The sequence below is a fragment of the Streptomyces sp. NPDC086519 genome (genome assembly GCF_040686075.1).
GTDB lineage: Bacteria > Actinomycetota > Actinomycetes > Streptomycetales > Streptomycetaceae > Streptomyces > Streptomyces shenzhenensis.
The window spans coordinates 115,054-172,724 of the sequence record NZ_JBFBJL010000011.1 but is presented as its reverse complement, the minus strand read 5'-3'; the positions used below and the strand labels follow the sequence as shown (position 1 = coordinate 172,724).

43 protein-coding genes (2 of these 43 only partly in view) are annotated in these 57,671 nt (G+C 72.4%); 23 read left to right on the top strand and 20 right to left on the bottom strand.

Annotated elements, in window-relative coordinates:
• The 4 genes from AB0P24_RS13510 to AB0P24_RS13495 all read left to right on the top strand — a co-directional run.
• Positions 1 to 2,515, top strand: partial view of an alpha-L-rhamnosidase gene (locus AB0P24_RS13510; RefSeq protein WP_365793381.1) — the 3' portion only. The gene continues 719 nt to the left of window position 1, outside the view; 2,515 of the gene's 3,234 nt are visible here — the last part of the coding sequence; its start codon lies beyond the left edge, outside the window; it ends in the stop codon at positions 2,513 to 2,515.
• Between the two features lie 263 nt (positions 2,516 to 2,778).
• Positions 2,779 to 6,951 (top strand): beta-galactosidase, encoded by a 4,173-nt coding sequence (locus tag AB0P24_RS13505; protein ID WP_365793379.1) that lies wholly within the window; start codon positions 2,779 to 2,781, stop codon positions 6,949 to 6,951.
• 433 nt (positions 6,952 to 7,384) lie between these two features.
• Positions 7,385 to 8,458: an NlpC/P60 family protein gene (locus AB0P24_RS13500; protein WP_365793377.1), complete on the top strand. Its 1,074-nt coding sequence runs from the start codon at positions 7,385 to 7,387 to the stop codon at positions 8,456 to 8,458.
• A 4-nt stretch (positions 8,459 to 8,462) separates the two neighbouring features.
• Positions 8,463 to 9,377 (top strand): hypothetical protein, encoded by a 915-nt coding sequence (locus tag AB0P24_RS13495; RefSeq protein WP_365793375.1) that lies wholly within the window; start codon positions 8,463 to 8,465, stop codon positions 9,375 to 9,377.
• A 267-nt stretch (positions 9,378 to 9,644) separates the two neighbouring features.
• Here AB0P24_RS13495 and AB0P24_RS13490 read toward each other — a convergent pair whose 3' ends face one another.
• Positions 9,645 to 10,307: a transglycosylase SLT domain-containing protein gene (locus AB0P24_RS13490; protein WP_365793373.1), complete on the bottom strand. Its 663-nt coding sequence runs from the start codon at positions 10,305 to 10,307 to the stop codon at positions 9,645 to 9,647.
• A gap of 317 nt (positions 10,308 to 10,624) precedes the next feature.
• Between AB0P24_RS13490 and AB0P24_RS13485 the strand changes: the two genes are divergently transcribed.
• Positions 10,625 to 11,665, top strand: a complete 1,041-nt coding sequence (locus AB0P24_RS13485) for a BadF/BadG/BcrA/BcrD ATPase family protein (RefSeq protein WP_365793371.1) — start codon at positions 10,625 to 10,627, stop codon at positions 11,663 to 11,665.
• A 99-nt stretch (positions 11,666 to 11,764) separates the two neighbouring features.
• Here AB0P24_RS13485 and AB0P24_RS13480 read toward each other — a convergent pair whose 3' ends face one another.
• Positions 11,765 to 12,649 carry a MurR/RpiR family transcriptional regulator gene (locus tag AB0P24_RS13480; RefSeq protein WP_365793369.1) on the bottom strand — a complete coding sequence of 295 codons (885 nt, stop codon included), beginning with the start codon at positions 12,647 to 12,649 and terminating at the stop codon, positions 11,765 to 11,767.
• Between the two features lie 200 nt (positions 12,650 to 12,849).
• Between AB0P24_RS13480 and AB0P24_RS13475 the strand changes: the two genes are divergently transcribed.
• Complete coding sequence (locus AB0P24_RS13475; protein ID WP_365793367.1) at positions 12,850 to 13,638, top strand: SIS domain-containing protein; 789 nt, start codon at positions 12,850 to 12,852, stop codon at positions 13,636 to 13,638.
• Positions 13,639 to 13,840: 202 nt separating this feature from the next.
• On the opposite strand, the gene AB0P24_RS13470 is transcribed toward AB0P24_RS13475, so the two are convergent.
• Both AB0P24_RS13470 and AB0P24_RS13465 read right to left on the bottom strand, forming a co-directional pair.
• The gene (locus AB0P24_RS13470) at positions 13,841 to 16,165 is read right to left on the bottom strand and encodes an FUSC family protein (protein WP_365793365.1); all 2,325 of its coding nucleotides are present in this window, start codon (positions 16,163 to 16,165) and stop codon (positions 13,841 to 13,843) included.
• 157 nt (positions 16,166 to 16,322) lie between these two features.
• Positions 16,323 to 17,105 (bottom strand): polysaccharide deacetylase family protein, encoded by a 783-nt coding sequence (locus AB0P24_RS13465; protein WP_365793363.1) that lies wholly within the window; start codon positions 17,103 to 17,105, stop codon positions 16,323 to 16,325.
• A 573-nt stretch (positions 17,106 to 17,678) separates the two neighbouring features.
• Here AB0P24_RS13465 and AB0P24_RS13460 point away from each other — a divergent pair.
• Entirely contained in the window at positions 17,679 to 17,966 is a 288-nt protein-coding gene (locus AB0P24_RS13460; RefSeq protein WP_365793361.1) for a hypothetical protein, read from the top strand.
• An 11-nt stretch (positions 17,967 to 17,977) separates the two neighbouring features.
• On the opposite strand, the gene AB0P24_RS13455 is transcribed toward AB0P24_RS13460, so the two are convergent.
• From AB0P24_RS13455 to AB0P24_RS13445, 3 genes are all read right to left on the bottom strand, one after another.
• Entirely contained in the window at positions 17,978 to 19,036 is a 1,059-nt protein-coding gene (locus AB0P24_RS13455) for an LLM class flavin-dependent oxidoreductase (RefSeq protein ID WP_365793359.1), read from the bottom strand.
• Entirely contained in the window at positions 19,036 to 19,542 is a 507-nt protein-coding gene (locus AB0P24_RS13450) for an SRPBCC family protein (protein ID WP_365793357.1), read from the bottom strand. The genes AB0P24_RS13455 and AB0P24_RS13450 overlap by 1 nt, the downstream gene beginning before the upstream one ends.
• 127 nt (positions 19,543 to 19,669) lie before the next feature.
• The gene (locus tag AB0P24_RS13445) at positions 19,670 to 20,170 is read right to left on the bottom strand and encodes a helix-turn-helix domain-containing protein (protein WP_365793355.1); all 501 of its coding nucleotides are present in this window, start codon (positions 20,168 to 20,170) and stop codon (positions 19,670 to 19,672) included.
• 206 nt (positions 20,171 to 20,376) lie between these two features.
• Here AB0P24_RS13445 and AB0P24_RS13440 point away from each other — a divergent pair, with 206 nt between their 5' ends.
• Positions 20,377 to 21,075 (top strand): SDR family oxidoreductase, encoded by a 699-nt coding sequence (locus tag AB0P24_RS13440; protein WP_365793353.1) that lies wholly within the window; start codon positions 20,377 to 20,379, stop codon positions 21,073 to 21,075.
• A gap of 66 nt (positions 21,076 to 21,141) precedes the next feature.
• Positions 21,142 to 22,539: a dihydrolipoyl dehydrogenase gene (lpdA, locus tag AB0P24_RS13435; RefSeq protein WP_365793351.1), complete on the top strand. Its 1,398-nt coding sequence runs from the start codon at positions 21,142 to 21,144 to the stop codon at positions 22,537 to 22,539.
• Between the two features lie 60 nt (positions 22,540 to 22,599).
• Here lpdA and AB0P24_RS13430 read toward each other — a convergent pair whose 3' ends face one another.
• The gene (locus AB0P24_RS13430) at positions 22,600 to 23,238 is read right to left on the bottom strand and encodes a TetR/AcrR family transcriptional regulator (RefSeq protein ID WP_365793349.1); all 639 of its coding nucleotides are present in this window, start codon (positions 23,236 to 23,238) and stop codon (positions 22,600 to 22,602) included.
• A 257-nt stretch (positions 23,239 to 23,495) separates the two neighbouring features.
• On the opposite strand from AB0P24_RS13430, the gene AB0P24_RS13425 reads away from it, so the two are divergent.
• Positions 23,496 to 24,344 (top strand): hypothetical protein, encoded by an 849-nt coding sequence (locus AB0P24_RS13425; protein ID WP_365793347.1) that lies wholly within the window; start codon positions 23,496 to 23,498, stop codon positions 24,342 to 24,344.
• 35 nt (positions 24,345 to 24,379) lie between these two features.
• Here the strand turns inward: AB0P24_RS13425 and AB0P24_RS13420 are convergent, their stop codons facing one another.
• From AB0P24_RS13420 to AB0P24_RS13410, 3 genes are read right to left on the bottom strand one after another with little or no spacing between them, the layout of a single operon-like run.
• Positions 24,380 to 25,759, bottom strand: coding sequence for a HAMP domain-containing sensor histidine kinase (locus AB0P24_RS13420; protein ID WP_365793345.1), 1,380 nt, complete (start codon positions 25,757 to 25,759; stop codon positions 24,380 to 24,382).
• Entirely contained in the window at positions 25,756 to 26,418 is a 663-nt protein-coding gene (locus AB0P24_RS13415; protein ID WP_365793343.1) for a response regulator transcription factor, read from the bottom strand. Before AB0P24_RS13415 ends, AB0P24_RS13420 begins: the two co-directional genes overlap by 4 nt.
• 49 nt (positions 26,419 to 26,467) lie before the next feature.
• The gene (locus tag AB0P24_RS13410) at positions 26,468 to 27,136 is read right to left on the bottom strand and encodes a DedA family protein (RefSeq protein WP_365793341.1); all 669 of its coding nucleotides are present in this window, start codon (positions 27,134 to 27,136) and stop codon (positions 26,468 to 26,470) included.
• A gap of 339 nt (positions 27,137 to 27,475) precedes the next feature.
• Between AB0P24_RS13410 and AB0P24_RS13405 the strand changes: the two genes are divergently transcribed.
• Entirely contained in the window at positions 27,476 to 28,267 is a 792-nt protein-coding gene (locus AB0P24_RS13405) for a hypothetical protein (protein WP_365793339.1), read from the top strand.
• A gap of 463 nt (positions 28,268 to 28,730) precedes the next feature.
• On the opposite strand, the gene AB0P24_RS13400 is transcribed toward AB0P24_RS13405, so the two are convergent.
• The 3 genes from AB0P24_RS13400 to AB0P24_RS13390 form a co-directional block, all read right to left on the bottom strand.
• Positions 28,731 to 29,927: a glycoside hydrolase family 3 N-terminal domain-containing protein gene (locus AB0P24_RS13400; protein ID WP_365793337.1), complete on the bottom strand. Its 1,197-nt coding sequence runs from the start codon at positions 29,925 to 29,927 to the stop codon at positions 28,731 to 28,733.
• Positions 29,928 to 30,124: 197 nt separating this feature from the next.
• Positions 30,125 to 32,395, bottom strand: a complete 2,271-nt coding sequence (locus AB0P24_RS13395; protein ID WP_365793335.1) for a M4 family metallopeptidase — start codon at positions 32,393 to 32,395, stop codon at positions 30,125 to 30,127.
• A gap of 453 nt (positions 32,396 to 32,848) precedes the next feature.
• Positions 32,849 to 33,841, bottom strand: a complete 993-nt coding sequence (locus AB0P24_RS13390) for a GlxA family transcriptional regulator (RefSeq protein WP_365793333.1) — start codon at positions 33,839 to 33,841, stop codon at positions 32,849 to 32,851.
• Positions 33,842 to 33,944: 103 nt separating this feature from the next.
• Here AB0P24_RS13390 and AB0P24_RS13385 point away from each other — a divergent pair, with 103 nt between their 5' ends.
• On the top strand, positions 33,945 to 34,583 hold the full coding sequence (locus AB0P24_RS13385; RefSeq protein WP_365793331.1) for an HD domain-containing protein: 639 nt from the start codon (positions 33,945 to 33,947) through the stop codon (positions 34,581 to 34,583).
• Here the strand turns inward: AB0P24_RS13385 and AB0P24_RS13380 are convergent.
• Positions 34,517 to 35,215: a TetR/AcrR family transcriptional regulator gene (locus AB0P24_RS13380; protein ID WP_365793329.1), complete on the bottom strand. Its 699-nt coding sequence runs from the start codon at positions 35,213 to 35,215 to the stop codon at positions 34,517 to 34,519. The two genes, AB0P24_RS13385 and AB0P24_RS13380, sit on opposite strands and share 67 nt — an antisense overlap.
• Before the next feature lie 151 nt (positions 35,216 to 35,366).
• On the opposite strand from AB0P24_RS13380, the gene AB0P24_RS13375 reads away from it, so the two are divergent.
• Entirely contained in the window at positions 35,367 to 35,921 is a 555-nt protein-coding gene (locus AB0P24_RS13375) for a cysteine hydrolase (RefSeq protein ID WP_365793327.1), read from the top strand.
• Between the two features lie 28 nt (positions 35,922 to 35,949).
• Here the strand turns inward: AB0P24_RS13375 and AB0P24_RS13370 are convergent, their stop codons facing one another.
• Both AB0P24_RS13370 and AB0P24_RS13365 read right to left on the bottom strand, forming a co-directional pair.
• Positions 35,950 to 37,224 carry a cytochrome P450 gene (locus tag AB0P24_RS13370; protein WP_365793325.1) on the bottom strand — a complete coding sequence of 425 codons (1,275 nt, stop codon included), beginning with the start codon at positions 37,222 to 37,224 and terminating at the stop codon, positions 35,950 to 35,952.
• Positions 37,225 to 37,263: 39 nt separating this feature from the next.
• Entirely contained in the window at positions 37,264 to 38,613 is a 1,350-nt protein-coding gene (locus AB0P24_RS13365) for a glutamine synthetase family protein (RefSeq protein WP_365793323.1), read from the bottom strand.
• Positions 38,614 to 38,994: 381 nt separating this feature from the next.
• On the opposite strand from AB0P24_RS13365, the gene AB0P24_RS13360 reads away from it, so the two are divergent.
• From AB0P24_RS13360 to AB0P24_RS13315, 10 genes are all read left to right on the top strand, one after another.
• A complete protein-coding gene (locus AB0P24_RS13360) occupies positions 38,995 to 39,183 on the top strand; it encodes a ferredoxin (RefSeq protein ID WP_365793321.1) in 189 nt (62 codons plus the stop codon).
• A gap of 2 nt (positions 39,184 to 39,185) precedes the next feature.
• Entirely contained in the window at positions 39,186 to 40,382 is a 1,197-nt protein-coding gene (locus AB0P24_RS13355; RefSeq protein ID WP_365793319.1) for an FAD-dependent oxidoreductase, read from the top strand.
• A gap of 18 nt (positions 40,383 to 40,400) precedes the next feature.
• Positions 40,401 to 41,213 carry an acetoacetate decarboxylase family protein gene (locus AB0P24_RS13350; RefSeq protein ID WP_365793317.1) on the top strand — a complete coding sequence of 271 codons (813 nt, stop codon included), beginning with the start codon at positions 40,401 to 40,403 and terminating at the stop codon, positions 41,211 to 41,213.
• 123 nt (positions 41,214 to 41,336) lie between these two features.
• The gene (locus AB0P24_RS13345) at positions 41,337 to 42,797 is read left to right on the top strand and encodes an aldehyde dehydrogenase (protein ID WP_365793315.1); all 1,461 of its coding nucleotides are present in this window, start codon (positions 41,337 to 41,339) and stop codon (positions 42,795 to 42,797) included.
• Positions 42,790 to 43,734 (top strand): 3,4-dihydroxyphenylacetate 2,3-dioxygenase, encoded by a 945-nt coding sequence (locus tag AB0P24_RS13340; protein ID WP_365793313.1) that lies wholly within the window; start codon positions 42,790 to 42,792, stop codon positions 43,732 to 43,734. The genes AB0P24_RS13345 and AB0P24_RS13340 overlap by 8 nt, the downstream gene beginning before the upstream one ends.
• A 10-nt stretch (positions 43,735 to 43,744) precedes the next feature.
• Positions 43,745 to 44,608, top strand: coding sequence for a fumarylacetoacetate hydrolase family protein (locus AB0P24_RS13335; RefSeq protein WP_365793311.1), 864 nt, complete (start codon positions 43,745 to 43,747; stop codon positions 44,606 to 44,608).
• A gap of 43 nt (positions 44,609 to 44,651) precedes the next feature.
• A complete protein-coding gene (locus tag AB0P24_RS13330; RefSeq protein WP_365793309.1) occupies positions 44,652 to 45,290 on the top strand; it encodes a TetR family transcriptional regulator in 639 nt (212 codons plus the stop codon).
• 176 nt (positions 45,291 to 45,466) lie between these two features.
• Positions 45,467 to 46,921: an APC family permease gene (locus AB0P24_RS13325; protein WP_365793307.1), complete on the top strand. Its 1,455-nt coding sequence runs from the start codon at positions 45,467 to 45,469 to the stop codon at positions 46,919 to 46,921.
• A 59-nt stretch (positions 46,922 to 46,980) separates the two neighbouring features.
• Positions 46,981 to 48,471, top strand: a complete 1,491-nt coding sequence (locus AB0P24_RS13320) for an aldehyde dehydrogenase (protein ID WP_365793305.1) — start codon at positions 46,981 to 46,983, stop codon at positions 48,469 to 48,471.
• Complete coding sequence (locus AB0P24_RS13315) at positions 48,468 to 49,172, top strand: type 1 glutamine amidotransferase (protein ID WP_365793303.1); 705 nt, start codon at positions 48,468 to 48,470, stop codon at positions 49,170 to 49,172. Before AB0P24_RS13320 ends, AB0P24_RS13315 begins: the two co-directional genes overlap by 4 nt.
• A 33-nt stretch (positions 49,173 to 49,205) precedes the next feature.
• On the opposite strand, the gene AB0P24_RS13310 is transcribed toward AB0P24_RS13315, so the two are convergent.
• The 3 genes from AB0P24_RS13310 to AB0P24_RS13300 all read right to left on the bottom strand — a co-directional run.
• On the bottom strand, positions 49,206 to 49,778 hold the full coding sequence (locus tag AB0P24_RS13310; protein ID WP_365793301.1) for a MarR family winged helix-turn-helix transcriptional regulator: 573 nt from the start codon (positions 49,776 to 49,778) through the stop codon (positions 49,206 to 49,208).
• Positions 49,779 to 49,870: 92 nt separating this feature from the next.
• Positions 49,871 to 52,393: a right-handed parallel beta-helix repeat-containing protein gene (locus AB0P24_RS13305; protein ID WP_365793299.1), complete on the bottom strand. Its 2,523-nt coding sequence runs from the start codon at positions 52,391 to 52,393 to the stop codon at positions 49,871 to 49,873.
• Positions 52,394 to 52,430: 37 nt separating this feature from the next.
• A protein-coding gene (locus AB0P24_RS13300; protein ID WP_365793297.1) for a hypothetical protein crosses the window boundary here: on the bottom strand, positions 52,431 to 57,671 show its 3' portion. The gene runs 8,298 nt beyond the window's last position; 5,241 of the gene's 13,539 nt are visible here — the last part of the coding sequence; the start codon falls outside the window, past its right edge — the gene reads right to left on this strand; it ends in the stop codon at positions 52,431 to 52,433.

Here is a 57,671-nt window from a genome sequence, read left to right as displayed (position 1 = left end):
CCTCGACACCGACAACGAGGACTGGCGCCGCCCGGCCGTGATCGACGTACTGGACCGGGTGCGGGCAGGCGACAACGTTATCGCCATCTCGGCCACCAACGCGACCGAGGGCCCGGCGGGACTCGTCGCCGTCCTCGTGGTGCGTACCGCCTCGGGCGAGCAGAAGGTGTTCACCGACGCCGCCTGGAGGACCACGGACACGCAACCGGCCGACGGCTGGCGGGAGCCGGGGTTCGACGACGGGGACTGGCCCGCCGCCAGGGTGGCCGCCGCGTGGGGCGGCGGGCCGTGGGGCAGGGTCGTGCCGGTGTCGTACGCCGTCACCCGGCTGCGGCACGAGTTCCGGCTCCCGCGCAAGAAGGTGTCCCGCGCCCGTCTGTACGCCACGGCGCTCGGCCTGTACGAGGCCCACCTCAACGGCGGCCGCGTGGGCGACGACCAGCTCGCGCCCGGCTGGACGGACTACCGCACCCGCGTCCAGTACCAGACCTACGACGTCACCGCGCTCCTGCGCCCCGGCGCCAACGCCATCGGGGCCCACCTGGCGCCCGGCTGGTACGCGGGCAACGTGGGCATGTTCGGGCCCGGCCAGTACGGCCAACACCCGTCGCTGCTCGCGCAGTTGGAGGTCGAGTACGCGGACGGCACGAGCGAGCGCGTCACGTCGTCCACCGACTGGCGGGCCGCCGCCGGGCCGATCGTCGCCGCCGACCTGCTGAACGGCGAGACCTACGACGCCCGCAAGGAGACCCCCGGCTGGACCTCACCCGGCTTCGACGACGGCGACTGGCTCGCCGTGCGCGCGGAGGGCGAGGCCGGCCCCGGGCTGATCGTCGCGCAGGTGGACGGGCCGGTCCGGGTGGAGCGGGAGCTGACACCGAAGGAGGTGACCCAGCCGAGCCCCGGGGTCTACGTGTTCGACCTGGGGCAGAACATGGTCGGCTCCGTACGGCTGCGGGTGTCGGGCGCCGCGGGCACGACCGTCCGGCTCAGACACGCCGAGGTGCTCAACCCCGACGGCACGCTCTACACCGCGAATCTGCGGAGCGCGGCGGCCACGGACACGTACACGCTCAAGGGCGGCGGGGAGGAGGTCTACGAGCCGCGCTTCACCTTCCACGGTTTCCGCTACGTCGAGGTCACCGGATTCCCCGGCACCCCCACGGCGCAGGCCGTCACCGGGCGCGTCATGCACACGGACGCCCCCTTCACCCTCGACTTCGAGACCGACGTGCCGATGCTCAACCAACTGCACCACAACATCACCTGGGGGCAGCGCGGCAACTTCCTCTCCGTACCCACCGACACTCCCGCGCGCGACGAACGGCTGGGCTGGACGGGAGACATCAACGTCTTCTCGCCCACCGCCGCCTACACCATGGAGTCGGCCCGGTTCCTGTCCAAGTGGCTCGTCGACCTGCGGGACTCGCGGACCTCCGCCGGTTCGTTCACCGACGTGGCGCCGGTGGTCGGCGGCCTCGGCAACGGCACCGCCGGCTGGGGGGACGCAGGCGTGACCGTGCCCTGGGCGCTCTACCAGGCCTACGGGGACCGCCAGGTCATCGCGGACGCCCTGCCGTCCGTCCGGGACTGGCTGACGTACCTGGAACAGCACAGCGACCGGCTGCTGCGCCCCGCCGAAGGGTACGGCGACTGGCTGAACGTCGACGACGAAACCCCCAAGGACGTCATCGCCACCGCGTACTTCGCGCACAGCGCCGACCTCGCGGCCAAGATGGCGGCGGAACTCGGCGCGGACGCGGACGCCGCGACCTACCGCGACCTCTTCGAGCGGATCCGGTCGGCCTTCCAGAGCGCCTACGTCACCTCCGACGGCCGGGTGAAGGGCGACACGCAGACGTCCTACGTCCTGGCGCTGTCGATGGACCTGCTGCCCGACGCGTCGCGCAAGGCCGCCGCCGACCGGCTCGTCGCCCTGATCGAGGCCAGGGACTGGCACCTGTCCACGGGCTTCCTCGGCACGCCCCGGCTGTTGCCCGTCCTGACCGACACCGGGCACACCGACGTCGCCTACCGGCTGCTGCAACAGCGCACCTTCCCCAGCTGGGGTTACCAGATCGACCGCGGCTCCACCACCATGTGGGAACGCTGGGACTCCATCCGTCCCGACGGCAGCTTCCAGGACCCGGCCATGAACTCGTTCAACCACTACGCCTACGGCTCGGTGGGGGAGTGGATGTACGCGAACATCGCCGGCATCGCGGCGGGCCGGCCCGGCTACCGCGAGATCGTCATCCGCCCCCGCCCGGGCGGCGCCGTCACCACCGCCGCCGCCCGCTTCACCTCGGTCTACGGCCCGGTCTCCACCCGGTGGCGGCAGCGGTCCGGCCGCTTCACCCTGACCTGCGCGGTGCCGCCCAACACGACCGCCGAGGTCTGGATCCCCGCGGCCGCTCCGGAGACGGTGACCCACTCGCACGGGACGTTCCTGCGCCAGGAGGACGGCTGCGCGGTCTACCGGGTCGCCTCCGGCACGCACCACTTCACCGCCTGACACCCCCTCCCACGGCCCCGCGAGGCGGACACCGCACCCGCGCGTCCGCCTCGCGACGGCCCCGCCCACGCCGCACGGCGCCCGTCCTCCACGCGTCGGCCTGACGCATGGTCAGGGGCCGTCCCGGCCGGCGGGGTTACGCGCCGCCTCTGTCGTCCCGGCTGTGTTCTCCCGACCCATTGTGTTGAGCTCTGTGCCCCCTTACTGTTCGACTTTGCCTGAGTCTGTTTGGTGTTGATTACTCAGTCGGTCTGGAGGCCGTGGTGCGGAGTGATCGGATCGGTTCAGAGCCCGCAAGACCCCGTTGGCGCCGGTGGTGGCCCGTCCTCGCGGCGGCCGCGACCATCGCCCTGGCCACGGGCATGATCACGCCCGCCGCCGCGGCGCGGGACGTCGGTGCGCGGGCCCCCGCCGCCGCGGCCACCGCCCCGCAGCCGCACACCGTGAGTCTGGACGGCTACTCGTTCCTCGTCGACGGCAGGCGCACCTACCTGTGGTCCGGTGAGTTCCACTACTTCCGGCTGCCGAGCCCGGACCTGTGGCGCGACATCTTCCAGAAGATGAGGGCCGCCGGCTTCAACTCCACCTCGCTGTACTTCGACTGGGGATACCACTCGCCCAAGCCGGGCGTGTACGACTTCACCGGGGTACGGGACGTCGACAAGCTCCTCGACATGGCCCAGGAGGCCGGTCTCTACGTCATCGCCCGCCCGGCGCCGTACATCAACGCCGAGGTCGACAGCGGCGGCCTGCCCGGCTGGCTGACCACCAAGGCCGGCGACAACCGCAGCGACGACCCGCGGTTCCTGAAGTACGCGGACGAATGGCTGACGCAGATCGACCGGATCATCGCCCGCCACCAACTGACCAACGGCACCGGCTCGGTCATCGCCTACCAGGTCGAGAACGAGTACTACAACGGCTCGGCCGCCGGCCGCTCCTACCTCCAGCACCTGGAGGACAAGGCCCGCGCCGACGGCATCACGGTACCGCTGACCGGCAACAACAACGGCACCTTCAACTCCGGCACCGGCGCCCTGGACGTCGACGGCCCCGACTCCTACCCGCAGGGCTTCGACTGCTCCAACCCCTCGAAGTGGAACGGTGTCCCCGACATCAGCTACGACCACCCGGCCGGAAAGCCGCTGTACTCGCCGGAGTTCCAGGGCGGCGCCTTCGACCCCTGGGGCGGGCCGGGCTACGACAAGTGCGCCCAGCTGATCAACGACCAGTTCGCCGACGTGTTCTACAAGCAGAACATCGCCGTCGGCACCACCGCGCAGAGCTTCTACATGACCTACGGCGGCACCAACTGGGGCTGGCTGGGCATGCCGGAGAACTACACGTCGTACGACTACGGGGCCGCGATCCGGGAGACCCGCCAGCTCGATCCGAAGTACTACGAGGACAAACTGATCGGGTACTTCACCCAGTCGGTCGCCCCGCTGACCAAGACCGAGGCGATCAGGGCCACCCCGCCGGACGACTCCGCGGTCGTGGACACCGCCCGGATGAACCCCGACACCGGGACGCAGTTCCACGTCCTGCGGCACGGCGACTCCACGTCCACCGCGGTCGACAAGACCCACATCTCGCTCGACTTCAACGCCCAGCCCGCCGCGGACACCACCTACACCTGGGACGACCCCGACTCCGCGTTGCAGTACGCCGGTTCGTGGTCGCACGTGGCCAACACCAGCTACACCGGCGGCGACTACAAGCACACCGAGTCGTTCTCGAACAAGGCCGGTGACTCGCTGACCGTCCCCTTCGACGGCACCGCGATCCGCTGGATCGGCTCGAAGACGAACAACCACGGCTACGCGGACGTCTACCTCGACGGCACCAAGGCGGCGACGGTCGACGACTCCGGCGGCGAGAACCAGGCGGTGCTCTTCCAGAAGACCGGCCTGGCACCGGGTGCGCACACCCTGAAGATCGTCGTCGCCGGAACCCACAGCCCCGCGTCGACGGACAACTACGTGGCCGTCGACGCCATCGACGTGCCGACGGCCGACGCCGCGCAGCAGCCGACCTACCCGGTCGTGCCCCAGCAGCCCGGCACCGCGATCACCCTCGACGGCCGCGACTCGCACGTCATCGTGGCGAACTACCGGCTCGGGGACGCGCAGTTGCAGTACTCCACGTCGGAGATCATGACGAGCGCGACGATCGCGGACCGGGACGTCGCCGTGCTCTACGGGGACGCGGGCAGCGACGGCGAGACCGTCCTGCGCTACGCCTCCGAGCCCACCGTCACCGCCACCGGCGGCACGGTCACGACCACCTGGGACGCGTCCACCGGGGACCTGCGGCTGAACTACCCGCACAAGGGCCTGATCCGCGTCAGCGTCAACGCCGACGGGAAACGCCCGCTCCTGCTGCTCGTCGGCGACAAGGCCACGGCGGAGACCTTCTGGCGCCAGGACACCGCGACCGGCCCGGTGCTCGTGCGCGGCACCCACCTGCTGCGGACGGCCACCAGCCTGGACGGCGGCCGCACCGTGGCCCTCACCGGCGACAACGCCGACGACAAGAACATCGAGGTGTTCACCTCCGCCGACCGCGTCACCTGGAACGGCAGGGCGGTGCGCGGCTGGCGCACCGAAGGGGCGAGCCGCACCGGCACCGTTCCCGTGGCCGCCGCGATCCACCTGCCGGCACTGACGAATTGGAAACACGCCGAGGAATCCCCCGAGTCGGCCCCCGGCTTCGACGACACCAGCTGGCAGGTGGCCGACAAGACGACCACCAACAGCGTCTCCGGCAGCGACTCGCCGCCGGTGCTCTACGCGGACGACTACGGCTTCCACACCGGCAACACCTGGTACCGCGGCCGCTTCCGCACCACCGGCAAGGAGACGGGCGTCCACCTGGTCTCGGACTCCGGGGGAGGCGCGCAGGCCTTCTCCGCCTGGCTCAACGGCACCTTCCTGGGCAGCTCCACCACCGGCAGCGCCGACTTCGCCTTCCCGTCCGGCTCGCTGAAGTCGTCGGGCGACAACGTCCTCTCCGTGCTCACCGTGAACATGGGACACGAGGAGGACTACAACTCCACCAACGCCAACAAGACCGCGCGCGGCCTGACCAGCGCCTCCCTCCTCGGAGCGCCGCTGACCTCCGTCACCTGGCGGGTGCAGGGCGTGCGGGGCGGCGAGGAACTGCAGGACACGGTGCGCGGCCCGCTCTCCACGGGCGGCCTGTACGGCGAGCGGGCCGGCTGGTCCCTGCCGGGCTACCCGGACCGGAAGTGGACCCAGGTGTCCCTGCCGGACACCGACACCCGCCCCGGTGTCTCCTGGTACCGCACCGACGCCGAGCTGGACCTTCCGCACGGCCAGGACACCTCGCTCGGGCTGACGTTCACCGACGACCCGTCCCGCAAGTACCGCGCCACGATCTTCGTGAACGGCTGGCAGGTCGGCAACTACGTCAACTACCTCGGCCCACAGCACACCTTCCCCGTGCCGGACGGCATCCTCGACCCCAACGGCCACAACAGCATCGCCATCGCGGTGTGGAACCTGGACGGCAGCACCGGCGGGCTCGGCAAGGTCTCGCTGACCGACTACGGCAGCTACGCCTCGTCCCTGCGCGTCGCCCAGAACGACAGCCCCCGCTACGACTTCGCGAAGTACGCCATGCCGAAGCGTCCGGGAGCGGACGTCACCCTGGACGCGCCGGACACCGCCCAGCCCGCCCATGCCTTCACGGCCTCGGCGACGCTGCGGGTGCCGAAGGACCGCCCGTCCGCCTCCCGCCTGACGGCCTCGCTCTCCGCACCCGACGGCTGGACCGTGACCGCCACCAGCCCCACCGCGGTCCCGCGCGTGCGACCGGGCGGCTCGGCCACCTTCACCTGGAGGGTCCAGCCGCCGGACGGGACCCTGCCGTCCGCCTCGGCGCTCACCGCCACCGTGGACTACGTGCAGAGCGGACGGCGGGCCACCGGCGGCGACGAGCGCATCGTCGGCGGGATCCCGCCGGTCCCGCCGGCCGGCAAGAGCGCGGTGAGCGACCTGCCGTTCCTGTCGTCCACCAACGGGTGGGGCCCGGTGGAGCGTGACACCAGCGTCGGCGAACAGGCCGCCGGGGACGGCCGTGCGATCACCATCGCCGGCGTCGGGCACGCCAAGGGCCTTGGCACCAACTCGGTCAGTGACGTCCAGCTCTACCTCGCCGGAACCTGCTCCCGGCTGACGGCCGAGGTCGGTGTCGACGACGAGACCGGCGGGGCGGGTACGGTGACGTTCTCCGTGATCGCCGACGGCAAGACCCTGGTGACCACACCGACGATCCGTGGCAGACAGGCTGCGGTCCCGATCGACGTGGACGTCAGCGGCGCCCAGGTGCTCGACCTCAGGGTCGGCGACGCCGGCGACGGCAACGGCAACGACCACGGCGACTGGGGGACACCGACACTGACGTGCGGCTAGCCGGACGCCACACCGGGCACGGTCGCGCCGACCGCGCCCGGCGTGGGCACCGGGATGCACCCGCCGTTCGGCCTCGACGGCCGACGAGGCCTCGCGCACGGCCGACGCGGAACCCGTGAGCGCGCGCCGCCAACGGGCGGCTTCCAGTGCAACGGAGGCGGAATCGAGGGCACTTCATGATGTCCGTTCTCCTGGCCGAGCTGTCCGTTTCCGAGGGAAGCGGTCGGCCGGACGGCTGCGCACGGCAAAAGTTCGGCCTCGGCCGGGTGGGAGAGAAACGGGCAATCGGTGGCGCAGTGGTGTCTTCTGCCCCGCCGTCCTGCCGTGGACGAGGGGCGTGCGGGCAGGTTGACACGCCGGGGGAAGCAGGGGCGGTCCGGGTGCGGCGGGGTAGTGTGTTCGAGACTCGAACAGTTCACTGAAGATGGAGCCGATGAACGTGTCGACTCGCGGCAGACGGTTGCGGAGCCGAGCCGCCACAGCAGTCTTCGTCTGCGCGATCACCCTGTTACCCGGCCCGAGTTACGCGACCCCGGGCGAACCCGATCCGCGGAACGACCAGTCGATCGAGGACATCCACGACGAGTTGAACGGCCTCTACCGCCAGGCGGAGGTGGCCACCGAGGCGTACGACGCCGCCGGCGTGAAGGCGGCCGAGCAGGAGAAGCGGCTGGCGTCGCTTCACAAGGACCTGGCCCGCACCGAGGACAGGCTGGACGATCTGCGCGACCTCGCGGGTGCGGCCGCCCGTACGCAGTACCGCGGGGGCAATCTCGACTCCACGGGTATCCAGTTGCTGCTCGGCGACCATCCCGAGCACGCCCTGGACGACGCGTCCCAGGCCCGCCAGGCCCTGCGCGACCTGGTCACCGTGTCCGAGAGGCAGCAAAGTACCCGCGCACAGCTGAGCCGGCAGACGGACGCCGCCGCCGAGAAGCTGCGGGAGCTGAAGAACACCCGCGCGGACAAGGCGGACGCGAAACGGAAGATCGAGCAGCGGATCGCCGCGGCCGAACGGATCGAAGCGGGCCTCAAGAAGGAACAGACCCGCAAACTGGCCCAGTTGGAGGAGAAGGAGGCACAGGAGGCCAAGTCCAAGTGGACGGGCCTCAGTTCCGGCGGCCAGACCGGCTCGGGCGCCGGCCCGACGAAGGCGAGCGGAGCGGCGGCGAAGGCCGTCGGCTTCGCGTTGGCGCAGATCGGCAAACCGTACGTGTGGGGTGCCGTGGGCCCCTCGTCGTACGACTGCTCGGGACTGACCTCCACCGCGTGGGCGGCGGCCGGGCACCCCATACCCCGCACCTCGCAGGCGCAGTGGCAGGGACTGACCCGGGTCAGCCTGGCCTCCGTACAGCCCGGAGACCTGATCATCTACTACGACGCCACACACGTGGGCATGTACATAGGGGGCGGGCGGATCGTGCACGCTCCGCGGCCCGGACGCACGGTCACGATCGCCCCGGCCGCCTCCATGCCCATCGTCGGTGTCGTCCGACCCGGAGTCTGAGCGGATGACCTCCTCACTGACCCCTCGTGACGAGGGGAACCTGCCCGCGCTGAGCGCACCGCCGCTGGTCCGGCTCGACGCCTATGTGGCCGAGGACGGGTCGACGGTGGTCAACGGCCATCTGCTGGAGATGGGCGGCACGCGACCCCCCAACGAGGCGATCCTCGACGCGATCGCCATGTTCGCCCGCACCCTGCGGGCCCCGGTGGCGGCCACCGTCATCGACCGCACCGTGATGCAGGTGGCACGCCTGCGGGTCTACCCCGACGGCTCCAGCCGCACCATCGCCGAGGAGGAGGACCTGCCGCCCGGGCGCGAGCGTACCGCCGCGGAGGAGGAGGCGTTCCCGCCGCTCGCCCGCGTCGAGCGCATCATCCAGCACGCGCAGCGCGGGGAGCTGCACGCCGCGGCGGTCCTCGCCAGCGCGCTGCGGGAGCACCTCACGCTGCGCAGGGGCGCGGAGGACGAACTCTCCCTGGAGGCACGGGCGATCGAGGCGTACCTCGCGTATCAGCGCGGCGACTACATGGTCTCCACCGTCCTCGCGCTGACCGTCGCTCGCATCCGCTGCCGGACCGACCTGACCCGGGCCGCACCCGAGGTGGCCCGCGCCACCGCGGCCTGGCAGCGGCTGACGGACGACGGCCAGGTGGCCACCCGGGGGCAGGAACTGCTGCACATGTGGGAACACCTGGCCGCGGAGGGCTTCCTGCTGGAACCGGCCCACCAGGCCATGGCCCAGGCCGTCCGGAGCCGGCTCGAACGGGGCAACAGGCCCGTACCGGCCGCGGCCACGGCACCGGCGGTGACCGCGGGCCAGGGGCCGGCCGCCCCCGAGGACACGCCTCTCAGTCCCACCCGCCGGGGACTGCGACGATTCACCCGGCGACCGGGCCGGTCCGCCGAGTCACAGCCCTAGCCTGATTCTGCCGGGGATCCGACCGCGCGTCGGGTCCGCGTGTCCCGGTCCTGCGCCAGGTCACGGTGTGGAACTACCACCGTGACCTCGGCGAACGGCGCGGTCACCCGGACCTGCCCGGTCGGCCTCCAGCACGCGGCCCGCGACCACCGGCCGGTCACGTCCGGCGCGGGCCACGGGGCAGGCCGGACTGTGGTCGCCGGCGACGGAGGGGGCAGAGACCCAGGGGCTTACCCGGGGCACCGGGCACGACGTGACCGCCGGTGCTCAGTAGGCGTGGTGCACCTGCCAGAACGCCCAGGCCTGGCAGGGGCTGCCGTAGGTGGTGTTCATGTAGTTGAGGCCCCACTTGATCTGCGTGGCCGGGTTGGTCTGCCAGTCGGAGGCGACGGAGGCCATCTTGTTGCCGGGCAGGGCCTGGACGAGGCCGTAGGCGCCGGAGGAGGGGTTGACCGCGAGGTAGTTCCAGGTGGACTCGTGATCCACGATGTTGCTGAAGCACTGGAACTGGCCGCTCCCGACGATCTGCGCGGCGATGGCCTTGATCTGCGCCACGGTGTAGGAGCTCTGCACCGGAAAGCTGGCGGCGGGGTCACCGGCCGCGGCCTTGGCCGCCGCGCGCTCCTTGGCCGCGGCCTGCTTGGCCTTCGCGGCCTTGGCCGCCGCCGCCCGCGCGCTCTGCTCGGCGTCCTTCCTGGCGCTCGCGTCCGCCTGCACGGCCATGGCGTCGGCCTGCTGCGTCAGCGACGCCGTCTGCACCTGTGCCTGCTGCCCCGCGGGGAGGTCCGCGAGGAGGGTGGCGTCGGGCGCCGTCGCCTCCGCGTCGTTGTTCTGCGCGCTGCTGCCCGAGGCGACACCGACGACACTTCCCACAGCGGTGACCGCGGTGGCCGACACCACCGCGATCCCCCGGACCGATATGCGGCTCACGCGCTTCTCTTCCTCTTCGCCCGGGCCACCGTGTGCGGCGGTCGACGGAAGTAACTCGCCGGTTGGGCACGGCGGTTGGAACACTCTTGCGCGTCGGCGCGGCCGACGCAATGCCGTAGGGAGTGCGGATCCTCACATCCTCACCGCGCCGGAGCCACGGGCTCGCAGTGCGCCCTGACGGGCGACGCGGGCAGGTGTGAATGAACGATCCGGGACGCCGTCGCGTGAGACCAGCCGCGGCGGGGGGGGTGTTGCTCGGGCCTCGGACACTCCGCGGACCTTGGCTGACGCGAATGGGCCGACCACCATGGGCGGCAATGAACAGTGAGCTGAACCGGGTGCCGGGCTCGGGACCGAGGCGGGTTGTCGGGCTCGACGCCGGCGGCTCCCGGACCCGTGCCGTCCTCGCGGACGCCGGTGACGGGCGCACCCTCGGGGAGGGCGTGGCCGGGCCGGGCAACGCGCTGACCGTCCCGGGGCCGGAACTCGCCGATCACCTGGCCGAGGCGGTCGCGTCGGCCGTCCCGGAGGCGGAGCGCGCGCGGGTCGCCGCTGTCGTCGGCGGTTTCGCGGGGGCCGCCCGGGCTCCCGAGGAGGAGCCCGGCCGGGTGCGGGCGCGGGCCGCTCTCACCGCCGCGCTGACCCAACTGGGCATCGGCGCCGCGGCGGTCGAGGTCTGCAGCGACATCGAGGCGGCTTTCGCCGGCGCGCCCGGGCGGCCGGCGGACGGAATCGCCCTGGTGGCCGGCACCGGCGCGGTCGCCGCCCGGATCGCCGGGCGCGTGCTGGTCGCCACCTCCGGCGGTGACGGCTGGCTGCTCGGGGACGACGGCGGGGGCTACTGGATCGGGCGCGAGGCGGTACGGGCGGCTTTGCGGGCGGCGGACGGTAGGGGGGAACCGACGGCACTGACGGCGGCGGTCGGGCGGGCCCTGGGAATTCCGGCGAGCGTGCTGCCACCGGGCGGGAGCGACTCCTGGGCGCCCGCGGCCGACGGCAGGACCTGGGCGCCCGCCCCGCGGGCCGCCTACCGCGCCCGTCTCCTGCCGGCCGTGATGGACCGCCCGCCGGTACGGCTGGCCGACCTCGCCCCCCTGGTACCGCGGGCGGCGGCAAAGGACGCGGTCGCAAGGGCCGTCCTCCAGGAAGCCGCCGCTCATCTCGCCGGGACGGTCGCCGCGTTGGGGCCGCGCCCGGGTGAGGCCCTGGTCGTCACGGGCGGACTGGTCGCCCCCGACGGCCCGTTGCTGACCCCGCTCACCGAACGGCTCGCCCACCTCGACCTCGTGATCACCCCGGTGACGGACGGCCGGGCGGGCGCCGTGGCGCTCGCGCAGCTGCTCGCCGCCGGCCGCTGACCGGCAAAGGCACCGTGACCGCCGCGCCCCTGGACGACCGGGGCGCCGGCCTCGCTCCCGCACAACCCTGCCCGGCAGGACCGTGCCGTAGCGGGGGGTTCAGCGCGACCGCCGGGACTTCACCGCGTGCAGGCCCGCGATGTGGTCGGTCAACGCCAGTGAGGCGCTGGCCCGTTGGTAGGAGAGCTGGGCGACCCGCACGTACAGGCAGTCGATGAGGACCAGGACCGAGTGGCGGGCGCCGATGACGCCGGTGGGAAAGCTCGTCTCCGAGGTGGAGGAGATGAGCCGGATGTCGGCGGCGCGGGCGAGCGGCGAACGCGGATCGGCGGTGAGGGCGATCGTCGTCGCGCCGCGCTCCTTGGCCGTCTCGAACGGCTCGGTCGTCTCACGGGTCGCCCCGGAGTGGGAGATGCCGATCGCGACGTCGGCGGGGGTGAGCAGGGCGGCCGAGGTGGCGGCGGCGTGCACCTCGGTCCAGCCGCGCACCGAACAGCCGATCCGGAACAGCCGGGTCTCCGTCTCCTGCGCCACCGCGCCGCTGCCGCCCACGCCGTAGACGTCGATCCTGCGGGCCCGCGCCATGGCCTGCGCGGCCCGCTCGACCGCGTCCAGGTCGATCCGGTCCAGGGTCTGCTGGACGGCCCGCAGATCCGCGGCGCCGACCACCTTCACCACCCGCTCCAGGCTGTCGTCCGGGGAGATGTCCGGACCGATCTCGGCCGTGCCCCAGGCGGAGACCTCGCCGCGGCCCCGCTCCTGCGCCAGCGCGATCAGCAGGTGCTGGTAGGAGTCGAGGCCGACGGCCTGGCAGAAACGGGTCACGGTCGCCTGGGAGGTGCCGGTGCGGCGGCCCAGCTCCGCGGCCGAACAGCGGGTGACGGCGGCCGGATCCGCCAGGATCAGCTCGCCGACCTTCCGCAGGGAGCCGGCCAGGCGCGGCAGCTCGGTCCGGATGAGTGTGGTGACGTCGGTCGAGGGCATGCACTGAAGGTAACAGCCGCCTATACGGCGTCAGTTGAGCACCAGGACCGCGACGGGGCGCCATTGTGCCGCATACGGTGTGCCTGATGTGTTGATTCACCGGCAGAGGTTGATCCGGGATGGCTCACTCAGCGGTCGGCCTTCGTCCCGGTGGCCCACCTCGGTCGTCCCGGTTGTTCCCGGCAGTGGGGAGTGCGTACGTGTCCGTCGAGTCCGCCAACGAGTCCGGGACCGAGCCGGTGACCGCCGAACGCTTCGCGCGCGAGGGCCTCGCCGCCCTCCACCGCCTCACCGAGTCCGCGCGCGCCGACGTGACCAGGGCCGCCGGACTGATCGCCGACTGCGTCCGCGCCGACGGCGTCGTCCAGGCCTTCGGTACCGGACACTCCCAGGCGATGGTCCTCGAGATCGCCGGCCGCGCGGGCGGGTTCGTGCCCACCAACCGGATCGGCATCGCCGACCTCGTCCACTACGGCGGCGCGTCCCCGAGCGTCCTCGACGACCCGCTCCTGGAACGCGAGTCCGGCGTCGCCGCCCGTCTCTACGACCTCGCCGCCCCGCACCCCCAGGACCTCTTCGTCATCATCTCCAACTCCGGGGTGAACAACGTGATCGTGGAGATGGCCCTGCACGCCAGGGAACACGGCCACCGCGTTCTCGCCCTCACCTCCCTCGCCCACACCAGGGCGGTCCCCGCCGGTCACCCCAGCGGCAGGAAGCTCGCCGACCTGGCCGACGTGGTCCTGGACAACGCGGCCCCGCGCGGCGACGCCCTCTTCGGACTCCCGGGCGGCGGGGCGGTCTGCGCGCTGTCCACGCTGACCGGGGTCATGCTCGTGCAGATGGCGGTGGCCGAGGCGGCCGGCCTCCTCCTCGCCTCCGGCGACCGCCCCCCGGTCTACGTGTCGGCCAACGTGCCCGGCGGCTTCGAGGGCAACCTGGAACTGGAGAAGCGGTACGCCGGACGGATCCGGCGCACCGCGAGCTGACCGGCACGTCAACCGACGGCGGGCGAAGGCCGTTGCAGGAGAGGCCGAGGCCAGCGGCGCGGGGGACATCCGGAGCAGCAGGTCCTGGGCCCACCAGCCGGTCGACCGGGCGCCTCGCGCACGGTCGTACGGCTCGACGCGCTCCGGATCCGCGAGCGCGATACCGGCGGCGCCGGCGTCTCCCGGCGCACCCGGCGCCTGCTCAGCCGGCGGACCCCTTCCGGGCCCAGCCGGTGGATCCCTTCGGCCCCCACCCGCGGCCCGCCCCGGCATGTGTCCTCTTCGCCGCCTCGGCGAGAGCGGGCTGGAGCCGGCGGGCGGCGTCGACGTGGTCGTCGGTCCAGATGATCCGGACCGCGACGGGGGTGGCCCGGCCCCGGGCGTCGCTGAGTTCGGTACGGACGGACTCCACGAGCCGCGTGGCGCCCGCCGGCTGGAGCGGCACGGCGCCGGGCACGGGCGAACGACCGGTGAGGCTCGTGGCGAAGGCGTGGTACCAGCCGGTGACCAGGGCAGCCGATCCGAGGACGGCGCAGTGGGCGTCGGCCCGGACGGCCTGGACGCGTGCCCGGTCCTCGCCCCGCCACAGGGAGACGACGGCGTCGGCGGCCAGCCGCAGCCCGACGACCCCGTTGACGAGCGTGGTCGCGCAGGACAGCGACAGTGACTTGGCGCCGCGTTCGGCCAGGTAGGTGCGGAACGCGTCGTCGAGGCGGCGGGCGGCGGCCGCCGCCGCCCGGCTCTGCGGGCCGGGGGCGTGGGGGTGGGCGTCGCCGAGGGCGTAGTCGACGGCGTCCCCGAGGTAACGCGCGCTGTCGTCGTACGCCTCGGCGAGCGCCTTGTGGACGGCGCCGCGGGCGCCGCGCGGCCAGAAGAACGCGGCCACGACCACACTGACCAGGCACCCCAGCGCGATGTCCTGGACGCGCAGCAGCGCGATGTGCCAGTTCGGGTCGTGGCCGACGTTGAACAGCACCACCAGGGTGACGGTGAACGCGGCCTGCCCGGCGGCGAAGGAGACGGCTGCGGGCGCGATCCCGGCGAACAGGATGGCCACGGGGAGCACGAACCACAGGGCGGTGCCGTGGTGGCCGATCAGATGCAGCAGCCCGGCGCCGACCACGGACCCGGCGAGCGTGCCGAGGACGGCGCGGACGGCGTTCTGCCCGGTGCTGAGCGCGTTGGAGCGCAGCACGGACAGGGTGCCCAGCAGCACCCAGAAGGAGTGCCCGACGCCCGTCACCCCGGCCAGGAACACGGCGATGCCGAGGCCGACGGCGCCGCGCAGGCTGTTGTGCAGCCACACCGAGTCGGGCCTGAGATGGGTGACGGCCCGCTCCCGGGCGGAGGCGAGGGGCGCGGCCAGCGCGCCCGGCTCACGGCCGAGCAGCCGTTCGGGCCAGCTGCGCTGCCAGGCGGTGGCCGCCATGTCCACGTTGTCGGCGATCTGTAGCACGGCGAAGCCGAGCTCCTGGGCGCGGAAGGACACGTCGAGCGTGGCGATGAACCCGTAGACCTCCGCCGTGCTGGTGCCTCCCGGATGCCTGGCGGGCACCTGGACGGTGGAGCTGTGCTCCATCTCGGCCAGGGCCGCCCGCAGCTCCTTCCCGCGGGCCCGCAGCGGGACGGTGTCCCCGTTCAGGTCCGTGAGCAGGTCGCAGGCCGCCTCCAGGACCCCGGCGGCGGCGCGGCGCACGGTGTGCGCGGCCGGATCGCAGGTGGAGGGCTCGTCGGTGTACTCGGACCGGTCCACGAGGACGGCGCACAGCCAGGTCAGCTCGTCCACCAGCCGCACCACGGCACGTGAGGTCGCGGACAGGCCGGTGGGGCGGTACGGGGTGGCCTCGAAGGCGCCGCGCAGGTCCGCGCCGGTCCGGGCGGTGTGCTCCGCCCCGAGCCGGCACCGCTCGGCGTCGGACCCCGGCCCGTCCGGGCCCGGCAGGCCCGCGCGGACACGCAGATACCCCGCGGCGGCACGGCAGACGGCGGCCGCCGGGGCGCTGAGCGGGTCGGCGACGGGACGCGGCCACAGCAGGGCGACGGCAGGCAGCGCGACCGCCGCCGCCAGGCCCGCGCCGGCGAGCCGCTCAGGCAGTTGCGACAGCGCCGCCGGGGCGCTGACCGGCAGCACGAAGGCCAGCAGGAGCGCCGTCGAACTGCCGGCCAGGACTGAGCTGACCACGCCGGCGAAGAGGACCGCGAACCCGATCACGACCGTGGCCGCCACGGCGAGCCAGAGCCGTTGCGCGGCCAGCGTCCCGAGGCAGATGAGCACCAGCCACCCCACCGCGAGCGCCGCCTGCGCCCGCAGCCGCTCCACCATCGGCCCGGAGTAGTCCACCAGCAGCAGCATCGAGAACGAGCCGAACGCGGCGTAGCTCGCCATCGCCGGGGAGTGCAGCACCTCGGTGCACAGGGCGAACAGGGCGGGCATCACCAGTGCCGTACGCGCGGCCCGCCGGGTCGCCGCGAGGTCCGGGTCCTGGCCGCGCAGCCACGTCACCCAGCGTGCTGCCCGCCCCGACATGTCCACCTCCCGCCGGCCCCGGGCAGCCGGCCCCGCCGCCGCACCGCGCACACCACCCATATGCGGCCACCAGCGGGCCGACCGCAACATTTGCCGGGGCTTACGACTCCCCGTGGCCCCTCGGCGCACGCCGCCGCGGCGACGCACGGCTCCGTGCTCAGCGCACCGGGAAGCCGAACGAGTACCCCTGTTCCTTCAGCCACGGCAGCACCTCACGCAGGGCGGCCACCGTCTCGGAACGGTCGCCGCCGGCGTCGTGGAAGAGAATGGTCGGCCCGTTCGGCATCTCCTCCTTGACGGTGGCCACGATGGCGGCCGTGCCGGGGCGTTCGAAGTCCTTCGAGTCGACGTTCCAGCCCAGCGGCCGCATGCCGTGCGAGGCGGCGAGCTTACGGCTGTAGGGGGTGAAGGCGCCGCCCGGCGCGCGGTAGTAGAGCGGCCGGACGCCTCCGGACGCCTCGGTGATCATCCGCTCGGCGTCGAGGATCTGCCGGGACTGGTAGGCCTCGGGCTTGGTGTCCATGGTGACGTCGTGGGAGACCGTGTGGTCGCACAGCCGGTGCCCCGCCGCCACCACCGCCTTCACCAGGTCCGGGTGCGCCTGCGCCTGCGGTCCGATCATGCAGAACGTGGCCTTCAGGTCGTACTCCTTGAGCACCTGGAGCACCTTGGGGGTCCAGACCGGGTCCGGGCCGTCGTCGATGGTGATGTTCACGCCCCTGGTGCCCCGGTCCGAGGCGTGCGCGATCTCGGCCGACACAGGGGCCGGGGCTGGGGCCGCCTTCGGAGCGCTGTGCCGCGCCGAAGTCCCTTCTTCCGCATGCCCGTTGACGGGTCCGGCCTGCGCGGTCCACAACGAGGCGGCCACGGTCACGGCTGTGATCCCGAGCGCCGCCGCGACCACTTGGCCGTACCATCCCCGTCCGCCGTGCCGCGCCATGTCCGCCCCGTTCCTGGTAGTCGAGTCCATCTCGTGCACCCGTCAGGACGGATAACGGAGGGCACCGGATCCGTCCGTTACCGATCACGGACAATTCCGCGAGAGTTCTGCGACAGGCGCACTGCCAGACCTTTAACGCGGGGGAGGACGAACGGTGTTGGCCGTCCCTCGGGAAACGGGCACAGGGCGTTGCGGACGGGGCGCCGAGGCTCTCGGCGGAGGTGCTCGGGCAAGTGGCAAGCAGCAATGGCCGACGAGCAGGCCGCTCACGTTCGACCGGTCGCGGACCAGCCGTGCGCCCGCCTTGGACACCCGGAAGTCCCGGCCGTTCTGCGGCGGTTGCCAGGCGGTGCTGTCTCCCCGGACCGGTGGACCGGAACGCAGGGCCGCCGTGACCGTCTCACCCCGGCACGGTCCGGAACGCGAGCCACCGTTCGCGATGATCACATGGAGACATGCCGAAGTCCTCGGGTGGGCCTGCCTCCGGGCGGCCACGGCCCTCGAAACTGTCAACCGTCAGCCGGCCGCGGCCTGTTCGAGCAGCGTGTGCGCCCAGAGCCCGAGGGAGCAGTCATGAGATCGCGTCTCCAGTGGATCGACGGCCGGGGCGAGCACGCCGTCGTCGCACGCACACGGGCGTACGGGGCCGAGGTCCTGGTCAAGTTCCTGGTCCTGGTCGGCCTGCTGTACATGCCGGTTCTGCTTTTCCACTGGGGTGAGTGGATCCCGTTCGCCGTGGCCGCCCTCTACCTGTTCTGGGAGCTGGGCCGTGTCAGCAGCGCGCTGGGCGAGCTCGCCGGCCTCTGGAACGACCAGCGTCAGGAGCGGCAGGAGCCGGCTCGAAGCGACGCCCTCAACTGACCCGGCCGGCCTCAGCCTGTCCCGCCGACCTCCCGGACCAGCTCGATCGCCCGCCCCAGCGTGGTGAGCCGGTCCTCCAGGGTCTCGCCCGCCGGATAGAGCCGGACGGTGTCGACGCCGGCGTCACGCCACACCGCGAGGCGCTCGCGCACCATGGCCTGCGTGCCGATCAGCGTCGTACCGAGCACCATCTCGTCGGTCACCAGCGCGGCCGCGCCGTCCCGGTCGCCGGCCTGCCAGCGGTCGCGCACCTCGGCCGCGACCTCGGCCCACCCCTGGCGGCTGTAGGCGCCGTTGTAGAAGTTGGTGGACGCCGAGCCCATCCCGCCGAGACTGAAGGCGAGTTCCTTCTTGCGTCCGGCGACCATCGCGCCGAGCGCCTCCTCGTCGGGTGCGAAGGCGACCTCGGCGCCCTGGCAGACGTCCAGGTCCGCACGGGTACGACCGCTGCGGGCCAGGCCCTCGTCGAGGTGGGCGAAGTAGGCGTCGGCGGCGCCCTCGGGCACGAAGCTGGTGCCCAGCCAGCCGTCGGCGGCCTCGCCGGTCAGCCGCAGCATGGCCGGGGAGAGGGCGGCGAGGTAGACGGGGATCTCGTGCTCGGCCCGCATCGACAGCCGCATCGGGACGGCCTCACCGCCCGGCAGCGGCAGGCTGAACTCCGTGCCGGAGTAGGAGAGCCGGCCGCCGCCGACCACCTGCCGCACGATCTCCACCGTCTCGCGCATGCGCCGCAGCGGCCGGGCGAAGGGGACACCGTGCAGTCCCTCGATCACCTGCGGCCCGGAGGCACCGAGGCCGAGCAGGAAACGCCCGCCGGACAGGTTGGAGAGGGTGATGGCCGTCTGGGCCACGGCCGTCGGTGTCCGGGTGCCGAGCTGCATGATGCCGGAGCCGAGCAGCATGCGGTCGGTGAGCGCCGCGTAGTAGCCGAGCGCGGAGGGCGCGTCGGAACCCCAGGCCTCGGCGACCCAGCAGACGTCCAGGCCCAGCTTCTCGGCCTCGACGACGAAGTCGCTCTGCTGGGACCAGTGTTCGCCGCCCGAGGCCTCGATCGTGGTGGCTGTCCGCATCACGCCTCCGCCCGCCGCTTGATCTGCGCGAGGGTGGCGGTGATGCCACGCTCGAACTCCCGCAGCCGTACGAACACGATCTTCTGTTCCTTCTCGGGCATCCGGTCGATGGCGACGGACAGTCCGGAACGCCCCGGACCCAGCTGCATCCACTGCGACAGGTCGGTCCCGCCGTCCTTCGGGCGGAGCCGGAACCGCCAGACCGCGGAGGGTTCGGACGGATCCTGCACCGCCCAGGCGAACACCGACTCCGGCTTGTACTCGATCACGTGGGAGGTGGTCTCCCACTTCCCGAACGCCTCGTGCTCACTGCGGCCGACGAACCTGGTTCCCACCGCCGGACCGGCGGCTCCGTCCAGCCAGGCGACCGACCGGAGCTCCTCGCTCATGTCCGGCATCAGCTCGATGTCGCTGACCAGCGCCCACACCGTGGCCGGTGGGGCGTCGATCCAGGTCTCCACCTCGACCGTGGGTCTGTCCGCGTAGCGCGCGCCCGTCCACTCCAAGACCGTCAGCCTCCTTGCTGTCCACGTCTCTGACCTCCAGGGTTGCTAGATGAGACCCACTCTGTCAAGAGAGGTCAAGAGAGAAGGGGCAGGAGCCCCGAGAGGCCGACGGCGGGCCGCGCCGTGCTCAGTCGGTGCCGAACCGCCGGCGGACGTCCGGCCGCTGCCGGAGCCGCTCGGGGTATCCGGGGCCCATCCGCATCGAGGTCTCCTCCGATCTGAGCGGCGTACGGCACTGGGAGCAGACGACCTCGGGCACGGTGTCGTGGTCGCAGGCCTCGTGGTGGAACACCACGGGCACGCCCCGCTCCCCGGCCAGCCAGCGGTCGCCCCACGCGGACATCGCGGCCAGCACCGCGAACAGGTCCCGCCCCTTCTCGGTCAGGACGTAGTCGTAGCGCGGCGGCTCGGCCTCGTACAGCCGCTTCTCCAGGATCCGCTCGTCGACCAGGAGGCGCAGCCGGTCGGTCAACGTGTTGCGGGCGATGCCCAGTTCCTGCTGGAACTCGTCGAAGCGGCGGATCCCATAGAACGCCTCCCGCACCACGAGCGGCGTCCAGTGGTCACCCAGCAGATCGACGGTCCGTGCGATGGAGCACGGCCACTTGGCGAACGACGTCCGTTTCATGCCTCCACGATAACGAGTCTTATGAAGAAACTCAGCTGACAGGTGCGTCTCCCGTGACGGCGAGCGACCGGACGCGGGCCCGCTCGTAGTCATCGGCCGCCCGCCCCGCGAACCCCACGGGATGTGGGCGGCCCGCGCAGGCCACAGCATGAAGCGAGGGCCGGGCCGTCCGCCGGGCCGCGAGCCGTGGATCGAGGTGTCCGACCATGAGGATCGAGGGATCGGTCGCGCTGGTGACCGGAGCGAACCGGGGGATCGGGCTGGCGTTCTGCCGAGCCCTGCTGGGCCGGGGCGCGGCCAAGGTGTACGCGGGCGTACGACGGCCGGAGGACTTCACCGTGCCGGGGCTGGAGCCGCTGCGCCTGGACGTCACCGACCCCGGGCAGATCGAGGCCGCGGCGCGGACGGCGTCCGACGTGAGCATCGTGATCAACAACGCGGGCATCCAGGCCGGGCCGAGCCTGCTGGAGGGTTCCCTGGACGGTGCGCGGCAGGAACTGGAGGTGAACTATCTCGGCACCTGGGCCGTCTCACGGGCCTTCGCGCCGGTGCTCGCCGCCCATGGGGGCGGCGCCCTGGTGAACATGCTGTCCGTGGCGTCATGGCGGTCGACCAGGCGGTTTCCCAGCTATGCCGCGTCCAAGGCGGCGCAGTGGTCGCTGACCAACGCGTTGCGGGTCGCTCTGCGGGAGCAGGGGACGCTGGTCGTCGGCGTGCACGTCGGCTGGGTGGACACGGACGCCACCGCGGGGGTCGACGAGCCGAAGACGGATGCGGCCGAGGTGGCCGCGCGGACCATGGACGCGATCGCCCGCGACGAACCCGAGGTCCTGGTCGACGACACGGCCCGCCAGGTGCGGGCCGCGCTGTCCGGCCCGCTCGATCTTCTCTACCCGACCGGCTGATCGCGCGGCCCGATCGTGCGACGGTGGAGTCAGCAGATCGACCCGACACAACGGTGAGGTGGAACCATGCAGACCGACTTCGACGTCGTCGTCCTGGGAGCCGGGCCGGGCGGCTACGTGGCCGCGATCCGCGCCGCCCAGCTGGGCCTGCGCACGGCCATCGTGGAGGGCCGCTTCTGGGGTGGGGTCTGTCTGAACATCGGCTGCATCCCGGCGAAGGCGCTGCTGCGCAACGCCGAGGTCGCCCAGCTGATCCTGCACGACGCGGACAAGTTCGGTGTGAAGATCAGCGGTGAGGTGGGCCTGGACTACCGTGCCGCCTACGAGCGCAGCCGGGTGGTGGCCGACGGGCGCGTCAAGGGCGTCGGCTACCTCATGCGCAAGAACAAGATCGAACAGTTCGAGGGGCAGGGCACCTTCCTCGACCCGCACACCCTCCAGGTGCGCATGGCGGACGGCGAGATGACGCTCTCCTTCCGCTCCTGCATCATCGCGACCGGCTCGACCGTGAAACTCCTGCCCGGCACGGCGCTGGGCCGGCGCGTCGTCACCTACGAGGAGCAGATCCTCTCCGACACCCTCCCGTCGAGTCTGATCATCGCGGGTGCCGGGGCCATCGGCGTCGAGTTCGCCTATCTGCTGCGGTCGTACGGCGTCGACGTCACGCTGGTGGAGTTCCTGGACCGGATCGCCCCGCTGGAGGACGAGGAGGTCTCGGCCGAGCTGACCAGGCGCTTCAAGCGGCAGGGGATCCGGGTCCTGACCTCCACCGCCGTGCGGTCCATCGAGGAGACCGAGGACAACGTCCGCGTGACGGTCCGCTCCGGCGACTCGGAGCAGGTCCTGGAGGCGGAGAAGGTCCTGCAGGCCACCGGCTTCCAGCCGCGGACGGCCGGCTACGGGCTGAACAGCACCGGCGTACGGCTGACCGAGCGCGGTGCCATCGACATCGACGGGTTCTGCCGCACCAGCCAGCCGCACATCTACGCCATCGGCGACGTCACGGCGAAGCTGATGCTCGCGCACACCGCCGAGGCGATGGGCGTCGTCGCCGCGGAGAGCATCGCCGGCGCGGAGACCATGGAGCTCGACTACCGCATGATCCCGCGCGCGACGTTCTGCCAGCCGCAGATCGCCAGCTTCGGCTGGACCGAGGCCGAGGCCCGCGCCCAGGGCTTCGACGTGCGCGTGGCGAAGTTCCCCTTCACCGCCAACGCCAAGGCGCACGGCTTCGGCGACACGGTCGGGTTCGTGAAACTCGTGAGCGACGCCCGGTACGGCGAACTGATCGGCGGCCACATGATCGGACCGGACGTGACGGAGCTCCTGCCCGAGCTGACGCTCGCCCAGAAATGGGACCTCACGGTGCATGAGCTCGCCCGGAACGTGCACGCCCATCCGACGCTGAGCGAGGCGGTCCAGGACGCCCTGCACGGGCTCGCCGGCCACATGATCAACCTCTGACGGGCGGTACCGGCACCCCGCCGGGCAGCGTGAGCGGAGAGGCCGTGGCGCCCCGGCGCGTCAGTTCGACCGGATCGGCGGACCCGCCAGCCGGGCGGCGGCGTCGTGGATGAGCCGCGCGTGCAGTTCGAACAGGGATACCAGGTCGACGGAGTCGCCCTTGACCTCCCGGTGCACGAACAGGCCGTCGGCGCCGGCGACGGCGTAGGTGGTCAGGGTTTCCACGGCGTCCTCGGCCAGGGCCGGGAAGAGGGCGGCGATGATCTCGGCGATGCGCCGGTGCGAGATGTCGCGGACCTGGAGGAAGACCGCACGGCCCCGGGGCTCGGTGGGTCGGCGCTCCAGCGCGAGCATCAGGCCGAGGCGCAGGAAGTCCGGGGCCGCGACCAGGGACCTGGCCACGTTCGCGGCCATCAGGGTGACCCGTTCCAGCGGGGTCCCCGCCTCGTCGCCGGGCAGTTCGACGGTCGTGAGCCAGGTTTCGAAGCTGCGCTCGATGACGGCCGCGATCAGGTCGTCCTTGTCCTTGAAGTGCCAGTAGATCGAGCTCGGGGGCAGCCCGCACTTGGCGCTGACGGCCGCGATGGAGGTGCCGTCGTAGCCGCGCTCGCCGGCGATCTCGACGGTGGCGTCGAGGATGCGCTGGCGCGACTCCACCCCGTTCGCGCGCTTCCTGCGCGTCGTCTGCGGCCCGGTCATCCCTGCGCCTCTCGGAGTTCGAGGCGGCCCGGCGAGCCGCCTCTGGGGTGCCCATTCTAATTGGAGCGACCCCTACAGCAGGAACCGCCCGGCAGACGGCCGGACCGGACACGGGGCAGACGTTCAGGAACTGTTCAGGCGAATGCTGTCAAAGTCGGCCATAACAGCCGCCCTGCCGCGGCCGCTCACGACAGGGCGCGCGTCCCCCCTCCCGCGAGCGCGCACCCTGCGGCACGACCGAACAGGAGCCCCCCACCGTGAAGCAGTCCGAAGTCCTCACCGATACCGCGGACCAGGGCACGGCCACGTCGGTGACGAAGAAACTCCCGGAGGTGACACTGGCGTTCTGGATCATGAAGATCGCCGCGACCACCCTCGGCGAGACGGCCGGCGACCTCTTCGCGCAGACCCTGAAGCTCGGCTACTTCCTCACCACGATCGCGCTGTTCCTGGTGTTCGTGGTGACACTGGCGGCCCAGCTCCGCTCCCGCCGCTACCACCCGTTCTTCTACTGGACGGTCATCCTCTCCACCAGCATGGCCGGGACCACCATGTCCGACTTCATGAACCGCGACGCCGACGCCGAGTACCTGCCGCACGGCGCCACTTCGCTCGGCTGGGGACCCCAGGGCCTCGGCCTCGGCTACCCGGTCGGCGCGGCCATCCTGATCTCGATCCTCCTCGCCGTCTTCGCGGTCTGGAAGGCGACCGGCACCACCTTCCGGATCCGGGAGATCGTCACCCTCCGCGCCGAGGCCCTGTTCTGGTCGGCGATCCTCGTCTCCAACACCCTCGGCACCTCCATGGGCGACTTCCTCTCCGACAGCTCCGGCCTCGGCTACGCCGGGAGCGCGCTGCTGGTGACCGGGGCGCTCGCCGTCCTGGTCGCCCTGATGAAGGTGCCCGTCGTGCCCAACGTCCTGCTGTTCTGGATCGCGTTCGTCCTCACCCGCCCGCTCGGCGCGACCGCGGGCGACTTCCTGACCAAGCCGGTCGCCAAGGGCGGCCTGAACCTCGGCACCGCCGGTTCCTCGGCCGTCCTGCTGGCCGTCCTGCTCGGCCTCATGGCCTACGCGCAGATCCGGGAGCGCAGGGTCTCCGCCTAGGACACGGAGAGAGGGGGAGCGGGTCCCCCGGCCGCTCACCCGGCGGGCAGGTCGGCCAGGAAGCGGGCGCCGGAGGTGTAGGCGCGATCGTGGGACACCTCGCCGCCCACGCCCCGGGCCAGGCGCCGGGCGAGTGGCAGTCCGAGGCCCGCGCCGTCGTGCCCGTCCTCGGGATCGGCGCGGCGGCCGGGCTGGAAGAGGTCGCCCACGAACGCCTCCGGTACACCGGGACCGTCGTCGGTGACGCTGATCCGCACCCCGCCGGGCACCGGTCGCGCGGACACGGTCACCGTGGAGCGCGCGTACCGGACCGCGTTCGTCAGAAGCGGGTCGACGATGCGTTCGAGCAGCGCCGGCCGGACGCCCGCCGCCAGCTCCGGCCCCGCCGTGTCGACGACGGCTCTCACCTGTTCCGGCGCCCCGAGGCGGTCGACCAGACGGCACAGGACCGGCTCGACGGCCGTGGCGCCGGGTACCGCCGTGGCGGCGGTGCGCGCTTCCGCTCGGGCGTCGTCCAGCAGGGTGTCGCAGATGGTGCGCATGGCCTGGGCGGCGTCGGCGATCACCTCGTGCGTGGCGCGGGTCTCGGCGGCGGAGCGCGGCCGGGCCCGCCACCAGTCCAGCTCGATGATGATCCGGGTGAGCGGGGTACGCAGTTCGTGGGACAGCTCCCCGGTCAGCTGCCGCTCGTGCCCCAGCACGGTACGGATGCGGTCGAGCAGCGTGTCCAGCGAGGCGCCCAGGCTCGCGAGCTCGGCCGGATGATGCGCGGCGCCGAAGCGTTCGTCCGACCCCGCGGCACTCCACTCGGTGGCCTGGTCGGTCATGGTCCGCACCGGACGCAGCGCCCGCCCGACGGCGAGGCGGGTCAGCGCGTAGGTGCAGGCGAGCATGACGGCGTCCAGGGCCAGGGAACCCAGCAGCACGGCGGCCGCCGAGTTGCGGTACGGCGCGAGGTCCACGGCGGTGACGACCGTCGCCGTGCCGCTGCTCCCGGCCCGGGAGCGGGCGCACAGCCGGACGGCCTGGGGATGCCCGGCCCGTACGGTCGTACAGCCACCGTCGCCCCGTACGGCGAGCCGCGCGGCGGCCTCGGTCAGTGTGCGCTCGGCGGCGGTGGCCCGGGGCTTCTCCAGCAGCCGCGTCCCGCTGTAGATCCAGACGTTGGCGTCGAGGAGCCGGTCGTTGACGGTCTCCAGGACCCGTACCCGCGGGCCGCTGGTGTCCACGGTGGTGGCGACGGCGTCCGCACGGCTGCCCAGCTCGGCGTCCACCTGATGCCGCAGATGCCGGTCCAGCACGATGTTGAACGCCGCGGTCAGGACGGCCATCAGGAGGGCCGCGGTGGTCAGGGCCACGAGCGAGAGCCGGCCGCGCAGGGTGCGGGGGGCCAGGTGCCGCAGAAGGCGGGTCATGACAGCCGGTGGCCGATCCCGCGCGCCGTGCCCACGCTCAGGCCGCTGCCCGCCGCGCGCAGCTTGCGGCGCAGTCGGCTCAGGTACTGGTCCAGGGTGTTGTCGCTGACCTGGGCGCCGTCGGGCCAGGCGGCCCGGACCAGGTCACGGCGGCTCACGATGCCGCCTTTCGCGGCCATGAGGGTGGCCAGCAGCCGGAACTCCGTCGGGGACAGCTCGACCTCGGCCCCGCCGACGCTCGCGCGGTGCCGGGTCGCGTCCAGGACCAGGTCCCCGGCCGTGGAGACCCCCGGCGGGGCGGCCCGTCTGAGCGTGGCCCGCAGCCGGGCGACGAGTTCGGCGAGGTGGAACGGCTTGGGCAGGTAGTCGTCGGCCCCCGCGGAGAACCCGGACAGCCGGTCGGTGAGGTGGTGGCGGGCGGTCAGGAAGATGATCGGCGCCGTGAACCCGCCCGCGCGCATCGCCTGGCACACGTCCCTGCCGTCCGCGTCCGGCAGCCCGACATCCAGGACCACCGCGCCGATGCCGTCGGCGGTCAGCCGCAGGGCGCTGGCGCCGTCGGCGGCGGGCACGGGCTCGAAGCCCTCGTCGGCCAGCCCCCGGCGCAGCACGTCACGCAGGGCGTGATCGTCCTCGACGACGAGGATCTTGTGACGCATGGTCCTCCCTCGGATCTACGGCCCCGCGGCCCGCTCCGCCGAGCGATGCTCACCCGCGTCCCTCTTCGGACGCGGCGGCCCGTCGCCCCCGGTACAGCTCGGCAAGAACAGGGACCAGCGACACGACCACGATCAGTGCCACCAGCGGCAGCAGGTACCGGTCGACGTTCGGGATCGACGAGCCCAGCGCGTATCCCGCGAGGGTGAGGCCGACGCTCCACGCGAGTCCGCCGGCGATCTGCCACCGGGTGAACGTCCGAACCGGCACCTGGAGCGCGCCCGCCATCGGGTTGAGCACCGTCCGCACCACCGGCACGAAGCGTGCCAGCACGATGGCCTTCGCGTGGCCGTACCGGTCGAGGAACTCCTCCGCCCGTTTCACTCCTTCGTGCAGACGCCGGGAGCGGCTGCGCGTCAGCAGTGTCCCGCCGGCCTTCCGGCCGATCAGGTATCCGAACTGCGCCCCGGCCAGCGCACCCAGGGCCGCCGCCACGAGCAGCGGGCCCAGGGACAGGTGCAGACCGCCCCGCGCCGAGCCGGTGCACAGCAGGCCGGCGGTGAACAGCAGCGAGTCGCCCGGCAGGAAGAACCCGACCAGCAGTCCCGTCTCGGCGAACATCACCGCACCGACGCCCAGCACGCCGAAGGCCGCCAGCAGCGAATGGGCGTCGAGCACGTTCACGGCCAGCTGGGACGCGGCGAGGATCGGAGCGGTCATGAACGGGGCCCTTTCCGGCGGACGGCTGCACACGGCACCTCGGCGACTACAGCCTTGTAGACGTCGTAGGAAACTCTAGACGCTCGCCGGACCCGGTCGTCCCCATGCCGCTCCCGAGGCGAGGCTCTCTACACAATGTAGTAGACGTCTCCCGGTCGCCCGGACCCGTGAAACGCGCCTCCATATCACCTGCTCAACCACCTTGACCAGGTGCTTTGTCGAGGCGTACAGGTTGCGTTCAGGTTCGGGCGGCGGACGTGAAACTCATGCACCAGAGGCGCCAAAGTATTGGTAAAGACATCTGTGGCGCCGGGAGCCCGGCGTGTCATCGTGCCGCCCATGACCACAGAGCACCTCCTCGACGACCGCTCCCGCGTTCCCCTCCGCATCATGGCGAACAAGGTGCCGGAAGTGACCGCCTACTTCTGGATCATCAAGGTGCTCACCACCGGCATGGGCGAGACCGCGTCGGACCTGCTGGCCAAGCTCCTCGGCCCGGTGCCGGCCGTCGGGCTCGGCGGTCTCGCCCTGGCCGCCTCCCTGGCCCTGCAGTTCGCCGTGCGCCGGTACGTCGCCTGGGTCTACTGGACCGCCGTCGTCATGGTCAGCGTCTTCGGCACCATGGCCGCCGACGTGCTGCACGTCGGCCTCGGCGTGCCCTACACGCTGTCCACCCCCTTCTTCCTCGTCGTGCTGGCCGCAGTCTTCGCCCTCTGGTACGCCGTCGAGCGCACCCTGTCCATCCACGGCATCCGCACCCGCCGCCGGGAGGTGTTCTACTGGGCGGCCGTCCTCGCCACCTTCGCCCTCGGCACCGCCGCCGGCGACCTGACCGCCACCGTCGGCCTCGGCTACCTCGGCTCGGCGGTCCTCTTCGCCGTCGCGATCTGCCTGCCCGCCGTCGCCCACCGGGGCGGTGTCCTGAGCGCCGTACCCGCCTTCTGGACGGCCTACGTCATCACCCGCCCGCTCGGCGCCTCGCTCGCCGACTGGATGGCGCTCGGGCACTCCCGTGGCGGCCTCGGGTTCGGCCTCGGCCCGGTCACCCTCGCCTGGACGGCGGCCATCGCCTGCTTCGTCGGCTACCTGGCCGTCTCCCGCCGGGACACGTCCGCTCTCGACGCGGTCTGAGCGGCGCCGGGAAACGGTTCCGCCGCCGCCCGGGACGTCGGGGGTCCCGCGTCTTTCCTGGGCGCCCGACAGCGTTGCGGCAACCGCGAGTTGGGGGAGTGCTGGGCGGAACCGGCGAGTTGGGGGAGTGCTGGGCGCAACCGCCGGTGGCCGCGGTGCTCCCGGCCGTCGGCGCAGTCGCCTCCGGCGCCCTGCCAGGGGGCAGGCGGTGGCAACTCGCCCTGCCACGCGACCCGTCACGTCACGCCGTGGACGACGACCAGTAAGCGTCGACGGCCTGCCGGGCGATCCACCGTTCCGCGCCCCGGCCCGCCGGCCTCAGCGGTCGCGCGGCCCCATCCGTCGCCGCCTCTCGTCCCCCACATCGACCGAATTCGCCAAACCTCGCCGGCGACCTCGGGACAGATGATGTCGAGGCCCCTCAAGGCTGTTGAGAGGACGTCCGCTCGCCGAGCGGGCGGTCTCAGGTGCAGGTGAGGCGGCCGGCGGCTGCCTTGGCGGTGAGGATGCGGTGTACGGAGGCGGTGACCTTGGCGCGGAAGGAGGCGTCCCTCGCCATCTGGGCCTGCACCCCCTGCGCCATCGCCGGCACGGTCGACGCCTTGACGGTGAGGACCATGTCACCGCCGGCGGCGATGAACTGCACCGCCCGCTGCGCCGGGGTGTAGGCGCGCACCGCGACCGCCTGGCCGAGGTCGTCGGAGATGACGACGCCCTTGAAGCCGAACTTGGTGCGCAGCAGCGAGTTGATGACGGTCGGTGAGAACGCGGCCAGGTGCCTTGAGTCGATCTTGGTGTACTTCGCCGACGAGATCATCACGAACGGCGCACCCGCCTTGATCCCGCTCTGGAACGGCTGGAGGCTCGAACTGGAGGCGGTGGTCACCGAGTCGACGACGTTCGCGGTGGTGTCGGTGTTGCCGATGACCTGGCCCAGTCCGGGGAAGTGCTTGAACGTGGTCATCACCCCGGCCGTGCGGAAGCCCGCCGCGAAGGCGCCGGTGTGCGAGGTCACGACGGCGGGGGTATGGCCGTACTCGCGGTAGAAGCGGCCGATGGGAGCGTTGCGGGTGCCGAGACTCGCGGGCACCACATCGGCGACCGGAGCCAGATTGAGGTCCAGGCCCGCCGCCTTGAGCTGCCGCGCCCAGGTCTCGGCACGGCTGCGCAGGGTCGTCGTGCTCCACGTGCCCTGGGTCAGGGCGTTGGGCATGACCGAGAAGCCTGGCCCGCTGAGCACCTGCACCTGGCCGCCTTCCTGGTCGGTGGCCAGGAGCAGCCCGACCTGCCGGCCGCCGACCGTGTCGGACTGCTTGCGGATCGCGTCGACCACCTTCCTCGTCGCGGTGGTTCCGGCGGAACTGCGCCCGGTGAGCATGACGGACCCGACGTGGTAGGTGCGCAACGTCCGCAGGTCCGTCGTGCTCGGCTGGGAGGCGGAGACGCCGCCCATGAACAGCTGGCCGACGCGCTGGGCCTGGGTCATTCCCGCGTAGACCGTGTCGGCGCAGCCGGCGGCGGTGGCGGTGGACACGCGCTGGGCGGTCGCCCCCGCGGCCGGCACGGTGCACACACCGGCGGCGAGCACGGCGGTGAGGAGCCCGACAGTGGTGCGCCGTGCGGCGCAGCCGCACGTACGCGGGCGTACAGGTGTCCCCATGCTGCGCTCCTGACTGGTCCGGGTGAACGCCACGGAGACCACTGGGCCGACGGACAGCGTCGGACCGCATGGCCCGCGACCGCTTCGTTCGCCCCCCACGTTACGCCGAACGGGTGCTGTCGGCACGTGGGCGCAGCCGTTGTCCCGGGCCGCGAGGGCGTCCCGGGACAACGGCTCGGACGGGCGAGCGGGCAGGGTCAGGGGATGAGCCGCCACTGGTCGATGTAACCGACGTCGATCGCGGCGTGGTCCTGGACGCGGAGTTTCCAGGTGCCGGTCAGGGGCTGTGCGGAGGCGTCGACGGTGAAGGTCTGGTCGACGTTGTCGGCGGAGCCGCCACTGCGGTTCAGGAGCGAGTAGACCGTTCCGTCGGGGCCGACCAGATCGACCGTCAGGTCACCCCGGTAGGTGTGGATGATCTTCACGTAGACCTGGGTGGTCGCCGAGGCGTTGCCGGTGCGACCGGTGACGGTGACCGGGGACTCCACCGCGGCGCCGTTGTCGGGGATGTCGACGCGGGTGGCGCTGGCGTAGACGTAGGCCACCTCCCACGAGAAGCTCACGGTGCTGCCGGCGCCGGTGTCGTCGGTGACCGTGATGGTGACGTCGCTGGTGCCGAGGGTGGTCGGGGTGCCCGAGATCAGGCCCGTGGCGCTCATCGTCAGGCCGTCCGGCAGGCCGGTCGCCGTGTACGTCAGCCCCGCGCCGGAGTTCGTGGTGTAGGCGTCCGTCTGGAGGGACACGGCCTGCCCGATGCCGCTGATCTGGTCCGCGACGGGCGCCACGTTGACACCCAGCGCGATCCGCCGGCCCACGTTGATCGCCGCCCACGCGTCGGCCACGGCCAGGTAGGAGGGGCTGTAGGCGCCGAACAGGTCGGCCGCGGCCTGGAGGGTCGCCGTCCGGGCGCCCGCGTAGTCCGTGCTGGACGTCATGTACGTGGTGAGCGCCCGATACCAGACGCGTTGGGCGTTGTCGATGCCGATGCCCGCCACCGGAAGGCCGTCGTAGGTGGGGCTGTCGTAGGCGACCCCGTTCACGGTCTTCGCTCCGCTGCCCTCGGAGAGCAGGTAGAAGAAGTGGTTGGCCGGGCCGGAGGAGTAGTGGACGTCGAGGCCGCCCAGCGACGGGCTCCAGTAGTCGCTGGACGCGCCGTCCTTGGAGGGCTTGTCCATGTAACGCAGCGGGGTTCCGTCGCCGTTGATGTCGATCTTCTCGCCGACCAGGTAGTCCGGGACGTCGGCCGGCAGGTTCTCGTGGAACTCGACGGCGGCGGCGAAGATGTCGGAGGTCGCCTCGTTCAGGCCGCCCGACTCGCCGGAGTAGGTGAGACCCGCGGTGGCCGCGGTGACCCCGTGGCTCATCTCGTGGGCGGCCACGTCGAGCGCGGTGAGCGGGTGGGTGTTGCCCGCACCGTCGCCGTACGTCATGCAGAAGCAGCTGTCCTGCCAGAAGGCGTTGACGTAGTTGTTGCCGTAGTGGGCGCGGCTGTAGGCGGCGACGCCGTCGTTGCGTATGCCGTTGCGGCCGAAGACGTCCTTGTAGTAGTCCCAGGTGGCCGCCGCGCCGAAGGCGACGTCCACGCCCGCGGTCTGCCGGTCGGCCGGGGTGCCGTCGCCCCAGACATCGTTGTCGTCGGTGAAGAGCGTGCCGGTGCCGGAGGTGCCCTGGTTCAGGTCGTAGGTGCGGTGTCCGGCGCGGTCGCCGTCGACGAGCTGGTAGGTCGAGCCGGAGAGCGTGGTGCTGAGGGGCACGGTCCCGTCGAACTGGCCGGTTCCGGTGCCGGTTTCGACGCCCTGGTACCGGAAGAGCTGTTTTCCGGAACGTGCGTCGGTGATGACGTGGAGCTCGTTGGGGGTGCCGTCGTCCTGGCGGCCTCCGACGACGGACTCCCAGGCCAGGGCGGGGTGGCCCGAGGCGGCCCAGACGACCAGCCGCGGGGTGCCGTCGAGCGCGGGACGCTCGGCGCCGGACTTCGCCGCGGTGGTGAGGGCCTGCGCCTTCGCCGCGGCCGAGGAGATCCTCGCCCTGGTGGACGGGAGCGCCGGCGCGGCCTTCGTGGCCCGCGACACCGTGAGGCGGCCGCCGCTGTCGTGGACGATCAGGTCGCCGCCGAGGACGGGCAGGCCCCGGTAGGTGCGTTCGTAGCGGGTGTGGGTCGTGCCGTCGGCGTCCTGGCTCACGTCCTTGACGAGCAACTTCTCGTCGGCGCCGAGGCCGAGGGTCCTCGCGGTGTCCGGGGCGTCGGTCGCGGCGGCCTTGAGCAGCGCCGTGCGCTTCGCCGGCGAGAGCCGGGCGGGGGCCGCGCCGGCGTCGGGGGTGGCCAGGATCTTGGCGGGGGCGTGGCCGCCGGATGCGGCCACGGCGGTGCCTTGCTGGATTCCGGCCACGAGCAGCGCACTTGTGGCGGTCAGTGCGAGAGCCACGCTGCGTCTGGTGCGACGGTGGTGACGGTCCTGCCGGAGCATGCGTTCTCCTTCTGTGGGGTGATCGGGCCCGGTGGGGCCCGGGAGAGCGGGTCGGCCTGGTGAGGCCGTCCGGCGGCGCGCGGGTGAAGGCAGGGGGCGGGAAAGGGAATTGTGTGAGACACCTGTGTGCAGGCGGTGAACTGTCGCAGAGCAGATTGGCACCCGGAAACCGGAACTGTCATGACCGCATCAGAACAACGGCTTGAAGTGGCGGTTGCGAGCGGCGGGTTCGACGGCCTGAAGAGTGGTTTTCGGCCGTCGGCCCGGCGCGGCTCCGGAAGGCGTCGCTCTTGGTCGAGCCGCGCAGGCGGCATCGCGGCCGCCTGCCGCGCACGGACGGCCGGGCGTTGCGGTGGGGCGCAAGGGCCGCCGTGCGGTGAGGATTCGACGCCGCCCTCACACACGGGGGCCTTTGCCACGATCAAGAACGGGCGGCGTCAACGACGTTCGTGATCAGTGCATCGGGCCAGTCCGGGTCAGTCCGGGCTGGTCCGGGCGACCGGTGGTGGTGAAGCGTCTGCGGTAGTGGGTCGGGGTGGTGTCCAGGTGGCGGGCGAAGGCGCGGCGCAGGGTCTCGTCGCTGCCGAGGCCGCTGTGCTGGGCGGCCGAGGTGACGCTGTGGCCCTCCAGGAGCAGTTGCCGGGCGCGGTCCAGGCGGACCCGCTCCACCCAGCGGGCCGGGGTGATGCCCAGCTCGGCGGTGAACAGCCGGGTCAGATGCCGGGGGCTGACGGCGGCGGACGCGGCCATGGCGGGCAGGCTGTGGTCGGCGCCCGGATCGGCGAGGACGGACGCGATCAGGGTGCGGAGCAGGTCGCTGCGGGCGGGGGGTGTGGTGATGGCCGTGGAGAACTGCGACTGGCCGCCGGGCCGTTGCAGGAAGACGACCAGTTCGCGGGCGATGTCCCGCGCCACGGCGGCACCGTGGTCGTCCTCCACCAGGGCGAGGGTCAGGTCGATGCCCGCGCTGATGCCCGCCGAGGTGACGTACCGTCCGTCGCGGATGTGGATGGCGTCCGGCTCGACCCGCACCCGGGGGTAACGGCGAGCGAACGTGGCCGCGTGCCGCCAGTGGGTCGTCGCGCGCCGGCCGTCCAGCAGGCCCAGCTCGCCCAGCACGAACGCCCCCGTGCACACCGAGGCGACCCTGCGGGCCCGCTCGGTGAGGTCGCGGGCCGTGGTGAGCAGCGCGTCGTCGATCGGCCGTTCGGCGAGCAGGTCACCGCCGGCCACCAAGGCCGTGTCGACCGGACCGGCGTCGGCGGCCCGGACCGTGCCGGTCAGCGCCAGGCCGGCGGACGTGGTCACCGTGCCGCCCTCCGGTGAGACCAGCACCAGCTCGTAGGGGGCGGCGAGCCGACCCGCCTGGTGCAGCACCTCCGACGGACCGCTGACGTCGAGCATGGTCACCCCCTCGAAGACCACAAAGCCCACCCGATGCGTCATGTCCGAATCCGTGGTTTTCCTGGCGGCAGAGACATGGCCCAGCCTACGGCCCCCGAAGAACCCTGGAGGCACACCACCCATCCGGCACGGAGGCTGAGGAACGATGAGCGAAGAGATCGCAGGCGTGCGGATCCCCGACACCGCCCTGGTGCGGGAGGCCACCGAGCTGGTCCGTGACGTCGCCACCCCGCTGGTGTTCGACCACTCCCGGCGGGTCTTCCTGTGGGGCGCGCTGCGCGGCCGGGCCCTGGGGCCGGCCTTCGACCCCGAGCTGCTGTACGTCGGCGCGATGTTCCACGACCTGGGGCTCACCAAGAGCCTGCGCCGCACCGACCAGCGCTTCGAGATCGACGGCGCCGACGAGGCCCGCGCCTTCCTGCACGCCCACGGCATCACCGGTGAGCCCGCGGACCGGGTCTGGACGGCTGTCGCCCTGCACACCACCCCGGAGATCCCGCTGCACATGGCGCCCGAGATCGCCCTGGTGACCCGAGGCGTCGAGCTGGACGTGCTGGGCATCGGCTACCACGAGGTCACCGACGAGCAGCGTGCGGCGGTCGTCGCGGCGCACCCGCGCCCCGACTTCAAGAACCAGATCCTGGCCGCCTTCACCGACGGCCTCCAGGACCGCCCCGACACCACCTTCGGCAACGTCAAGGCCGACGTGCTCGCCCACTACGTCCCCGGCTTCCGGCGCGGTGACTTCGTCGAGGTCGTCAAGGACTCCGCCTGGCCCGAGTGACCCGCCCGTGGCAGAGGTTGCCCGGGTGGCGGTCTGAGCAGCCCCTCCACGACGTCGCGGAGGGGACCCAGGAGGTCCTCGGGTGTCGCGTCGGCCAGCGGCCGCAGGCCCACGGCCGAGCGTACGACGGCGACACCGACGCCGAGGGCGACCAGGAGCTCCGCCCGCAGCTCGGCGTCGGGTCCCGGCGCGGCACCCGACGCTTCGAGCACCTGCCGGCCGAACTCCGCCAGGGCCCGCCGGCGCAGTTCCGCCACCTGCTCGTCGCCGGAGTCGCGCAGCAGCATCAGCACCGGATGCTCCCCGAACTCCGTCCACGCCCCGGCCGCCAGCTGCCGGCTGAGCGCCTCGGCCAGCGCGGCCCGGCCGCGCGGGAACCCGCTCTCGCCGCCCAGGAACCGGGGCGTCGACGCCAGCGCCGCCTTGAACAGACCCTCCTTGGAACCGAAGTACCGCTTGATGAGCGCCAGGTTGACCCCGGCGTCCGCGGCGACGTCGCGCAGCGTCGTACGGTCGTAGCCCAGCCGCGTGAACCGGGTGCGGGCGGCCAGCAGCAGGGCCCGCCGGGTCGCCGAGGCGTCCCGGCGCCGAGGCCCGTCGGCGGCCTGGTCGGTCACGTCGTCCGATGACACAGCGGCTCCTCTCGTCAACGCCACCCCGGGCCTTCGGCGGGCCGAGGTTCCGCCACCAAGTAATCATGCGTTGACATGATCCCCCGACGCGAGCTAAGTTGCCAAGTAATCACTTGATGACTAACGGGGTCGCGTGGAAGGAACAGAGCCGGTGCCTCAGCAAGCCCTCCTCGTCATGGATGTCCAGCAGGTCGTCGTCGACCGTTTTCCCGACGGCGAGTACCTGCCCCGCCTGAGCAAGGCGATCGACGCCGCCCGGGCCGCCGGCGTCCCGGTGATCTACGTGGTCGTCGGCTTCCGCCCGGGCTACCCGGAGGTCAGCGCCCGCAACAAGATGTTCCGCGGCCTCGTGGGCGCCGCGACACGGCCGGCCGGGGAGGACACGGCGATCCAGGTCCACCCGGACGTGGCTCCCGCGCCCGGCGAGCCGGTCGTCACCAAGCGGCGGGTCAGCGCCTTCGCCGGCAGCGACCTCGACATGGTGCTGCGGGCCGGCGAGATCGATCACCTCGTCCTCACCGGCATCGCCACCAGCGGTGTCGTGCTCTCCACCCTGCGCCAGGCCGCCGACCTCGACTTCGAGCTCACCGTGCTGTCCGACGGCTGCCTCGACTCCGACCCGGAGGTGCACCGGGTGCTCACGGAGAAGGTCTTCCCCAAGCAGGCCGAGGTCACGACCGTCGACGCGTGGACGGCGGCGCTCTGACCGCGCTCCGGCCGTCCGCCCCGGGCCGTCAGGCGAGGGTCACCTCCACCGGCAGCCTCTTGATGCCGTTCACGAAGTTCGACCGCACCCGCGGTACCTCGCCGGCCAGGCGGATACCGGCCAGCCGGGGGATCAGCTCCTCGAACATGATCCGGATCTCGGTGCGCGCGAGCAGGTTGCCCAGGCACAGGTGCGGGCTGCCCTTGCCGAAGGTGACATGGTCGTTGTGCTGCCGGGCCACGTCGAAGTCGTACGGGTTGCCGAAGACCTCCTCGTCGCGGTTGCCCGAGGCGTACCACATGACGACCTTGTCGCCTTCCCTGATCCGCTTGCCGCCGAGCTCGACGTCACGGGTGGCGGTACGGCGGAAGTGGTAGACGGGGGAGGCCCAGCGCAGGAACTCCTCCACCGCCGTCGGGATCAGTGACGGGTCGTCCCTCAGGCGGGCCAGCTGCTCGGGGTGCTGGAGGAGGGCCAGCATCGAGTGGCTGATGGTGTGCCGGGTGGTCTCGTTGCCGGCCACCACCAGCAGCAGGAAGTAGTTGTCGAAGTCCTGCGCGGAGAGCGGGACTCCGTCGCGCGGAGTGGTGTTGACCAGCTTGGAGACCAGGTCCGTCCCCGCGCCGCCGCGCCGCTGCCGGGCCAGCTCCCGCCCGTACTCGAAGACTTCGAGCGAGGCGGGGGAACGGAACGGCAGGTCGCGGTACTTCTCGCTTTCCGCACTGTGCAGCAGGACGTCCGCGTAGTCGGGGTCGGTGTTGCCGATGATGCGGTTGCCCCAGTCGATGAGCTGCTGGTTGTCCTCCGGCGGCACGTCGAGGAGCCGGGCCAGGACGTTGATGGGGAAGTCCGCGGAGACGTCCTTGACGAAGTCGAAGGTCCCCTTCGCCAGCGCCGCGTCCAGCGTCTTCGCCGTCAGCCCGCGCAGGAAGTCGGTGTAGCTGCCGATGATCCCCGCCCCGAACTGCCGCTGGATCACGCTGCGCAGGGCGCGGTGGCGGACACCGTCCAGCTCCAGGATCGAGGCGCGTTTGCGGATCTGGTCCTCGTCCAGCTCCTCCAGGTTCACGAACCGGCTGGAGGTGAACGTCTCGGCGTCCCGGTCGACACGTGCGATGTCGGCGTGCCGGGTCACCGCCCAGAAACCGGAGTTGGGCGCCTCCTCCGGCTGCCAGTGCACGGGGTCCTCGTGGCGCAGGGTGTGGAACATCCGCCAGGGCGTGACCCCGTCGGTGAAGTTGTCGAGGTTCGCGAGGTCGACGTCGGCGAGGCGCATGGCCTCGACGCCGGTGGCCGTGGTCATCGTTGATCCTTCCAAGTGGTCACTGATGGTCACTGGTGGTCACAGGTGGTAGGCGTACTCGGTGAACTCCCAGTCGGTGACGTGCCGTTGGAAGCGTTCGACCTCGTTGCGCTTGTAGGAGAGGTACGACGTGGCGAACTCCTTGCCGAGCAGCTCGGCCAGCGCGGTGTCCGCCTCCAGCGCGTCCAGCGCGGCGGACAGGTCCACCGGCAGCACGGCCGCCTTCGTGGTGTCGTACCCGTAGCCCTCCAGCGGGGCGGGCGGCTCCTCGCCGGCCAGGACACCGAGGAGTGCGGCGGCCGCGGTCGCGGCGATCGCCAGATACGGGTTGGCGCTGGCGTCCCCGAGCCGCAGTTCGAGCCGGGCGCCGGCGCCGCGCTCGGGCGGCACGCGGACCATCGCGCTGCGGTTGTCCAGGCCCCAGTCGATCAGCCAGGGGGCGAGGGTGTCGGGCCCGAAGCGTTTGTACGAGTTGACGGTCGGGTTCAGCAGCGCGGCCAGGGCGGGCGCGTGCGCGAGGATGCCGGCGATCGAGTGCCGGGCGGCGGCCGACAGGCCGTACCCGCCGGCCGGGTCGTCGAAGGCGTTGCCGCCCTCGGCGTCGGTGCAGGAGAGATGCAGATGGAAGCCGGAGCCGCCCGCGTCGTTGAAGGGCTTGGCCATGAAGGTGGCGAGCCGCCCCTCGCGCCGGGCCAGCTCCTTCACCGCGGCCTTGAAACGGAACGCCCGGTCGGCCGCGGACAGTGCCTCCGAGTGCAGCAGGTTGATCTCGAACTGCCCGCCGTCGAACTCGTGGTTCCCGCTCAGCACCCCGATGCCCAGGTCGCGTACCTGCCGCAGGGTGCGCAGCAGATGGTTGTCGGGGTCGGCGCGCAGGCCGGCGGTGTAGACGACACCCGGGGTGCCGCCGTAGCGCCGCCAGCCGCCGGTCTGGTCCGGCTCGCACAGGAAGTACTCCAGCTCGGGTCCGACGACCGGGCTCAGCCCGTGCTCCCGGCACCGGTCGAGGACCGACCGCAGCACATCGCGCGGTGACTCGGGGGCGGGCGCCCCGGTGGCCGGATCGGTCACGTCGGCCAGGCAGGACGCCACGCCCGGCTCCCAGGGCAGCGCGACCAGGGTGGCGAGGTCCGGCCGTACGCAGACGTCCGGCAGACCGGCGTCCAGACCGCCGCTGACCGGGGCCACGTCCCCCTGCGGACTGGTGTGGTACACGGCCCGGCAGAACGCCAGCCCGTGCTCCAGGGCCCGCGGCAGCTCCTCCACGAGCACGTCACGTGCCCGGTCCGTGCCGAGCAGGTCCGGATACGTCACCCGGACGACATCGATGCCGTCGGCGGCGAGCCGGTCCAGCTGCCGGCGGACTTCTGCGGGGTCGTGATCGCTCACCGTTGTCTCCTCGGGCGGACGGACGTCGGGACACCACCCGGTGGGCCCGGACCGGGAGATCCGAGAGGTCCGGGGCCGGAAGGCAGGTGGTGAACGGGGGAGCCGAAGGGGCGGCCGGGGCGATGCCGCCGACGGCTTCCGGCCTGTCGTTTGAAGCCAAACGGTAGGGAGGGGTGGGGTTGGCCGCAAGGGGTCGGCGCAAAGAATTTATCCATACGGATAGGTATTGACCAGGGGGTGGCCGCTGCCTACCTTGTTTGAAGCCAAACGAGTCCGGGTCGCGGTTCGCCGCAACCCGTTGGCGGGGCCCGGCCGGCAGGACCGGCCGGGCCCACTTCCTCCCCTCTCCCTTCGCTACCCGCTCCCTCAGGAGGACCGGCCATGAAGGTCGTCGTCGACATGAACAAGTGCCAGGACCACGGCCAGTGCGTCTTCGCGGCCCCCGACGTCTTCTCCCTGGACGACGCCGGCCACCTCGCCCACGTCTCCGACCCGGACGACGCGCTGCGCGAGGAGGTCGAGGAAGCGGCCGACGTCTGCCCGCTCCAGGCCATCCGGATCGAGGCCTGACCGTGAGCGCGCGCATCGTCGTGGCCGGCGCCTCGATGGCCGGTCTGCGCGCCGCCGAGCAACTGCGGGCGGCGGGCTGGACCGGCGCGATCACCCTTGTCGGCGACGAACCGCACATGCCCTACAACCGGCCGCCCCTGTCCAAGGAGGTCCTGGCCGGCAGGGCCCCCTTCGAGTCCCTCGCCTTCCGGCCGCGCGCCAGCGTGTCCGACGTCGAGTGGCGGCTGGGCAGGAGGGTGGTCGCCGCGGAACTGGACGAGCGGACGGTACGGCTCGACGACGGCACCGAGCTGTCGTACGACGGCCTGGTCGTCGCCACCGGGATGCGCCCCCGGCGCCTGAACTGCCCGGGACCACGGGCCGGCCGCCACACGGTCCGCACCCTCGACGACGCCCGGGCGCTGCGCGAGGAGCTGATCCGGCCCGGCGCCCGGGTCGTCGTGATCGGGGCCGGGTTCATCGGCTGCGAGGTCGCCGCGACCGCGGTGGGCCTGGGCGTCGCCGAGGTGACCGTCGTCGATCCGCTGCCGCTGCCGATGGTCGGACCGCTCGGAGAACTGCTGGGCCGGGCGCTGCGCAGACGGCACGAGCAGCGCGGGGTGCGCTTCGCGCTCGGTGCCGCCGTCGCCGGGTTCGCGGGCGAGGAGCGGGTGACCGGAGTGGAACTGCGCGACGGTTCCGTGCTGCCCGCCGACGTGGTGGTCGAGTCGGTCGGCTCGGTCGCCAACACCGAGTGGCTCGACGGCAACGGACTCGACCTGACCGACGGCGTGCTCACCGACGCCTGCCTGCGGGCCGGCGGCCGGCCGGACGTGGTCGCGGTGGGAGACGTGGCCCGGTTCCCCAACGCCCGCTACGACGACGTGCCGCGCCGGGTCGAGCACTGGTGCATTCCGACCGACACCGCCAGGCACGCGGCGAGAACGCTGGTCGCCGGGGCCGCGCCGGCGCCCTTCGCGCCGTTGCCCACCTTCTGGAGCGACCAGCACGACTTCCGGCTCCAGTCCTTCGGGGCGCCGGTGCTCGGCAAGCAGGACGTCCGCGTCCTCGACGGCGACCCGGAGGCGGACGTGCTCGTCGGCTACCACCACGACGGCCGGCTCGTCGGTGTCGTCGCGCTCGGCGGCCAGGCCGTGGCCGCGTCCGCCGCCCGTTACCGGGCCGAGCTGCTCAAGCAGCCCGCCCTGCCCCTTTCCTGACCGCTCAAGGAGCCTCAAGTGACCGGTGTACGTGGCTTTTTCCCTCCCAAGACGGCGAGCGGCGCATCGTCGCTGATCCCGTCGCCGCCGTGGCGGTACTCCGGTGACCTGCTCACCGTCGAGTACCGGACGGATCCTTCGCGGGTGCGTGAACTGCTGCCCGAGCCGCTGGAACCGGCCGACGAGGATCCCGGCGCGGTCGCCCTGATCTGGGCCGACTGGCAGTCCTGTTCGGCGACCGGGGCGGAACTGCTCGATCCGGTGCGCTCGCAGTACAAGGAGGCCTTCGCGGTCGTGCGCTGCAAGTACCGCGGGCAGACGTACTCGCGATGCGTCCACATCTGGGTCGACAAGGACTTCGCGATCGCCCGGGGGCTGCACCAGGGGTATCCCAAGAAACTCGGGTCGATTCACCAGACCCGGCCGCATCCTTACGGGCCCGCGCCCCGGATCGAGGCCGGGGCCAGGTTCGGGGCGACGCTGGCCGCGGCCGACCGGCGGCTGGCCCAGGCGGTGGTGACACTGCGGGAGCCGTCCGAGACGAACGGGTTCGTCAACGGGCACCCGATGGCCCATCACCGGTGGCTGCCGTCGATCGAGAAGGGCAAGGGGCTGGCTCTGGACGAGCTGATCGAGTCGGGGGCGGCGGAGTTCGAGGGCGGCCGGCCATGGGTGGGGGAGGCCGAGCTGGAGCTGTTCGAGGCGCCTACGGAGGAACTGGCCCGGCTGGAGGTCCGGGAGCCGATCGCCGCGTACTACCGGCGGGTGGGAGTGGTGTGGGACGGCGGGCGGCTTCTTGAGTCCGGAACGTCGGGAGCGGTCGCCGAGTGAGGTGCGTCGTCGGACGCGGGTGCGCTGTGGCCGGTCGCGCCCACGCGGCGGCAGCCGCACAACCCACACAGCCCCGCGCCCCTGGGCGGGTGCGGATCCCCCTTCTGAAAAGGAGCCCTTCTCATGGCTGACAGCATCGTCGTCGCCGGTGTGCCCGTCGACACCCGGCACTGGATCGGCGGCCGACGGGTCGCCTCCGTCGGGACCTTCACCGACAGCTCGCCCATCGACGGGCGGCCGATCGGTGAGATCGCCCGTGGCGGCCCCGCCGAAGCCGAGGCGGCCGTCGCCGCCGCCCGCGACGCCTTCCCCGCCTGGGCCGCCACCCCCCGTGCCGAACGCGCCCGGATCCTCCACGCCGTCGCCGACGGCGTCGAGAAGCGCATCGAAGACCTCGCGATCGTCGAGACCACGGACAACGGCGCGCTCCTGCGTTCCCACCGCCGTGGCGTCATGCCGCGCGTCGCCCACAACTTCCGGTTCTTCGCGGACTGGCTGCTGCAACTCGGCCACGACGACTTCGAGACCCGCGGGCACACCAACCACGTCAGCTGGGACCCCGCGGGGCCCTGCGTGCTGATCACCCCGTGGAACGCACCGCTCATGCTGGCCACCTGGAAGGTCGCCCCGGCGCTCGCGGCCGGGAACACCGTCGTCCTCAAGCCCGCCGAGTGGTCCCCGCTCACCGCCTCCCTCCTCGCCGACATCGCGGCCGAGGCCGGGCTGCCCCCCGGCGTGCTCAACGTCGTCCAGGGGTACGGCGCCGAGATCGGCGACGCCCTCACCTCGCACCCGGACGTGCGCCGGATCAGCTTCACCGGGTCCGTGCCCACCGCCCGGCGCATCGCCGCCTCGGCCGCCGCCAACCTGACACCCCTGAGTCTCGAACTCGGCGGTAAATCACCCCTGCTGGTGTTCGCCGACGCGGACCTGGAGCTGGCCGCCGGTCTCGCGGTGGAGCAGTACGACAACGCCGGGCAGGTCTGCCTGGCGGGCACCCGGCTGCTGGTCGAGGAGTCGGTCGCCGGTGAGTTCACGCGCCGCTTCGTCGAAAAGGCCACCGCGCTCACGCAGGGCGACCCGCGCGACGAGGCCACCGACATCGGGCCCACCGTCCACCCCCGCCAGCTGGAGAAGATCGACGGCTTCGTGCGGCGGGCGCTCGCGGCGGGAGCCCGCGCGGTCATCGGGGGCCATCGCAAGGACGGTCAGTACTACGAGCCGACGCTGCTCACCGATGTCGCCCAGGACTCGGAGATAGTCCAGGAGGAGGTCTTCGGCCCGGTCCTGACCCTGCAGACCTTCGCCGGCGAGGACGAAGCCGTCCGCCTCGCCAACGACACCCGCTTCGGCCTGGCCGCCACCGTCGTCACCGGTGACCCCGATCGGGCCGAACGCGTCACCGCGCAGCTCGTCGCGGGCACCGTTTGGGTCAACTGCTTCTTCGTCCGCGACCTCCAGGCGCCCTTCGGCGGCTCCCGCCTCTCCGGGGTCGGGCGCGAGGGCGGCACCTGGAGCTTCGACTTCTACTGCGACCTGAAGAACACCGTCACCGCACCGAAGGGCTGGAAGGACCATGGGTGAGATCGTCGGGGCGGGGCTCCTCGCCCACGTCCCCACCATCGTGCTGCCGGAGGCAGACCGGCTGGAGCTGAACGAGGGCAAGGAGATCACCCTCGTCACCGGCCTGAAGCAGCTTCGTGAGGAGGTCTTCGAGCGGGATGCCGCCAACCACTACGACACCGTCGTGGTACTGGATTCGCACTGGGCGACGACCGTCGAGTTCGTCGTCACGGCACAGCAGCGCAGGGCGGGGCTGTTCACCTCCGAGGAGCTGCCGCGCGGGATGTGCCGGATGCCGTACGACATTCCCGGTGACCCCGAACTCGCCCACAACATCGCCTCGTTCGCCGACAGGCACGGCACCTGGATCACCGCGATCGACGACGAGTACCTGCCCATCTTCTACGCCACCGTCAACCTCTGGAAGTTCCTGGGGGAGGGCCTGCCCGGCAAGCGGTGGGTGACCATCGGGGTGTGCCAGACCGGCGACATGGAGGACCATCTGCGGCTCGGCCGGGCGCTCGCCGACGGTATCGCCGCGACCGAGGGGCGGCGGGTGCTGCTCATCGCCTCCGGCGCCCTCTCGCACACCTTCTGGCCGCTGCGCGAGCTGCGCGACCACGAGGCCAGCGACCCGGTGCACATCCGCACCCCCCAGGCGCGGGAAGCGGACCACGAGCGCATCGAGTGGTTCAAGGAGGGCCGTCACGACAAGGTCCTCGACACCATGGACGAGTTCTGGAAGTTCAAGCCCGAGGCGAGGTTCTTCCACTATCTGATGATGGCCGGCGCCCTCGGCGAACAGGCCTGTGCCGCCCCGGCCCGGCAGTACGGCGAGTACGAGAACTCCATCGGCACCGGCCAGGTCCACCTCTGGTTCGACCGGCCCGCCGACGGCTGGACCGGCACCGGAGCACCCCTGCCCGGTGCGCCCCGCAACCCGCACCGTCGCCCCTAGGAAGGCCGTCATGGCTGCTTTTTCCGATTTTTCTGAGTATCGCCGTATCCTCCTGGACGGCGCCGCCGTCCAGGTCACCGTGGCCGGGGACGAACTCGTCGCCGGTGACGGGCGCCGCGTCAGGACCGAGGAGGCGCGGCATCTGCCCCCGGTCGTGCCGTCCAAGGTGATCGCCGTCCATCTCAACCACCGCAGCCGGGTCGAGGAGTTCGGGATCGGGCTGCCCGGCACCCCGACCTACTTCCACAAGCCGACCTCCGCCCTCAACTCCCACCGGGGCGCCGTCGTCCGGCCCGAGGGCTGCAAGTGGCTCAACTACGAGGGCGAGGTCGCCATCGTCATCGGGAAGACCGCGCGGAACGTACCGCCCGAGCAGGCGGGGGACTACATCGCCGGGTACACGGTGGCCAACGACTTCGGGCTGCACGACTTCCGGGACACCGACGCCGGGTCCATGCTTCGGGTGAAGGGGTCGGACACCCTGTGCCCGCTGGGCCCCGGTCTGGTCACCGACTGGGACTTCCACGGCAAGCGGCTGCGCACGTACGTCAACGGCGAGGTCGTCCAGGACGGATCCACCGACGAGATGACGTGGGACATGCACTACCTCGTCGCCGACATCGCCCGCACCATCACCCTGTACCCCGGCGACGTGCTGCTGTCCGGCACCCCGGCGAACTCCCGGCCCGTCCGGCCCGGGGACGTGGTCGAGGTCGAGGTGGAGGGCCTGGGGCGGCTCACCAACCACATCGTCACCGGACCCGCCCCCATCCGCACCGACGTCGGCGCGCAGCCCACCGAGTCCGAGGAAGTGCTGTCCACCGCGCTCGGCGGCGACTGGGAGTTCCGTGGCATCCGCGCGCCCCGCAGGTAGACGCCGGAGCAGGCGCCGGGACCCGGCGGGTAGGGTCGCGACCATGACCGAATCCGCCGCGACCTCGCACCAGCCCGACGACCGGCCCGGTGCCCGGTCGCGCAAGCGGCTCGGCTACGGGGAGGGGCGCGAGGCGCTCCTGAAGGCCGCGGTCCGGGTCGTCGGCGCGCGCGGGCTGCGGCACCTGACCTACCGGGCCGTGGCCGAGGAGGCCGGGGTCACCCATGGTCTGGTCGTCCACCACTTCGGCTCCCGGGACGCGCTGATCGAGGAATCCCTCGCCTACGCCGTGCGCCTCAGCCTCAGCAGCAGCCTGCTGGAGCCCGGCACCGGCGAGCCCGAGGACTTCGTGGCCGGTCTGACGGACATGGTCGAGGACGACGCGGACGGCCAGGCGTACCAGTACGAACTGCTCCTTGAGGCCCGCCGCCGGCCCGAGCTGCTGCCGCAGGTCCGCGCGCTCTACGACGAGTACTTCGGCGCCTCCCAGCGCGAGCTGGCCCGCATCCTGCCCGGCGACGCCGGCCCGGCGTTCAACCGGCTGGTCTTCGCCGCGCTGGACGGCCTGGTGCTGCACCAGCTCACCGGCATCGGCGACCGCGCGGAGACCGAGGCGGCCCTGGCCGAGCTGCGTGCCCTGCTGCGCACCCTGGGTGAGCGGCCGCCGGAGAACCGCGACTGAGCGTGCCCGGCCCGAAACCCCCCGTCGCGGTCGCGCCGGGAGTTTGCCATGCCCTGGGCGCAGCGGTTTCCCTGGCGTAAATTCCCCTTCCCACCCCCTTGTCAGATGGATAGTTCAGGCCCACCATGGGGCAACTCGTTTGGCTCAAAACGAAAACTCTCCCTTCCCCTCAGCAGGTGATCCGAGTGGACAGTCAGACGGTCGACGCCCCTCCGCAGGCCGGAGCGGGCCACCAGCCCGCGGCCACCCTCAAACGCAACGCCCTGGGTGTCCTGGGCATCCTCTTCTTCGTCCTGTCCGCCCAGGCACCGCTCACCGGTATCGCGGGCGCCGTGCCGATCGCGGTCGCCGTCGGCAACGGCGCGGGAGCCCCGGCCGCCTACGCCCTCGCCGGAGCGGTGATCCTGCTGTTCTCGGTCGGCTTCGTCGCCATGGGCCGGCACGTCGTGAACGCCGGCGCCTTCTACACCTACATCGGCAAGGGGCTGGGCCGCACGACCGGCAGCGGCAGCGCCGCTGTGGCACTTTTCGCCTACTGCGCGGTCCAGGCCGCGATGTACGGCCTGTACGGATTCACCGTCAGCGGGCTGGTCGAGCACTACTGCGACGTCCACCTCGCATGGTGGGTGTGGGCCCTGGTGACCATGGCCGTCGTCCAGGTCCTGGGCGCCGCCGGGATCGAGCTGGGCGCCAAGGTGCTCGCCGTGTTCGTCCTGACCGAGTTCAGCATCCTGCTGGCCTTCGCCCTGGTGACCTTCGTCAAGGGCGGCGGCCCCGAGGGGCTCGACTTCGGGGGGACGTTCTCGCCCGGCGCCGTGCTCCAGGGCGCGCCCGGCGTGGCCCTGATGTTCGCCGTCGCCTCGATGTTCGGCTTCGAGGCCACCGCCATCTACGGCGAGGAGGCCCGCGAGCCCCGCAAGACCGTCCCGCGGGCCACCTACCTGTCGGTCGCCGTGGTCACCGGCTTCTTCGCCTTCGTGTCGTGGATGCTGGTCTCGTCGTACGGCCCCTCGAAGGTCACCGCGGCCGCGGGCCATGCCCTGGCCGGCGGCGACTCCACCGTCTTCGTCTTCGCGCCGATCGCCGACCAGTTCGGCGGCTGGGTCAACGACGTGCTGCCGATCCTGCTGGCCACCTCCCTCTTCGCCGGCATCCTCGCCTTCCACAACTCCGCCAACCGCTACCTGTTCTCCCTCAGCCGCGAGGGCCTGCTGCCCGGCCGGCTGCGCACCCTCAACCACCGGCACGCGCCGTGGGTCGCCGGCCTGGCGCAGACGGCGATCGCGGCGCTCCTGGTGCTGCCCTTCGCCGTCACCGGCAAGGACCCGGTCCTCACCCTCTTCTCCTGGTTCAGCGGCATCGGGGTCCTGGCCTGCATGCTGCTGTACTTCCTCACCTCGGTCTCGGTGATCGTCTTCTTCCGCCGCGAACGCCTCGACACCCGGCCCTGGAACACGCTGATCGCCCCGGCACTCGGCGCCCTCGGCATCGCCGCCATGATCTGGGTGATCCTCGCCAACTTCACCACCCTCATCGGCGGCGCCACCACCACGGCCGTCTGGCTCGTCCTCGCCGTCCCCGCCGTCCTGCTCCTCGGGGCGGGCACCGCACGACTCGTCCACGGCCGCTGACCCACCCCACCGGGCCCGGCCCTCGCGGGCCGGGCCCCGACCCTCCGACGAGGAACACCATGCTGGACGACACCCACGACGAACTGCTCAGCCGGGCCAAGGCCCTCGACCTGCCCGCACACCACCACATCGACGGCGCCGACGAGCCCGGGAACGGAGCCGCCTTCGCCGTCGTCTCCCCGCGGGACGGACAGCTCCTCACCCAGGTCGCCGACGCCGGCCAGGCCGAGGTCGACCACGCCGTGGCCGCCGCCCGCCGCGCCTTCGACTCCGGGCCCTGGCCCCGCATGGCGCCCGCCGAGCGCGGCCGGATCCTGCTGCGCATGGCCGAACTCCTCGAAGAGCGGCGGGCGGAACTCGCCCTCACCATCACTGTGGAGATGGGCAAGCCGGTCACCGAGGCGTACGCCGTCGAACTGCGCGCCGCCCTCACCACCTTCCGCTGGTACGGGCAGCTGGCCGACAAACTGGCCGACGAGTCCCCGCACACCGCCCCGGACGCGCTCGCCCTGGTCACCCGCGAGCCGACCGGCGTCGTCGGCGCGGTGGTCCCCTGGAACTTCCCCCTCACCCTGGCGAGCTGGAAGGTGGCCCCGGCGCTCGCGGCCGGCTGCACGGTCGTCCTGAAGCCGTCCGAGTCCTCCCCGCTCTCCGCCCTGCTCCTCGGCCGGATCGGCACCGAGGCCGGACTCCCGCCCGGTGTCCTCAACGTCGTCACCGGCTTCGGCCCGACGGCCGGCCGGGCGATCGGTCTCCACCCGGACGTCGACGTGCTGGCCTTCACCGGCTCCACCGCCGTCGGCCGCCACTTCCTGGGCTACTCCGCCGACTCCAACCTCAAGCGGGTCTGGCTGGAACTGGGCGGCAAGTCGCCCAACATCATCCTCCCGGACGCCCCCGACCTGGACCGGGCCGCCGCCACCGCCGCCTGGGGGATCTTCTTCAACCAGGGCGAGATGTGCACCGCGCCCTCCCGGCTCCTGGTCCACTCCTCGATCGCGGAGCGGGTGACCGAGGCCGTCGTACGCCGGGCCGAGGAACTCCGCATCGGCGACCCGCTGGACCCGGCGACCGAGATGGGCGCGCTGGTCGGGGAAACGCACCTGGAGCGCGTGCGGGAGCACATAGCCGCCGGGCGCGCGCAGGGGGCCCGGCTGCGCACGGGCGGCGAGCGCGCCCTGACCGAGAGCGGCGGCAGCTATCTGCGGCCGACCGTCTTCGACCGGGTCGACCCCGGCATGCGCCTCGCCCGCGAGGAGATCTTCGGCCCGGTGCTGTCCGTCCTCGCCTTCGACGACCTGGACGAGGCGGTCCGGCTCGCCAACGCCACCGAGTACGGGCTCGCGGCCGGCCTGTGGACCTCCGACCTGTCCACCGCGCACCGGGTCTCCCGCGCCCTGAAGGCCGGCACGGTCTGGGTGAACTGCTACGAGGAGGGCGACCTGACCGTGCCCTTCGGCGGGATGAAGCAGTCCGGCAACGGCCGGGACAAGTCCGCGCACGCCATCGACAAGTACACCGAACTCAAGACGACCTGGATCCAGCTGTGACCCGTCCGCTCCGCCCGCTCATCGCCGTACCCGCCCGGTTCTCCGCCACCACCTCGGCGCTGCGCTTCGCCGCCGAGGTCAACGCCCGGGCCCTGATCGAGGCCGTGTGGCGGGCCGGCGGCGAACCCGCGAGCATCCACCCCGCCGACACCGAGGTGCCCGCCCGGCTCGCCCGCTTCGACGGTGTGCTGCTGCCCGGCGGCGGCGACCTCGCCCCGCACCGCTACGGCGCCGCCGACACCCACGACACCGTCTACGACGTCGACGACCTCCAGGACACCTTCGACCTTCGAGTCGCCCGCCACGCACTGGAGTCGGGCCTGCCGCTGCTGGCCGTCTGCCGGGGTCTCCAGGCCGTGAACGTGGCGCTGGGCGGCACGCTGGAGCAGGACATGGGCGGTCCGGACCGCACCCACCGGCACCTGCGTCATCCGGTGACCGTCCGTCCCGGCTCGCGCGTCGAACAGGCGGTCGGGGAGCAGAAGGTGGACGCCTCCTGCTACCACCACCAGCGGGTGGACCGCCTCGGCACCGGCCTCACCGTCACCGCGACCGCGGCGGACGGCACGGTCGAAGGTCTCGAACTGGCCGGTGCCCGGGGCTGGTTCACCGCCGTGCAGTGGCATCCCGAGGACACCGCGCACGAGGACCCGGTCCAGCAGCGCCTGTTCGACGCGTTGGTGCGGGCCGCGGCGGAATGAAGGGCCCGGCCGGGCCGCCGTCACGCCGCCGGATCAGGCCTTGGGCCGGCGCCCGCTGCGGCGCGGCGCGGGCTCGGCGCCGCCGAGCAGTTCCCGCCGCCGCTCCTCGCCGTGCTCCTCGACCTGGAGCACGACCCGCCGCAGCAGGTCCGCGAGGGTGCGGCACTCGGCGTCGCTGAGCCCGGCGGTCACGAAGGCCTCCTCCTCGTTGAACGCCGGGAACACCCGCTGCATCAGCTCCTCGCCCTTCTCGGTGAGGCTGAGCAGGACCAGGCGGCCGTCACCCGGATGTCCGGCGCGGCCGAGCAGCCCACGCGACTCCAGGGTGCGGGCCACACCGGTGAGCGTGCCCTTGGAGATGCCGGCCTCCTCCGCCACGTGCCGGGTCTCCGACTCGCCCCACACCCAGACGACCCAGAGCACCACGAACGCGGTCCAGGTGAGGTCCGAGTCGCGCAGCACGGAGTTCTCCAGGTGCTGGCGCACGGCGGAGGCGGCCCGGTGGATGTTGGCCACGGCCGCCATCTGTTCCCGGCGGACCGGGATGCCGCCGAGCTTCGCCGAGGCGAGCTTCTCGGCTTCGGTGATGGACCGCTGACCGGGCACGGGTGACTCCTTCTCGACCTTCCCCAGGACCGTGCGGCGGCCGGCCGCCGCACAGTCGTTCGGCCTCAAATTGTACGAAACGAAGCGTGCCGTCAGCGTGCGGCCGGGTGGGGCAGGTCGTGGGCCTCCAGGCTGATCAGCTGTTCCGCCGTCGGGGCGGTGAACTCCGCGACGCGCTGGGCCTGGCGCTCGGTCATCTCCTGGAAGATCTGGCGGGCCGAGCGGCCGTTGCCGAAGCCCTCGCCCCGGGGCATGGCCTCGAAGAGCGAGAACAGTTCGGTGCGGGCCGTGGGGGTGAGCTCGTAGCGGTGCCGGCCCGCCTGGAACTCGACGATCGACACCAGCTCGCCCGGCTCGTAGTCCTCGAAGAGGAGGGTGCGGCCGAAGCGGGAGGCGAGGCCGGGGTTGGAGCCGATGAACCGGTGCATGTCGCCGGGGTAGCCGGCGGCGATGACGACCACGTCGTCGCGGTGGTCCTCCATCAGCTTGACCAGGGTGGCCACCGCCTCGGTGCCGAAGTCGTTGCCCGCGAAGGCCGGGGCCAGGGAGTAGGCCTCGTCGATGAAGAGCACGCCACCGAGCGCCCGGTTGAAGGCGGCCGTGGTCTTCGGGCCGGTGTGGCCGACGTACTCGCCCACCAGCGCGGTCCGGTCGACCTCGACCAGGTGGCCCCGGCGCAGCAGCCCGAGGGCCTTGAGGAGACGGCCGTAGAGGCGGGCGACCGTGGTCTTGCCGGTACCGGGGTTGCCGGCGAACACCAGGTGGCGGCTGAGCGGCGGGGCCGGCAGCCCGGCCTCCTCACGGCGGCGGACCGTCTGCATGAGCTTGACCAGGGAGCCGACGTCCTGCTTCACACGGTCCAGGCCGACCAGTTCGTGGAGTTCGCCGAGCAGGTCCTCCAGGTTCTCCTCCTCCGGCTCGCCGGAGTCGTCCGCGCCCTTGGCGGCGGACGCGGCGGAGGGGGCGGCACCGGGTCTGCCGTTCGCCGGGGACGCGGCCACGGTGCCGAAGGTCAGCGGGGTGCCGTCGGCCGTGCAGTCCTCCAGGACCGGCTCGGCGCCCTCGTCGGTGCCCAGCGCCTGCGCGCAGTCCCGGATCCGGCAGTGCCGGAAGACCGGGTCGGCGCCCTTGGCGACGTGCAGGGCCGGGAAACCCGCGCGGGTGACGTCGACCGAGGTGAACGTGCCGCCCGCGCCCTCGGCCAGGAACACCCCGTTCTTGCCCGGCCGGTCGATGTGCAGCCCGGTCACCTCCGGCCTGGCGCCGGTCCACACGACGGCGCCCGAGCCCGCGCAGTCCTCGACCCGGCCGCCGGTCACCGTCGCCTCGGCACCCTCGTCGACGACCAGCCCGGCCGCCCCGGCGCCGCTGATCCGGATCCCGGCGAGGGAGACTGCCGCCCCCTTGGCGACCTGCACGCCGATCTCCTTGGTCCCGGTCACCGTGGTGTCCGCGACGGTGCTCCCGGCGGGCGAGCCGATGCCGATCCCGGCGGCGGACCCGGCGACCCGGCAGCCGGTGAGCGTGGCCACCGCCCGCTCCAGGACGCTGACCCCGGTCATGGCGACGTCCGTGATCCCGCAGTCGGTCAGCTCGATCCGGGCCTCGCCCGTGGCGTGCACGCCGTGCTCGGAGCCGCCCCGCACCCGGCAGTCGGCGAGCCGCCCGACGGCCGTACCGGCGAGATGCACCGCGCTGAAGGTGCTCCGGTCGATCCGGCAGTCGGCCAGCTCCGCCTCGGCCGAGCCCGTGACAAGCAGGCCGTTGGCCCCCGCGTCGGCCACGGAACAGCCGGACGCGCTGAGCCGGGCCGTCTCCTGCACCACCAGTCCGCTGGCGGCGGCACCCCGGATCCGGCAGTCGGTCAGCTCGGCCCGCGCCGAGCCGGTCAGATGCACCCCCGCCGCACCGGGCGTCTCGATACGCGACTCGCCGGCCGTGGCCTCGGTGGAGTCCTCCAGCAGCAGCCCCGCCCTGCCGCTGCCCGCCAGCACCGAGTCGGTCAGCCGCAGCCGGGCCCGGCCGCGCAGCCGCATCCCGGACCCGGTGGTGCGTTCGAGCCGCAGCCGTACGGCGTCCAGGCTCGCGGTGCCGGAGAGGACCACGCCGGTGCCGTCGACGCCGGTCACCGCCGTGTCCTCCAGCCGGGCGCGGACACCGCCCGCCAGGTGCAGACCGGCCAGCCTGGCCCCCTCCAGACGGCAGCGGCGCAGTACGACGGCAGTCGTACCGCCCTCCTCGTCCTCCGGGCCCTTCACCTGGACCCGGCCGCCCTCCACCGAGCACTCCTCCAGGACCAGCCCGGCCCCGGGCGACACGCTGACCGCGGGCAGGCCCGCGTCCGGGCCCCACACCGTGATGTTGTGCAGGGCGCAGTCCGGCCCGTCCACGGTCACCGCGGGCGCCTCACCGGGCGGCGCCGCGATCACCACACTGCCCCGGCCGTGCTCGGCCGTCAGCACCACCGCGCGGTCCAGCACCAGGTTCTCCGTCCAGGTGCCGGGTGCGATCACCACCAGATCGCCGGGCGAGGCGGCGCGTATCGCCTCGCCGATGGTCTGGTACGCGCCCCGGCCGCCCTGACCCTTGGGTGCCACGGTGTGACGGGTGGTCATCTACGTTCCTCAGTCCTCGGTGCTCGCCGCTGCCCGGTCACGGTGTCTGGTAGTACGTCGGATTGATGCTCGCACGATACGCACTGGTCAGGTACAGCGACTGGATCGTCTTCTCGAAGACCTTGAAGGGTAGCTGGATCCAGAAGTCGGCGAAGCCCTGGCGGTGGAAGAGCCGGCTGCCCGCGCTCATCACGAACACGTTCTTGACCAGGCCGGTGGTGGCGGCCGTGGTGACGGAGGCGGCCGCGTTGATGCCGCCCTCCCAGACCGCGTCCCCGCCGTGCAGCTTCACGGTCTGCCCGTTGGCGTCGGTCACGCCCCACACGGCCGCGTTCATGCTGCCGTTGACCCAGCCGGACAGCGCACTGCTGAAGACACCGAACGAGTAGTCGTAGATGCCGCCGCGCCAGCGGGTCGGCGTCTCGTTGCCCGCCCACTCGTTGACCCAGGTCTTGTCGTGGTTGAGCGGACGGCGGGTCCACGGCTTGCCGCCGTCGATGTTGGCGATGCCCGCCTTGAACTGGCCGAGTTTCTCGAATCCGAGGGCCCGGTTCTCGTGCACCGCCGTGCTCAGACCGGTCTTGACGCCCGCGCCGACCGCCGCGTTGGCGAACGACTTCAGCGCGTCCTTGCCGGTGAACGGCTTGTTCTGGACGGCGGCCACGATCCCGTTGACGGCGAGGTTCGCGCCGAACTCCAGGACGAACTCCTGACCGAACTCCAGCGCCGCCTTCTTGGCCACGGTCCGCCAGTACGGCTCGTAACGGGCCTCGCGCAGCGCCGCGTTGCCGTCCGGCAGGACCGTGCCGGACCACGGCATGCGCTGGGCCTCACGGGTGGTACGGCCCCAGCCGCGGATCTCGGTGAGCGGGCCGCGGAAGTCGTACTCGTTGCCGACCAGCCGCCAGGTGTTGAACGTGTCCCGCTCGAACACCAGGCCGCTGTCGGTGCGCTGGGCGATCAGATCACCGTTCCTGTTGTAACGGTTCCACTGGCCGCGCCAGGCGTCGGTCTCCAGGAACCCGCCGCCGTCCGCCTTGCGCTCCCGCACCACGCTGCCGTGGTCGAACTCCTTCCAGACCGAGCCGGCCGGGGTGTTCTGCGTCACGGTCGTGCTGTAGGCCCGCACCCGCAGCGGCCCTCCGCTGTGCAGCGGGGTCTCGCGCAGGACGGTGGGCGCGGCCTGGCCGGGGACGCGCAGTTCGTCACGGAAGTGCCGGGCGCCCTCCGTCCAGCGGTCCTGCCAGGCACGGCCGTTCCACCAGCGGCGGACCTGCTGGCCGTTGCCCACGGCGATGGGCGTGCCGTTGCGTTCGTGGGCGCTGGCGTGCCAGTTGCCCTGGCCGTCCCGCCAGGCGTCGACGTACCGGCCGGAGTCCAGCATCCGGCGCTCGCGGACCAGGTTCCCGTTGCCGTCGTAGTCCCGGTAGGAGTCGTCCCAGGGCAGCTGCGAGTCCTTCGAGCCACGGAAGAACTCCCGTCGGCCGCTGCCGAGTTCGGTGCCCTGGGCATCCAGCTCACGCCAGGTCCAGCGGCCGGAGTCGGCGCGGCCGGAGCCCTGGATCACATGTCCGGCGGTGCCGTCCGGGTTGGCATGGCTCTGCCCCACCAGGTTGCCGTGCGGGTCCCGGTCCACCCAGGTGCGGTCCCCGGTGAACTCCCGCACGACCCCGCCCGGGCGGCCCTCACGGGCGGTCCGGGTGACGCCGCCCGCGTCCTGGTAGACGTCCTGCCAGAGCCTGCCCTGCGGGTCGTTCGCGAGCGGCTGGCGGTAGCCCCTGAGGCCGCCGGCCTGCCAAGGGAGGTCGGCCGGATCGGCCGGGGCGTGGCCGGGGCGCGCCGCGTGATCGCCGACCTTCAGGGACGTGCCGTCGTGCAGCTTGCCGGTGAAACGGGCGAAACTCCCGTCGGCGGCCAGGTCCAGGGCGCTGCCGTCCATACCGACGTAGCGCACGCCGGAGGCGGTCACGGTGCCGTCGTTCGCCGTCCTGCTCCAGGTGAACAACTGGTAGGTGTCGTCGCCCCGGACATGCGCGTACGGCGGCCGGATGTGCTCGGCGCCGGCCAGCCAGCGGGTGCGCACCCAGGTCGGCGGGCGCTGCTCGCGCCAGCGGTCGGTGGTCAGGAAGCCGTCGCCGAAGACCTCGTGTCTGCCGACCTCCTTGCCGTGCGGGGAGTGCCGCTCCCAGGTGGCGCGCAGCGTGCCGTCCGGGTTCATGGCGTGCTCCTGGTACTGACCGGCCCGCTCGGGCCATTCGGCCATGCCCCACTGCTGCTGGGCGATCCGGCCGTCCGCGGTGCGGTCGGTCCAGCCGCTGCCGAGACGCTCGGGCGTACGGGGGCCGGAGGCGATCTCCCTGGCCGCGCCGTCGTAACGGTGCCAGGTCCAGGTGCCGTCGTCGGCCCGGACACCCAGGGTGTGCCCGGCGCTGCCGTCGAACTTCTGCAACCCGTCGCGGTACTCGCGCACCGTGCGGCCCCGGCCGTCGGTGTCGCGCCAGCCGGTGCCCGCCGTGTCGTAGTGCCGGCTGCCCGTGCCGACCGGCGTGCCGGTGTCGTCCCAGCGCACCCAGTGGGTGCGGGGATTGGTGCGGGCGAAGTAGATCGTGTCGGTCCGGCGGAAGGAGTCGACCACGTCACCGGAGTCACCGGGCAGCACCCGGCGCTCGAAGACCGGCACCTGCTTCTTGGTCGAGCTGAGCAGCTTGATGTGGCCGCCCGCGGCGCCGGACAGGTCGGCGCTGCCGTGGTGGAAGGACCCGGCCGCCACCGGTGCACCGGACCTGGTGGTCCGCTCCCAGGTGCCCGTGGTGTGGTCGACGACGTACCGGTAGTCCGTCCGCCGCCCGTTGTCCAGCACGTTGAAGCCCTGCCGGGTCACGCTGCCGTCGGCGGCCAGGTGCACGAACTCGCCGTGCCGCGGGCTGGTCCGGTCGTTGAATCCGATCCGGGTGGTGCCGTCGGGCCGCCGGAGGGCGTCCCAGTGCGCGAGCCTGCCGCCCGCCGCGTCCTCCAGCCAGGCGCCGGGGTGCGCCGCGGTCGGCGGATCCGTGACGAGGAAGCGTCCGCCGTGACCCGCGGGCAGCGGGGTGCCGGTGGCCGTGACGGCGCCCTGGCCGTCGTACCGGGTGAACGTCCCGTCGGCCAGGGTGGTCCGGTGACCGCCGCCGGGCAGCGGGACCGTCTCCTGGACGAACCGCCCGGTGTGCTGGTCGAAGACCTGGTGGCCGCCGCCGGGGCGCGCGATCTCGATGCGGCCGGCCGCGTCGAAGGTGACCGTGCGCGCCGGGTCCGCCGCGAAGGCGTCGTCCAGCCAGTGCGCAGCCGCGCCGAGCGGCCGGTCGAGATGCCCGGACGGTACGCCGTCCCGCCCGGTCAGCCGCAGCCCGTCGCCGGCGAAGTCGCCGTTGGCGCCGAAGGTGCGGTGCCCGGTGTCGTGGACGGTACGGAAGCCGCCGTTGTTCGGGAGCGCGGTGACGGTTTCGGGCAGCCGGTCGCCGTCGGCGTCGGTGAGACGGTGACCGCCGGAGCCGTCGGGCTCGGCGAACCGGCCGCCGCGCGGCCCGCCGGCCGGGTCGGCCAGCGCGGTCGAGGTGCTCACCGGGCGGCCCTGGGCGTCGTACAGCACGGACTCGCCGGTGATGTCGTCGATGGTGCGTGGCCGGTTGCCGCCGACCGGGACCACCCGCTGGGGCAGCGGCTGCCCCGCCGTGTCGGTGAGACGGTGACCGCCCGCGCCGTCCGGTACGACGATCCGGCCGCCGCGCGCGTTCGCCGCCGGGTCGAACAGGGCGAGGCCGGTGTCCAGGTAGCGGCCGTCGGCCGTGAACCTGCTGGTCGCGCCGCTGGTCTCGTCGGTCACCCGGAAGCCGGAGCCGCCGGGCAGCGTGGTGACCGTCTGGGGCTGCCGGGCACCGGAGGTGTCGGTCAGCGTGAAGCGGCCCGTGCCGTCGTCGGCCAGGAACCGTTCCCCGCGCGTGCCCCGCGGGTCGGTCAGCGAGACACCGGTCTCCTGGAGGCGGCCCCGGCCGTCGTGGCGTACGGACAGACCGGTCGTCTCGTCGGTGACCCTGATGCCGTTCCCGTCACCCAGGTCCTGCACCCGCAGGTCCAGACGGTTGCCCGCGAGATCGGTCACATGGACGCCGGCGCCGTCGGTGACCCGCACCCGGTCCGTCCCGGCGGGGACGCCGTCCCGGCCGGTGAGCTGGACGCCCTCGTCGACATGGCGGCCCAGGGAGTCCGTGCGCCGGGTGACGCCGGTGTCGAGACGGGTGATCCGCGTGGCGCCGCCGGGCAGCGGGAAGGCGGTCAGCCCGTCCGCTCCGGGGCCGCGCACCGTCAGGGCCTGGCGTGCACCGTGACCGTTGAGGTCCGTGTGCAGACGCAGCCCTGTCGGCGCGCCGTCGGCCCCGTACAGCGGCATCTCGTAGGCGATCCGGTCGCCGTTCGCGGTGTAGGTGTCGATGGTGTCCGACGGGGTGTGCCGGACGTCGAAACCGCCGTCCTGCCGGGCGACGACCGTGCGCGTCGGGTCCGGGTGCAACTGCTGGTCGACCACCCGCAGCGTCACCGCGTTGTCCTGGCCCACGCTCCGCTCGATGGTCAGCCCGTTCGGCCCGCTCACGCCCGAGTTGTTCAGAGCGATGTGGTTGACCGCGGGCGGGGCGGTGTCGGACAGCGTCTCGTGCTTGCCCGCGCCGAGCGTCGCACCGCGGTTGGTGACTGCCTCCGTCTGGATCCGTTGGATCCGGGCCTCGATCTCGGCCGGCTGGACACCGAGGTCCTCCAGGTTCGTGTAGGCGGTGCGGAGCCGGTCCTGAGCGGTGATGAGTTCGTGGTTGAGCTGCACGTCGAATTCGCTGACGCCCCGTGAGGTGCTGGCTCCGCCCGGCCGGCCGCGCAGATCCTCGACCCGGTTGAGTTCGACCCGGGCGGACGACAGCTCGACCCAGGCCTCGCGGATCGGCCGGCCCTCGCCGCCCAGGAGCTCGTCGAAACGCGCCGAATCCTCCGCCCACGGCGTCTCCCCGGGCTGCCGGGAGGGCACGGCCGGACCCTTGCCGCGGTTCGGCCGGGCGGGTGCGGCAGGGGCGATGTCGGTGTCGGGTCGCGGGGGTGCGGTGAGAGTGGTGTCACCGGTGTTCCGGAGCGGCGGGGTGCCGTCCAGCAGGCTCAGGGCGTCGTTCTGCCGCTGGGCCTGCACGGACCTGTCCATGCCGTCGAGCATCGTCTGGAGGCTGGTCCGCGTGTGCGGGGTGGTGCCGCCGGCGGCGAG

Bases quoted from the DNA above. Each gene is read 5' to 3' on its own strand.
- AB0P24_RS13500 (WP_365793377.1), top strand. From the start codon at position 7,385: ATGAACGTGTCGACTCGCGGCAGACGGTTGCGGAGCCGAGCCGCCACA.
- AB0P24_RS13495 (WP_365793375.1), top strand. From the start codon at position 8,463: ATGACCTCCTCACTGACCCCTCGTGACGAGGGGAACCTGCCCGCGCTG.
- AB0P24_RS13485 (WP_365793371.1), top strand. From the start codon at position 10,625: ATGAACAGTGAGCTGAACCGGGTGCCGGGCTCGGGACCGAGGCGGGTT.
- AB0P24_RS13480 (WP_365793369.1), bottom strand. From the start codon at position 12,649: ATGCCCTCGACCGACGTCACCACACTCATCCGGACCGAGCTGCCGCGC.
- AB0P24_RS13470 (WP_365793365.1), bottom strand. From the start codon at position 16,165: ATGTCGGGGCGGGCAGCACGCTGGGTGACGTGGCTGCGCGGCCAGGAC.
- AB0P24_RS13465 (WP_365793363.1), bottom strand. From the start codon at position 17,105: ATGGCGCGGCACGGCGGACGGGGATGGTACGGCCAAGTGGTCGCGGCG.
- AB0P24_RS13460 (WP_365793361.1), top strand. From the start codon at position 17,679: ATGAGATCGCGTCTCCAGTGGATCGACGGCCGGGGCGAGCACGCCGTC.
- AB0P24_RS13455 (WP_365793359.1), bottom strand. From the start codon at position 19,036: ATGCGGACAGCCACCACGATCGAGGCCTCGGGCGGCGAACACTGGTCC.
- AB0P24_RS13445 (WP_365793355.1), bottom strand. From the start codon at position 20,170: ATGAAACGGACGTCGTTCGCCAAGTGGCCGTGCTCCATCGCACGGACC.
- AB0P24_RS13440 (WP_365793353.1), top strand. From the start codon at position 20,377: ATGAGGATCGAGGGATCGGTCGCGCTGGTGACCGGAGCGAACCGGGGG.
- lpdA (WP_365793351.1), top strand. From the start codon at position 21,142: ATGCAGACCGACTTCGACGTCGTCGTCCTGGGAGCCGGGCCGGGCGGC.
- AB0P24_RS13430 (WP_365793349.1), bottom strand. From the start codon at position 23,238: ATGACCGGGCCGCAGACGACGCGCAGGAAGCGCGCGAACGGGGTGGAG.
- AB0P24_RS13420 (WP_365793345.1), bottom strand. From the start codon at position 25,759: ATGACCCGCCTTCTGCGGCACCTGGCCCCCCGCACCCTGCGCGGCCGG.
- AB0P24_RS13415 (WP_365793343.1), bottom strand. From the start codon at position 26,418: ATGCGTCACAAGATCCTCGTCGTCGAGGACGATCACGCCCTGCGTGAC.
- AB0P24_RS13410 (WP_365793341.1), bottom strand. From the start codon at position 27,136: ATGACCGCTCCGATCCTCGCCGCGTCCCAGCTGGCCGTGAACGTGCTC.
- AB0P24_RS13405 (WP_365793339.1), top strand. From the start codon at position 27,476: ATGACCACAGAGCACCTCCTCGACGACCGCTCCCGCGTTCCCCTCCGC.
- AB0P24_RS13400 (WP_365793337.1), bottom strand. From the start codon at position 29,927: ATGGGGACACCTGTACGCCCGCGTACGTGCGGCTGCGCCGCACGGCGC.
- AB0P24_RS13395 (WP_365793335.1), bottom strand. From the start codon at position 32,395: ATGCTCCGGCAGGACCGTCACCACCGTCGCACCAGACGCAGCGTGGCT.
- AB0P24_RS13390 (WP_365793333.1), bottom strand. From the start codon at position 33,841: ATGACGCATCGGGTGGGCTTTGTGGTCTTCGAGGGGGTGACCATGCTC.
- AB0P24_RS13385 (WP_365793331.1), top strand. From the start codon at position 33,945: ATGAGCGAAGAGATCGCAGGCGTGCGGATCCCCGACACCGCCCTGGTG.
- AB0P24_RS13370 (WP_365793325.1), bottom strand. From the start codon at position 37,224: ATGACCACGGCCACCGGCGTCGAGGCCATGCGCCTCGCCGACGTCGAC.
- AB0P24_RS13360 (WP_365793321.1), top strand. From the start codon at position 38,995: ATGAAGGTCGTCGTCGACATGAACAAGTGCCAGGACCACGGCCAGTGC.
- AB0P24_RS13345 (WP_365793315.1), top strand. From the start codon at position 41,337: ATGGCTGACAGCATCGTCGTCGCCGGTGTGCCCGTCGACACCCGGCAC.
- AB0P24_RS13340 (WP_365793313.1), top strand. From the start codon at position 42,790: ATGGGTGAGATCGTCGGGGCGGGGCTCCTCGCCCACGTCCCCACCATC.
- AB0P24_RS13335 (WP_365793311.1), top strand. From the start codon at position 43,745: ATGGCTGCTTTTTCCGATTTTTCTGAGTATCGCCGTATCCTCCTGGAC.
- AB0P24_RS13330 (WP_365793309.1), top strand. From the start codon at position 44,652: ATGACCGAATCCGCCGCGACCTCGCACCAGCCCGACGACCGGCCCGGT.
- AB0P24_RS13320 (WP_365793305.1), top strand. From the start codon at position 46,981: ATGCTGGACGACACCCACGACGAACTGCTCAGCCGGGCCAAGGCCCTC.
- AB0P24_RS13305 (WP_365793299.1), bottom strand. From the start codon at position 52,393: ATGACCACCCGTCACACCGTGGCACCCAAGGGTCAGGGCGGCCGGGGC.